Annotated in this window: 47 protein-coding genes and 2 pseudogenes (1 of these 49 running past the window's edge); 29 read left to right on the top strand and 20 right to left on the bottom strand. The window is 73.2% G+C overall.

All coding sequences use genetic code 11. The features are described 5' to 3' along the window. The 3 genes from BU52_RS21175 to BU52_RS21165 all read right to left on the bottom strand — a co-directional run. On the bottom strand, positions 1-947 hold the 5' portion of the coding sequence (locus BU52_RS21175; protein WP_037936738.1) for a serine hydrolase domain-containing protein. The gene continues 259 nt to the left of window position 1, outside the view; the window shows 947 of its 1206 coding nt (coding positions 1-947); it begins with the start codon at positions 945-947; its stop codon lies beyond the left edge, outside the window. A gap of 227 nt (positions 948-1174) precedes the next feature. Continuing rightward, positions 1175-2377, bottom strand: a complete 1203-nt coding sequence (locus tag BU52_RS21170) for a globin domain-containing protein (protein WP_037936735.1) — start codon at positions 2375-2377, stop codon at positions 1175-1177. 75 nt (positions 2378-2452) lie between these two features. Continuing rightward, a complete protein-coding gene (locus BU52_RS21165) occupies positions 2453-2962 on the bottom strand; it encodes a nucleotide triphosphate diphosphatase NUDT15 (protein WP_037936733.1) in 510 nt (169 codons plus the stop codon). 170 nt (positions 2963-3132) lie between these two features. On the opposite strand from BU52_RS21165, the gene BU52_RS21160 reads away from it, so the two are divergent. Together BU52_RS21160 and BU52_RS21155 are read left to right on the top strand one after the other, a co-directional pair. Then, a complete protein-coding gene (locus tag BU52_RS21160; protein WP_037936732.1) occupies positions 3133-4647 on the top strand; it encodes a PTS transporter subunit EIIC in 1515 nt (504 codons plus the stop codon). Positions 4648-4772: 125 nt separating this feature from the next. Next, positions 4773-5642 carry an endonuclease/exonuclease/phosphatase family protein gene (locus BU52_RS21155; protein WP_037936729.1) on the top strand — a complete coding sequence of 290 codons (870 nt, stop codon included), beginning with the start codon at positions 4773-4775 and terminating at the stop codon, positions 5640-5642. A 5-nt stretch (positions 5643-5647) separates the two neighbouring features. Here the strand turns inward: BU52_RS21155 and BU52_RS21150 are convergent, their stop codons facing one another. The 6 genes and pseudogenes from BU52_RS21150 to BU52_RS21125 form a co-directional block, all read right to left on the bottom strand. After that, the gene (locus tag BU52_RS21150) at positions 5648-5980 is read right to left on the bottom strand and encodes a putative quinol monooxygenase (protein WP_037936728.1); all 333 of its coding nucleotides are present in this window, start codon (positions 5978-5980) and stop codon (positions 5648-5650) included. 12 nt (positions 5981-5992) lie between these two features. Further along, on the bottom strand, positions 5993-7474 hold the full coding sequence (locus BU52_RS21145) for an MFS transporter (RefSeq protein ID WP_037936726.1): 1482 nt from the start codon (positions 7472-7474) through the stop codon (positions 5993-5995). Positions 7475-7672: 198 nt separating this feature from the next. Continuing rightward, a complete protein-coding gene (locus BU52_RS21140; RefSeq protein WP_078903361.1) occupies positions 7673-10405 on the bottom strand; it encodes a cation-translocating P-type ATPase in 2733 nt (910 codons plus the stop codon). A gap of 218 nt (positions 10406-10623) precedes the next feature. Next, positions 10624-10923: pseudogene (locus tag BU52_RS21135) on the bottom strand (Vgb family protein); the annotation flags it as partial. Positions 10924-11035: 112 nt separating this feature from the next. Then, positions 11036-11389, bottom strand: coding sequence for a MazG-like family protein (locus tag BU52_RS21130; RefSeq protein ID WP_037936859.1), 354 nt, complete (start codon positions 11387-11389; stop codon positions 11036-11038). 64 nt (positions 11390-11453) lie between these two features. Beyond that, entirely contained in the window at positions 11454-11999 is a 546-nt protein-coding gene (locus BU52_RS21125; protein WP_037936725.1) for a DoxX family protein, read from the bottom strand. Positions 12000-12541: 542 nt separating this feature from the next. On the opposite strand from BU52_RS21125, the gene BU52_RS21120 reads away from it, so the two are divergent. From BU52_RS21120 to BU52_RS21095, 6 genes are all read left to right on the top strand, one after another. After that, positions 12542-13750, top strand: coding sequence for a S8 family peptidase (locus BU52_RS21120; protein ID WP_037936723.1), 1209 nt, complete (start codon positions 12542-12544; stop codon positions 13748-13750). A 173-nt stretch (positions 13751-13923) separates the two neighbouring features. Next, positions 13924-17298, top strand: coding sequence for a pyruvate carboxylase (locus tag BU52_RS21115; protein ID WP_037936722.1), 3375 nt, complete (start codon positions 13924-13926; stop codon positions 17296-17298). A 221-nt stretch (positions 17299-17519) separates the two neighbouring features. Continuing rightward, on the top strand, positions 17520-18332 hold the full coding sequence (locus tag BU52_RS21110; protein WP_037936719.1) for an SAM-dependent methyltransferase: 813 nt from the start codon (positions 17520-17522) through the stop codon (positions 18330-18332). Positions 18333-18379: 47 nt separating this feature from the next. Next, positions 18380-19123 carry a class I SAM-dependent methyltransferase gene (locus tag BU52_RS21105; RefSeq protein WP_037936717.1) on the top strand — a complete coding sequence of 248 codons (744 nt, stop codon included), beginning with the start codon at positions 18380-18382 and terminating at the stop codon, positions 19121-19123. A gap of 46 nt (positions 19124-19169) precedes the next feature. Next, a complete protein-coding gene (locus BU52_RS21100; RefSeq protein ID WP_051858411.1) occupies positions 19170-19400 on the top strand; it encodes a hypothetical protein in 231 nt (76 codons plus the stop codon). Between the two features lie 92 nt (positions 19401-19492). Continuing rightward, positions 19493-20290: a VOC family protein gene (locus BU52_RS21095; RefSeq protein ID WP_037936715.1), complete on the top strand. Its 798-nt coding sequence runs from the start codon at positions 19493-19495 to the stop codon at positions 20288-20290. A gap of 24 nt (positions 20291-20314) precedes the next feature. Here BU52_RS21095 and BU52_RS21090 read toward each other — a convergent pair whose 3' ends face one another. Both BU52_RS21090 and BU52_RS21085 read right to left on the bottom strand, forming a co-directional pair. Continuing rightward, on the bottom strand, positions 20315-20704 hold the full coding sequence (locus BU52_RS21090) for a RidA family protein (RefSeq protein WP_037936713.1): 390 nt from the start codon (positions 20702-20704) through the stop codon (positions 20315-20317). A 55-nt stretch (positions 20705-20759) separates the two neighbouring features. Next, complete coding sequence (locus BU52_RS21085; protein ID WP_037936712.1) at positions 20760-21413, bottom strand: phosphoribosyltransferase; 654 nt, start codon at positions 21411-21413, stop codon at positions 20760-20762. 307 nt (positions 21414-21720) lie between these two features. Between BU52_RS21085 and BU52_RS21080 the strand changes: the two genes are divergently transcribed. Next, positions 21721-22581 carry an SDR family oxidoreductase gene (locus BU52_RS21080; RefSeq protein ID WP_037936708.1) on the top strand — a complete coding sequence of 287 codons (861 nt, stop codon included), beginning with the start codon at positions 21721-21723 and terminating at the stop codon, positions 22579-22581. A 180-nt stretch (positions 22582-22761) separates the two neighbouring features. Then, positions 22762-23205 carry a nuclear transport factor 2 family protein gene (locus BU52_RS21075; RefSeq protein ID WP_037936706.1) on the top strand — a complete coding sequence of 148 codons (444 nt, stop codon included), beginning with the start codon at positions 22762-22764 and terminating at the stop codon, positions 23203-23205. A gap of 15 nt (positions 23206-23220) precedes the next feature. Here BU52_RS21075 and ligA read toward each other — a convergent pair whose 3' ends face one another. Continuing rightward, positions 23221-25305, bottom strand: coding sequence for an NAD-dependent DNA ligase LigA (ligA, locus tag BU52_RS21070; protein ID WP_037936703.1), 2085 nt, complete (start codon positions 25303-25305; stop codon positions 23221-23223). Between the two features lie 116 nt (positions 25306-25421). Between ligA and BU52_RS21065 the strand changes: the two genes are divergently transcribed. The 4 genes from BU52_RS21065 (at position 25422) to BU52_RS21050 (ending at position 29910) form a co-directional block, all read left to right on the top strand. Then, on the top strand, positions 25422-25997 hold the full coding sequence (locus BU52_RS21065; RefSeq protein ID WP_037936702.1) for a TetR/AcrR family transcriptional regulator: 576 nt from the start codon (positions 25422-25424) through the stop codon (positions 25995-25997). A 98-nt stretch (positions 25998-26095) separates the two neighbouring features. Then, positions 26096-27286 (top strand): GDSL-type esterase/lipase family protein, encoded by a 1191-nt coding sequence (locus BU52_RS21060; RefSeq protein WP_037936700.1) that lies wholly within the window; start codon positions 26096-26098, stop codon positions 27284-27286. Between the two features lie 345 nt (positions 27287-27631). Then, positions 27632-28822 (top strand): MFS transporter, encoded by a 1191-nt coding sequence (locus BU52_RS21055; RefSeq protein WP_037936698.1) that lies wholly within the window; start codon positions 27632-27634, stop codon positions 28820-28822. Positions 28823-28938: 116 nt separating this feature from the next. Beyond that, entirely contained in the window at positions 28939-29910 is a 972-nt protein-coding gene (locus tag BU52_RS21050; RefSeq protein ID WP_037936696.1) for a pirin family protein, read from the top strand. Positions 29911-30007: 97 nt separating this feature from the next. On the opposite strand, the gene BU52_RS21045 is transcribed toward BU52_RS21050, so the two are convergent. Then, positions 30008-30391: an ArsR/SmtB family transcription factor gene (locus BU52_RS21045; RefSeq protein ID WP_037936694.1), complete on the bottom strand. Its 384-nt coding sequence runs from the start codon at positions 30389-30391 to the stop codon at positions 30008-30010. Between the two features lie 136 nt (positions 30392-30527). On the opposite strand from BU52_RS21045, the gene BU52_RS21040 reads away from it, so the two are divergent. Continuing rightward, on the top strand, positions 30528-32507 hold the full coding sequence (locus BU52_RS21040; RefSeq protein WP_037936692.1) for a heavy metal translocating P-type ATPase: 1980 nt from the start codon (positions 30528-30530) through the stop codon (positions 32505-32507). Positions 32508-32979: 472 nt separating this feature from the next. After that, positions 32980-33591, top strand: coding sequence for a DUF998 domain-containing protein (locus BU52_RS21035; protein WP_037936690.1), 612 nt, complete (start codon positions 32980-32982; stop codon positions 33589-33591). Positions 33592-33924: 333 nt separating this feature from the next. Here BU52_RS21035 and BU52_RS21030 read toward each other — a convergent pair whose 3' ends face one another. Beyond that, positions 33925-34524, bottom strand: a complete 600-nt coding sequence (locus BU52_RS21030) for a TetR/AcrR family transcriptional regulator (protein WP_037936688.1) — start codon at positions 34522-34524, stop codon at positions 33925-33927. Positions 34525-34691: 167 nt separating this feature from the next. Between BU52_RS21030 and BU52_RS21025 the strand changes: the two genes are divergently transcribed. Beyond that, the gene (locus BU52_RS21025) at positions 34692-36212 is read left to right on the top strand and encodes an FAD-dependent monooxygenase (protein ID WP_078903360.1); all 1521 of its coding nucleotides are present in this window, start codon (positions 34692-34694) and stop codon (positions 36210-36212) included. A gap of 14 nt (positions 36213-36226) precedes the next feature. Here BU52_RS21025 and BU52_RS21020 read toward each other — a convergent pair whose 3' ends face one another. After that, on the bottom strand, positions 36227-36442 hold the full coding sequence (locus BU52_RS21020) for a hypothetical protein (RefSeq protein WP_037936686.1): 216 nt from the start codon (positions 36440-36442) through the stop codon (positions 36227-36229). A gap of 218 nt (positions 36443-36660) precedes the next feature. On the opposite strand from BU52_RS21020, the gene BU52_RS21015 reads away from it, so the two are divergent. The 5 genes from BU52_RS21015 to BU52_RS20995 are packed head-to-tail and all read left to right on the top strand — an operon-like array spanning position 36661 to position 49229. After that, positions 36661-37515: a DUF4132 domain-containing protein gene (locus BU52_RS21015; RefSeq protein ID WP_037936683.1), complete on the top strand. Its 855-nt coding sequence runs from the start codon at positions 36661-36663 to the stop codon at positions 37513-37515. Beyond that, positions 37512-42554, top strand: coding sequence for a hypothetical protein (locus BU52_RS21010; protein ID WP_037936679.1), 5043 nt, complete (start codon positions 37512-37514; stop codon positions 42552-42554). The genes BU52_RS21015 and BU52_RS21010 overlap by 4 nt, the downstream gene beginning before the upstream one ends. 35 nt (positions 42555-42589) lie before the next feature. Continuing rightward, complete coding sequence (locus BU52_RS21005) at positions 42590-43759, top strand: ATP-binding protein (protein WP_037936677.1); 1170 nt, start codon at positions 42590-42592, stop codon at positions 43757-43759. A 5-nt stretch (positions 43760-43764) separates the two neighbouring features. Further along, on the top strand, positions 43765-47439 hold the full coding sequence (locus tag BU52_RS21000) for a vWA domain-containing protein (RefSeq protein WP_037936674.1): 3675 nt from the start codon (positions 43765-43767) through the stop codon (positions 47437-47439). Further along, on the top strand, positions 47436-49229 hold the full coding sequence (locus BU52_RS20995; RefSeq protein ID WP_037936669.1) for a hypothetical protein: 1794 nt from the start codon (positions 47436-47438) through the stop codon (positions 49227-49229). Before BU52_RS21000 ends, BU52_RS20995 begins: the two co-directional genes overlap by 4 nt. 14 nt (positions 49230-49243) lie before the next feature. On the opposite strand, the pseudogene BU52_RS20990 reads toward BU52_RS20995, so the two are convergent. Beyond that, positions 49244-50110: pseudogene (locus BU52_RS20990) on the bottom strand (AraC family transcriptional regulator). Between the two features lie 237 nt (positions 50111-50347). Here BU52_RS20990 and BU52_RS33865 point away from each other — a divergent pair. The 5 genes from BU52_RS33865 to BU52_RS20975 all read left to right on the top strand — a co-directional run bounded on the left by BU52_RS33865 (position 50348) and on the right by BU52_RS20975 (position 52569). After that, positions 50348-50488, top strand: coding sequence for a hypothetical protein (locus BU52_RS33865; protein WP_407702054.1), 141 nt, complete (start codon positions 50348-50350; stop codon positions 50486-50488). Positions 50489-50569: 81 nt separating this feature from the next. After that, positions 50570-50791, top strand: coding sequence for a hypothetical protein (locus tag BU52_RS20985; protein ID WP_037936667.1), 222 nt, complete (start codon positions 50570-50572; stop codon positions 50789-50791). After that, positions 50784-50966, top strand: coding sequence for an NUDIX domain-containing protein (locus BU52_RS37010; protein WP_157847896.1), 183 nt, complete (start codon positions 50784-50786; stop codon positions 50964-50966). Before BU52_RS20985 ends, BU52_RS37010 begins: the two co-directional genes overlap by 8 nt. Positions 50967-51005: 39 nt before the next feature. Further along, on the top strand, positions 51006-52079 hold the full coding sequence (locus tag BU52_RS20980; protein ID WP_037936664.1) for a P1 family peptidase: 1074 nt from the start codon (positions 51006-51008) through the stop codon (positions 52077-52079). 49 nt (positions 52080-52128) lie between these two features. Beyond that, positions 52129-52569, top strand: a complete 441-nt coding sequence (locus BU52_RS20975) for an OsmC family protein (RefSeq protein ID WP_037936662.1) — start codon at positions 52129-52131, stop codon at positions 52567-52569. A gap of 47 nt (positions 52570-52616) precedes the next feature. On the opposite strand, the gene BU52_RS20970 is transcribed toward BU52_RS20975, so the two are convergent. Together BU52_RS20970 and BU52_RS20965 are read right to left on the bottom strand one after the other, a co-directional pair. Then, positions 52617-53234, bottom strand: coding sequence for a TOPRIM nucleotidyl transferase/hydrolase domain-containing protein (locus tag BU52_RS20970; RefSeq protein ID WP_037936661.1), 618 nt, complete (start codon positions 53232-53234; stop codon positions 52617-52619). Positions 53235-53296: 62 nt separating this feature from the next. Next, complete coding sequence (locus tag BU52_RS20965) at positions 53297-53662, bottom strand: winged helix-turn-helix transcriptional regulator (RefSeq protein WP_051858409.1); 366 nt, start codon at positions 53660-53662, stop codon at positions 53297-53299. A gap of 145 nt (positions 53663-53807) precedes the next feature. On the opposite strand from BU52_RS20965, the gene BU52_RS20960 reads away from it, so the two are divergent. Both BU52_RS20960 and BU52_RS20955 read left to right on the top strand, forming a co-directional pair. Beyond that, complete coding sequence (locus BU52_RS20960; protein ID WP_037936658.1) at positions 53808-54392, top strand: carboxymuconolactone decarboxylase family protein; 585 nt, start codon at positions 53808-53810, stop codon at positions 54390-54392. Between the two features lie 100 nt (positions 54393-54492). Beyond that, a complete protein-coding gene (locus BU52_RS20955) occupies positions 54493-54804 on the top strand; it encodes an EthD family reductase (protein WP_037936852.1) in 312 nt (103 codons plus the stop codon). Positions 54805-55201: 397 nt separating this feature from the next. Here BU52_RS20955 and BU52_RS20950 read toward each other — a convergent pair whose 3' ends face one another. Together BU52_RS20950 and BU52_RS20945 are read right to left on the bottom strand one after the other, a co-directional pair. Next, complete coding sequence (locus BU52_RS20950; protein WP_037936656.1) at positions 55202-56770, bottom strand: mucoidy inhibitor MuiA family protein; 1569 nt, start codon at positions 56768-56770, stop codon at positions 55202-55204. A gap of 9 nt (positions 56771-56779) precedes the next feature. Beyond that, positions 56780-57671: DUF4139 domain-containing protein (locus BU52_RS20945; RefSeq protein ID WP_037936654.1), on the bottom strand; the 892-nt coding region annotated here is incomplete at its 5' end.

The raw sequence follows: 57671 nt of genomic DNA, 5'->3' as shown, positions 1-57671 counted from the left end.
CCGCGCAGGCCCAGCCCGTAGGACTGCTTCCCGTCCGCGGTGACCGGCACCATGGTGGTCATGTCCTCGAGCTGTTCGGCGGGCAGCAGCTTCCCCGACAGCAGCGCGGAGAAGAAGCGGTTGAGGTCCTTGCCGTTGGAGATGACCGCTCCCGCGGACTGGGCCCAGGAGACGGTCTGCTCGGTGGAGTCGACCAGCGGCAGGGTGGTGTCGTCCTGGCGGAGGTAACCACGCGCGTACGAACCGGAGAGGGTCGTCCGCGGGTGGACGTAGGAGGTGTTCCTCAGCCGCAGTGGCGCGAAGATGCGCTCCTGGTAGTGGTCGGCGACGGGGGTGCCGGTGACGTGCTCGATGAGCAGGCCGAGCACGACGAAGTTGGTGTTGGAGTAGCTGTAGGCGGCGCCCGGCGCGTTGTTCAGGGGGCGTGCCGTGGAGAGGCCGATCAGTTCCTGGTAGCCGAAGACCTTGTTGCGGACCGCCTCGAAGCCAGGGACGGTGTTGTAGAACATGTCGTTGGTGTAGTCGTAGAGCCCGCTGCGGTGGCTGAGCAGATGACGGACGGTGATGCGGTCGTCCGGGAGCGGCTCGGGCAGGTAGCGGTTGGCCGGGGCGTCGAGGTCGACGCGTCCCTCGGCGACGAGCTGCAGCAGCACCACCGCGGTGAAGGTCTTGGTGACGCTGCCCACGCGGAACCGTCGCCCGGTGTCCATCGGCGTGTGGGCCGCGGTCTCCGCCTCGCCGGTGGCCACGTGATGGCTGGTGCGGCCCTCGTCGATCCGGGTGAAGGCTCCCGGGGCTCCTTGCGTCAGGGCCGTCCTGTGGACGGCGCTCACGGCGGCGATGTCCGGGGCGGGCAGGGAGGTGCCGTCGGCGAGGGCCGGAGGGGCCGCCAGCGTGACGATCAGGGTGGAGCCGGCGAGCACCATGCTCACGTCTTTGATCCGCATCCGCGTCTTTTCTCTGTGTGGGGGACCGAGAAGTGTCCGCGACCCGTCCGAAAGAGACTCAACTCACCTTGTGCACAAGGCAGTCGGGTGAGTCACCGGGGGCGGGGCGGCAACGCTCGCATCGTAGTGCACCGGCACCGGCGGCATGCCTGTCGGACGGGATCGGCCGTGTCGTGGCCCTCATGCGGAAGGCGGGCGGCCCGAGGGCGCCCGCCTTCCGTCCGGTGCTACTTGCTCAGCCAGAGATCCGGGCCGAACACCTCGTAGTGGATGTCCTTGGGGCTGACTCCCCGGCCCAGCAGGTCACCGCGGACGGCGCGCATGAAGGGAAGCGGCCCGCACAGGAAGGCGGTGACGCCCTCGGGCAGGGGCAGCCGGGCGACGTCTGTCAGGCCCTTGTTGACATGGGGCGCCGCCGGCTCCTCCGGCTGTTCGTACCACAGGTGCAGCGTGCCGTTCGGAAGCCGGCTGACGAGGTCGTCCAGCTCCAGACGGTGTGCGTGGTGGGCGGGGGAGCGGTCGGCGTGGACGACGGTGACGTGCCGCCGGGCCGAGGCGTCGGCCAGGTGGTCCAGCATCGACAGCATGGGCGTGATGCCGATCCCGGCGGAGGCGAGGAGCAGGGGACCGTCGCCCTCGGGGAGCACCAGGTCGCCGAAGGGGCGGGACACCCTCACGATGTCGCCCGGGCGGGCATGGGCGTGCAGCCAGGACGACACCTCACCCTCGGGGATGCGGCCGTCGGCGGAACGCTCGCGCTTGACGGTGATGCGCCAGGTCTTGCGGGCGGGGGCCGTGGAGAGGCTGTACTGGCGTATCTGCCGTGCTCCGTCCGGCAGTTCGATCTGGACGCTGACGTACTGGCCGGGGGTGAACGGCTCGGTGGGCAGCCCGTCGAGGCGGCGCAGTTCGAAGGAGGCGGTGTCCAGGGACTCCTCGACGCGCTCGGCGATCTCCATGTCGCGCCAGACGGCGCCGTTGTCGACCCCCGCCTCGGCGTACAGCCGCGCCTCCATGGCGATGAGGGCGTTGGCCATGAGCCAGTACACCTCGTCCCAGGCGGCCGCCACCTCCGGGGTCACCGCGTCGCCCAGGACCTCGCCGACGGCGCCCATCAAGTGCCGCCCCACGAGGGTGTACTGATCGGGCGTGATGCCCAGCGAGGCGTGCTTGTGGGCGATGCGCCCGAGGACGGCGTCGGGGCGCTCGCCGGGCCGTTCCACCAGGGTGCCGGCGAACGCCGCGACGGCGCCCGCGAGGGCTTCGCGCTGTGCCCCGCTGGCCTGGTTGCCGCGGTTGAAGAGGTCGCGCAGCAGTTCCGGGCGTTCCTCGAACATGCGGCGGTAGAACAGCTCGGTGATGGAGCTGAGGGAGGCCCCGACGGCCGGGAGGGTGGCTCGGACGACGGGGACCGACTGGGTGGAGAGCATCCGCTGGCTCCTTGACTGGGTGTTCGGTGATCGCGCGCACCACCATGCTAGATAATTGGTATTCCAGATGCGTATTTAAGACGGTGTGATCTTCGCGACGTCGCCCGAGACCCGGTAGTGACGCACGCCGGCCGCCCCGCGGCGACCGGCCTCGGGCCACAGGCAGTCGAGCACCGAGGCGGACGGGCCGAACAGCGCGGAGGGCACCGCGTCGCGCGCGAACCACTCCCAGCGCACGATCTTGTCGGGTTCGGTCACCGCGGGCGCGCCCGCCGCCGCCTCGGTGACGGCCGCGGCCGTCACCCGGGTCAGGCCCCGGAGGCCGTCCACGACGACCGCCAGCACCCGTACGGCCGTCGCGGGCACCGAAAGCCCCGTCTCCTCCGCCAGTTCGCGCGCGGCCGCCGTCTCGAAGTCCTCCCCGGGATCCACCTTGCCGCCCGGAAGTTCCCACCGGCCGTCGTGCCCCAGACCGAGCAGGACGCGGCCGGCGGGGTCGAGGACGGCGAGGCCGACACCGGTCAGGCTGTGGGGAGTGGGCCGGGCACGTTCGGGGCGCTCCGCGCCCTGTTCCTTCGTGTTCACCGGGCCATTCCACACCGCGGGCGCCCGCTGCGCCGACCGCCCACCCCCGCGGGGGAATCGCGGACGGGGTGAGACGCCAGGCGCTTGACGCCCACGGGTGCTGAAAATACCTTTCGGATCAAGAGCAAGATCCAGAAAGTATTTTTCCGGACGCAAGGCATGACCGCACCATGAGCGAAGAGAACAGGCACCACGCCACCGCCGCCGCCATCCTCCCGCTGGTCGGAGGTGCCGCGAACGTGGCGTCGGTGGCCCACTGCATGACCCGGCTGAGGCTCGGTCTGCACGACCGGTCCCTGGTGCGGGAGGAGCGACTACGGGCGCTTCCGGCGGTCATGGGGATCGTCGAGGACGACACCTACCAGATCGTGCTGGGACCGGGGACGGTCGCACGGGTCACCCCGGAGTTCGAGGCGCTGGTCGAGGCGGAGACAGCAGGGACCGCACCGGTCCCTGCCGCAGCCCCGGACCCCGGGCCCGACCCCGTGACGGCCGACTCCCTCGCGGCGCGGGGAGCCGTGCTCAGGGCGGAACGGAAGGCGAGGAACGCCACGCCGTTCAAACTCCTCCTGCGCCGGATCGCGAACATCTTCGTACCCCTCATTCCCGCTCTCATCGGCTGCGGCATCATCGCCGGCCTGAACGGCCTCCTCGTCAACCTGCACTGGCTGCCGGGCATCACCTCTGCCCTGGCCGCCATCGCCTCCGGGTTCATGGCACTGATCGCCGTCTTCGTCGGCCACAACACCGCCAAGGAGTTCGGCGGCACCCCGATTCTCGGTGGTGCCGTCGCATCGATCGTCGTCTACGCCGGGGTGGCCGACGTGGAGGCGTTCGGCCGGCACCTGTCCCCGGGACAGGGCGGTGTACTGGGCGCGCTGGGCGCCGCCTGGCTCGGCGTGTCCGTGGAGAAGTGGTGCCGCCGCCGGGTCCCCGAGGCCGTCGACGTCCTGGTGACGCCGACCGTCACCGTGCTCGTGGCCGGACTCGCCACCCTGTTCGGGCTGATGTTCCTCGCCGGTGAGGTCTCCACCTGGATCGGTGACGCCGCCGACTGGCTGCTGGCCCACGGCGGCGCGGGGGCCGGATTCCTCCTCGGCGGTCTCTTCCTCCCCCTGGTCATGCTGGGTCTCCATCAGGCGCTGATCCCCATCCACACGACCCTGATCGAGGGCGCGGGCTTCACCGTCCTGCTGCCGATCCTCGCCATGGCGGGTGCGGGACAGGCCGGCGCGGCCATCGCCGTCTACCTCCGGCTGCCCCGCAACCCCTCGATCCGGACCACCGTCAAGTCCGCGCTCTGGCCCGGGTTCCTGGGTGTCGGAGAGCCGCTCATCTACGGCGTGTCGCTCCCTCTGGGGCGTCCGTTCGTCACGGCCTGCACGGGCGGCGCCTTCGGCGGCGCGTTCGTGGGGCTCTACAACCAGCTCGGCACGGACGTCGGTTCGACCGCGATCGGTCCTTCGGGCTGGGCGCTCTTCCCCCTCCTGGACGGCAACCGGGGCCTCGGGCAGACGGTCGCCGTCTACGCCGCCGGTCTGCTCGTCGGTTACGTCGCGGGCTTCCTCGCGACGTACTGGTTCGGCTTCACGAAGGAGATGCTCACGGAACTCAACGCCGCGCCCGGCACGCCGGGCGAGGAGGATCCGACGGCTCCCGCGGAGCGCGTGGCCGAGAGAGCCTGACGGACAAAGCGGAAACTGACGGCGTGTCCGACCGCTGCCGTGCTTCCATGCAGCGGTGACCGTCCGGCGGTCGCGCAGCTCTCCTGTACGGAACCGGTCCCACCCCTACGTGACCTGGAGAACGCATGACGCCCAGATACCGACACCGCGGCCGCCTCACCGCCGTGTTCGCCGCCGTCCTGCTGGCCGCGGCGGCACCGGCGGCAGCCGCGGACACCGACGCTCCCGGCTCCCGCGCACCGGCCCTCCCCCTGCGGGTGGCGACGTACAACATCCACGCCGGGGCCGGCCAGGACCAGGTCTTCGACCTCGACCGCACCGCCACCGCACTGCGCGGTCTGCGCGCCGACGTGATCGGTCTCCAGGAGGTCGACGTGCACTGGGGCGCCCGGAGCGATTTCGTGGACGAGGCCCGCGCACTGGCCGGGAAGCTGCGCATGCGGGTGTTCTTCGCGCCGATCTACGACCTGGAACCGGCCACCCCGGACGGCGAACGCCGGCAGTTCGGCGTCGCCGTGCTGAGCCGCTACCCGGTGCTCCACGCCGAGAACCACGAGATCACCCGGCTCTCCACCCAGACACCCGACCCGGAGCCGGCCCCGGCGCCCGGATTCGCCGAGGTGGTGGTCGACGTGCGGGGTGCCCACGTGCACGTCTACTCCACGCACCTGGACTACCGGGCCGACCCTTCGGTCCGCGCGGCTCAGGTGGCGGACATGCTCGCCGTGCTCGCCGCCGACCGGGGACCGAAGATCCTGGTCGGCGACTTCAACGCCGAGGCGTCCGCCCCCGAGCTGGCGCCGCTGTGGGGCCCCCTGCGGGACGCCGCCCCCGGCGGTGGCGGCACCTATCCGGCGAGCGACCCGGCCAAGCGCATCGACCTGGTCACCGTCTCGCCCGGCATCGGGGTGACGGGCGCCCGCACGGTGGCGACGGAGGCGTCGGACCACCGGCCCGTGGTCGTGGACCTGACGGTGCACCGGCGCGGCCACTGAGGCGGTCACCCCTCCTTCGGCACACTCATCTCGCCCAGCTCGGACCAGTCGTCCTGCGGGACCGACATGTTCACGATCCGGGGGGTCTCGGCCAGATGCGGCGGGAGGGTGCGCCGCGCGGTCCTGAAGTGCTCGGACCGCACGTGGGCCGCTCCCGCCGCGTCGTCGCGGAAGGCCTCGACCAGGACGTACTCCGTGGGATCCTCGACGCTGCGGGACCAGTCGAACCACAGGCAGCCCGGCTCCCCACGAGTGGCGGCGGTGAAGTCCGCGGCGATCCGCGGCCACTGGTCGGCGTACTCGGGACGGACCCGGAACTTGGCGGTGATGAAGATCATCGGACTACTCTCTCATCCCGGCCCCGGCCCCGTGCCGCCCTGGAGCCGTTGCAGGTCGGACGGGCGGACCTGGATGGCGACGACGGCGATCAGCGCGGCGAGCGCGGCGAACAGCGCCGCCATGACGAAGGCCGCCGAGACACCGGAGGCGAGGACCTCGTCGGCCCACGGCGCCGGCAGCTCACCGGTGCGCTGGAAGCGCAGACGTTCGGCAGGGGTCGCCTGCTGCAGGAAGCGCGGTATCTGTTTCTCCGCCTCGTTGCCGCTGGCCGTACCGAACACCGTGACCAGGATGGACAACCCGAGCGAGCCGCCGACCTGCTGGGTGGTGTTGAGCAGGCCCGAGGCGGCCCCGGTCTCCGGGACGGGGACGTCGGACAGCGCCATGAGCGTCAGCGACACGAACTCCATGCCCATGCCGAGGCTGAAGACCAGCATCGGGCCGAGAACACTGCCCGCGTAGGTGGAGTGCACGTCGGTCAGGGTCAGCCAGCCCAGGCCCGCCGCCGCGAGGACGCCGCCCACCACCATGAACGGCTTGGGGCCGTACACGGGCAGGAACCGCGACGCCAGCCCCGCACCGATCGCGATGACCGCACTGACCGGCAGGAAGGCGAGTCCGGCCTGCAAGGGGCTGAAGTCCAGCACGTTCTGCACGAAGAGCGTGAGGAAGAAGAACATGCCGAACATCGCCGCCGCCAGGCACAGCATGATGCCGTAGGTGCCCGCGCGGTTGCGGTCCGCGAACATGTGCAGCGGAGTGATCGGCTGCCGTGATCTCCGCTCGACCAGGACGAACCCCGCCAGGACGACGACCGCGGCGGCGAACGATGCCAGCGTGAGGGCGTCCCGCCAGCCGTCCTGCGCGGCCCGGATGAACCCGTAGACCAGCAGCACCATGCCCGTTGTGGAGGCCAGGGCGCCGGTGACGTCGAAGCGGCCCGGATGGCGCTCCGACTCCTTGATGAAGCGCGGAGCCGCCAGGGCGATGAGAAGCCCGATGGGGACGTTGACGAAGAGCACCCACCGCCAGTTCAGCCACTCGACGAGGATGCCGCCGGCGAGCAGCCCGATCGCGCCGCCGCCTGCCGACACCGCGGCGAAGACCCCGAACGCCCTGTTGCGTTCCGGCCCTTCGCGGAAGGTCGTACTGATCAGCGCCAAGGCCGTCGGCGAGGCGATCGCCCCTCCCATGCCCTGCAACGCGCGGGCGCCGAGGAGTTGGCCCGAGTTCTGGGCCAACCCGCCGAGCAGGGAAGCCAGTACGAAGAGCAGCACGCCGAAGACGAAGACGCGCCGTCTGCCGAGGATGTCGCCGGCCCGGCCGCCGAGCAGCAGCAGACCGCCGAAGGTGAGGGTGTAGGCGTTGATCACCCAGGACAGACTGGTGGTGGAGAAGTCCAGGGAGCGCTGGATGTGCGGCAACGCGATGTTCACGATGGTGATGTCCAGCACCACCATCAGCTGACAGGACGCGATGACCAGCAGGGCCATCGTGTGCCCGCCACCGCTGCCACGGGCGGTGTCCTGCGGGGCTGGGGCCGAACGCGCACTACCACTGGTCATGCCGGGTCGCCCTTTCGGGAGTCCACCGTTCGACCGTACGCGCGCGTCCGTACGCCCACCACTCGATCACGGCGGACCCCGGCCGACGCCGGTGGGCCCCGCTCCGTGCGCACGGAGCGGGGTTCGTCAGGGCCTGGACGCCCGGGCCCGCAGCACGGCCTTGAGCAGCTCACCCGCCACGAGGACGGCCGAGCCGACCGCCGCGCACACCAGCCACTGACCGGCGGTCAGGTCGGTCGTGGTGAGGAAGCCGTGCACCGCGTCCATCTCGACCACCAGGGCCAGCAGCAGGATCACCGCGCCGGTGGCGACGAAGGCGGAGGTGTTGGAGAGGGTCTCGCGGCTCAGCACACTGCGGGTGGGGTGGCGGACGTTGAGCAGGTTGAAGGCCTGGAAGAACACGAACGTCACGAACCCCATCGTGCCGGCGGTGGTCGCCTCCCCCAGCTCCGGCTCGGGCCCCGGGGCCAGCATCAGCACGGCCAGGGTTCCGGCCGCCATGACGGCGCTCGACAGCAGGATCCGCCGGAGCCGCTCCCCGGTCAGGATGCGCTCGCCCGCCGGGCGCGGCGACCGGCTCATCGCGTCCCGGCTGACGGGATCGACGCCCAGCGACATCGCCGGGGGCCCGTCCATCACCAGGTTGACGAAGAGGATCTGCAGTGCCGTGAAAGGGGCCCCTCCCGCGACCCCGGTCAGCGAGGCGATCAGGAAGACGAGCACGAAGCCGAGGGCCGTGGAGAGCTGGAACCGGGTGAACTTGACGATGTTGTCGTAGATGCCGCGGCCCTCGCGGACGGCGCTGACGATGGTGGCGAAGTTGTCGTCGGTGAGCACCATCGTCGCGGCCTCCTTGGTCACCTCCGTGCCGCTGCGTCCCATGGCGACACCGATGTCGGCCTTGCGCAGCGCCGGGGCGTCGTTCACGCCGTCGCCGGTCATCGCGACCACGTCGTCCCGCGCCTGCAGCGCCCGCACGATGCGGATCTTGTGCGCGGGCGAGACGCGGGCGACGACGCCGGTGTCGTCGAGGCGGCGGGCGAGCTCGCCGTCGTCCGCGATCCGGTCCAGGTCGTCACCGGTGACGGCACCGCCGGGGATACCCAGCTCCTTGGCGATGGCCGCGGCCGTCACCGCGTGGTCCCCGGTGATCATGCGGACCCGGATGCCCGCCTCCCGGCACTCCGTGATCGCCTGCTTCGCCTCCGGCCGCGGCGGATCGACGATGCCCACCAGCGCCACCAGCACGAGCCCGCCGAGCATCTCCTTGAGGTCCCCGGCCGCTTCCAGCTCCCCGGGCGCGAAGTCCCGCACGCCCACGGCGAGCACGCGCATGCCCTGCTCGGCCAGCGCCGCGTTGGCGCGGTCGTACCGCTCGCGCTCCGCCTCGTCGAACGGGACCACGCCGTCCTCGCCGGCGTACCGGCCGGCCCGCCCGGCGAGCACGTCCGGCGCGCCCTTGACGAAGCAGCGCACGACGTCACGACCCGCGTCGTCCGTCCAGTGATGGAAGGTCGCCATGAACTTGTGGTCGGAGTCGAACGGGATCTCCCGCACCCGGGGGCGCTGCGAGCGCAGCGCGGAGACGTCGACCCCGCCCTTCTCCGCGAGCACCAGCAGCGCGCCCTCGGTGGGGTCACCGACGACGTCCCCGTCGCGCAGTTCCGCGTCGGTGCACAGCGCCATCGCGATCAGGGCCTCGTCGACCGTCCCGGGCAGCGGCCGCCCGTCGGTCGTGCGGATCCTTCCGTCCGTCGCGTAGCCCTCGCCCGAGACGGTGAACCGGCGTCCGGCGAGGCGCAGTTCCCGGGCGGTCATCTCGTTGAGCGTCAGCGTGCCCGTCTTGTCGGTGCAGATCTGCGACGTGCTGCCGAGCGTCTCGACCGACGCGAGCCGCTTGACGACGGCGCCGCGCGCGGCCATCCGGCCGGTGCCCATGGCGAGGGTGAAGGCGACGACGGCCGGCAGTCCTTCGGGGATGGCGGCCACGGCGAGCGACACGGCGCTGATGAACAGATCGCCGAAGTCCTGCCCGCGGACGAGTCCCAGGACGAGGACGACCGCGATGACGGCGCCCGCGATCAGGGCGAGGGTCCGGCCGAGTGCCGCGATCTGCCGTTGCAGCGGGGTCGGTTCCGGTTCCGCCTCGTGCAGCATGTGGGCGATCCGCCCGGTCTCGGTGTGCATCCCGGTCGCGGTGACCAGGGCCTCACCCCGGCCCCGCGTGACCGTGGTGTTCATGAACACGGCCGTCGCGCGGTCGCCGAGCGCCGCCCGGGGGGCGATGCGGGCCTGCGCCGACTTCGGCACGGGCTGCGCCTCACCGGTGAGCGAGGACTCCTGGATCTCCAGCGCCGTGGCCGACAGCAGTCGCCCGTCCGCCGGCACCCTGTCGCCGGCCTCCAGCACCACGATGTCCCCGGGCACGAGTTCGGCCGCGTCCAGACGCACCAGGCGGCCGTCCCGCCGTACGGCCGCCGTCGTGACGAGCATCTTCCGCAGCGCCTCGAGCGAGGCCTCCGCGCGTGACTCCTGGACGAAGCCGATGGTCGCGTTGAGCAGTACGACCAGGGCGATGACGACCGGGGTCTCCCACTCCCGGCTGACCACCAGGCTGACCACGGCGGCGGCCAGCAGGATCACGATCAGCAGGTCCTGGAACTGGCGCAGGAAGGCCCGCCACCGCGGCTCACGGGGCGGCTCGGCGAGCCGGTTGGCGCCGTACCGTTCCCGGCGCCGGTCCGCCTCCGCCGGGGAGAGGCCGGCGGCCGCCTCCACTCCGAGGTGCCGTAGCGCCTCGGCGGGGGGAAGGGCGTACCAGGGCTCGGGGTCCGACGCGTCGGACACGGGTTCGATCATGGACCCATGCTGCACCGGACACCGTCCCTCGCGTAAGCCACCCCCGCGGTCGCACGAGGGGTGCACCCCACCGGGGGACAACCGCCCACGGGCGCCCGGTGGCGGCCTGCCCCCCCCGTACTGGGCCCCTGGCTGCGGTGACCCCGGCCGACGCCGCCCTCAGCCGCGACCGAGTAGACCGGACGCGCGGCGGAGACCAGCCGGTCGTTTTGGGTCGGCTACGGTTCGATCCGGGCGATTTCTCCGGTCTCCAAGGCGACGTAGAGGGCACCGTCCGGTCCCACCGCAAGGCCGTGCGGCTCACAGGAGTGGTCCGGCAGGTCGTACTCCTCGATGTGCCCGCCGGGGGTGATGGACCCGACTCGGCCGGTGCCCCATTCGGTGAACCAGCAGACGCCCCTGGCCGGGTCGGCGGTGATCGCATGGGGTCGGCAGGCACGGTCCGGGAGAGGGTATTCCCGGATTCGGCCGTCCGTGCCGATCCGGAAGACCTGTCCAGCGCCGATCTCCACCAGCCACCGTGGTCGGGCGGCTGCTGCGCCCCCCGGGTCGAGGACATCGGCGTCCGTGAGTGAACACCGGACCGCGGCCGCCGGGCGCCCGCCGCGTGCCCCGGCCGCCGGCCAGGCGTCAGGCGCCGAGTGAGCGGCGGGTGACCCCCTCCAGGTGGCGGACGAACACCTCACGGGCGTCGGGGGTGAGCGTGCGCAGCGCCACCAGGGCGGTGACGGCGACGTCGCACAGCTCGGACCGGACGTCGTCCCACGTATGGGTGGTGCCCTTGCGCGGGTTCTGGCCGGTGGCGCCGACCACGGCCTGGGCGACCTCCCCGACCTCCTCGGACAGTTTCAGGATGCGCAGCAGCAGGCCGTCCGGGCCGTCGACGGGGCGGTTCGCGTCCAGCCAGCCACACAGGTCCTCGATGGACTCCCACAGCTCGGCGTCCGGCACGTGGGGCGGGGGAGAAGACGGGTGATCACTCATGGGGAAGAGCGTGGCACGGGTCACTGAAAGCCCGGCAGGGCCACCGGTCCGGGTGAGGCGTCGCCTACTCCTCGAACAGCGCCTCCTGCTCACCCTCCTTGGCCCTCCGCAGCCGTCGGTTGCGCGCCCCCACCGTCACGACCGTGGCCGCCGCGATCACCGCGAACGCCGCCGGGATCATCCAGCTCCGGTTCACCGTGTGGCCGAGGGCGTGGTCCAGGGAGAGCCGGCCGGGCCCGGCGACGGCGAGACCGGCGGCGGTCAGGCCCAGGGACGCGGCGTACTCGAAGCCGCCCTCCTGGTTGAAGAAGCCGTTGGGCGCGTGCACCGCGGACGCGCCCGCCATCGCGCCGGCCGCCGCCGCGCCCGCCGCCGGGGTGGCGAGGCCCAGTGCCAGCAGCGTGCCGCCGCCGGTCTCCGCGAGGCCCGCCACCGTGGCGCTGGCCCTGCCGGGCGTGTATCCGATGGATTCCATGAACTGGCCGGTGCCCTCGATGCCGCCACCGCCGAACCAGCCGAACAGCTTCTGCGTGCCGTGCGCCGCGAGCACCCCGCCCGTTCCCAGGCGGAGCAGCAGCAGGCCCAGGTCTCGTCGGTCGTAACAGGTCACGTCGTCTCCCCGTGAGCGATGGCTTGACCCGACCACCGTCGCACCTGCGCGAGGGACCCGGCCCGTCACCGGTCGCCGTTCGGGTGACGCGGGTGGCGGGGTCCGGGGGCCGGCACGACGCCGGCGGACACGACCACCCGAGCGCGACCTCGCCGAGTGGACCGACCGGGTGATCTTCTCCACCCACGGTCATCCGGAGGGGGACAACGAGGCCGACCTTCGAGGCCGGCCAGGCCTGAGCGCACCGGGGCGGCCGGAGGCGCCCGTCGTGAAACGTCCGGGCGGTGAGGGTTGGGTGAGGGGATGGTCACAGATCTTGCCCAGTCGCTTGTTGAGTGTTTCAAACAACGCTTTCAGCTCGGCTTTTGCCCGCCGGTTGGCTTCGACATGGGCGGACGTTGTGGAGATCGGCCGCCACCGCGCTCCGGCCGCCGCGGCACCCCATTGATCTGACCGCGACAAGTAGTCAGTCTTCTCGTCAGCCTCCGCGTGACACCGCGCCGGAGGTCAACCCCCCACATCTGACGAGGAGATCCCTCTTCATGACGCATCGGATGCGTACCGTCGCACTGAAGGTCACCGCCGCCACCTGCGCGGTGACGGCCGCGACCACGGCAGCCCTGCTCGGGGCGTCGTCCGCCCAGGCCGGCGAACCCGCCCAGGGCACCGTCCTCGGCCTGAACGCCGAAGGAGCCGTGGCGGGCAGCTACATCGTCGTGCTCGACGAGGCGACGACGGCCGCCGGCAAGAAGGACCTGGCGAAGGAGTACGGCGGCCGGCTCAGCCGGTCCTACGGCGCGGCCCTCGACGGCTTCGCCGCGGACGGCCTGAGCGAGACCGAGGCCAAGCGCCTCGCGGCCGACCCGGCGGTCGGCGCCGTCGTGGCCAACCGCACGTTCCGCACCACGGCCACCCAGGACAACCCTCCCTCCTGGGGCCTGGACCGGGTCGACCAGGCGGACACCGCGGGTGACGGCAAGTACACCTATCCCGACACGGCCGGCGAGGGTGTCACCGCCTACGTCATCGACACCGGCGTACGGATCACGCACAAGGACTTCGAGGGCCGGGCGAGCCACGGTTACGACGCCGTCGACAACGACGACAGCGCCGACGACGGCAACGGCCACGGCACGCACGTCGCCGCCACCGTCGCCGGTGCCGCGCACGGCGTCGCCAAGAAGGCCAAGGTCGTGGCCGTGAGAGTCCTGGACGACAACGGCTCCGGAACCACCGAGCAGGTCATCGCCGGCATCGACTGGGTCACCAGGAACCACAAGGGGCCCGCTGTGGCCAACATGAGCCTGGGCGGCGGCGCCGACCCGGCTCTCGACGCGGCGGTCCAGAAGGCCATCGCCTCCGGAGTGACCTTCGCCGTCGCGGCGGGCAACGAGTCCGCCGACGCCGGTCAGGGCTCGCCCGCCCGCGTCCCTGAGGCCCTCACCGTCGCCTCCAGCACCAAGGACGACGGCCAGTCCGACTTCTCCAACTTCGGCGCGGCCGTGGACCTCTACGCGCCCGGCTCCGACATCACCTCGGCCTGGAACGACAGCGACGAGGGAACCAAGACGATATCCGGCACCTCGATGGCCTCCCCCCACGTGGCCGGCGCGGCCGCCGTGTATCTGGCCGGGCACCCGGACGCCGATCCGGCGGCCGTGGCGTCGGCGCTGACCGGCGGAGCCACCGTCGACAAGATCGGCAACCCCGGCTCCGGCACCCCGAACAAGCTGCTCAAGATCACGGAGTAGCGCGCCGCCCGGGTGCGGGACACCGGCAGCCGTGAGGGGCCGCGGAGGGAAACGTTCCTCCGTGGCCCCTCACACGCCCCGGTGGCACGGTGTGAGTGGCCCGGCTCACATGGCGTACCCGACCTGCCACCGACACGATGGTCTTCGTCAACGGCAGGCTGAAGGGATCGAGAATGTTCCGCAAGGTGCTGGTCGCCAATCGCGGTGAGATCGCGATTCGGGCGTTCCGCGCGGGCTACGAACTGGGCGCCCGAACCGTCGCCGTCTTCCCCCACGAGGACCGCAACTCGCTGCACCGCCTGAAGGCGGACGAGGCGTACGAGATCGGCGAGCCGGGGCACCCGGTGCGGGCGTACCTCTCCGTGGAGGAGATCGTGCGCGCCGCGCGACGGGCGGACGCCGACGCCGTCTACCCGGGCTACGGGTTCCTGTCCGAGAATCCGGAGCTGGCCAAGGCCTGCGAAGAGGCCGGTATCACCTTCGTCGGGCCGAGCGCCCGGATCCTGGAACTGACCGGCAACAAGGCCCGCGCCGTGGCCGCCGCCCGTGAGGCCGGCGTACCGGTCCTCGGCTCCTCGGCGCCCTCCACCGACGTCGACGAACTCGTCCGCGCCGCCGACGGCATCGGCTTCCCCGTGTTCGTCAAGGCGGTCGCGGGCGGCGGCGGGCGCGGCATGCGCCGCGTGGAGGACCCCGCCCAGCTGCGGGAGGCCATCGAGGCGGCCTCCAGGGAGGCGGCGTCCGCGTTCGGCGACCCCACGGTGTTCCTCGAGAAGGCGGTCGTCGAACCCCGCCACATCGAGGTGCAGATCCTCGCCGACGGACAGGGTGACGTCATCCACCTGTTCGAACGGGACTGCTCGCTGCAGCGGCGCCACCAGAAGGTGATCGAACTCGCGCCCGCGCCCAACCTCGACCCCGGACTGCGCGACCGCATCTGCGCCGACGCCGTGCGGTTCGCCCGGCAGATCGGCTACCGCAACGCCGGCACCGTGGAGTTCCTCCTCGACCGGGACGGCAACCACGTCTTCATCGAGATGAACCCGCGCATCCAGGTCGAGCACACGGTGACCGAGGAGGTCACCGACGTCGATCTCGTCCAGGCACAGCTGCGCATCGCCGCCGGCGAGACACTCGCCGACCTCGGCCTCTCCCAGGAGACCGTCACCCTGCGGGGCGCCGCGCTGCAGTGCCGCATCACCACCGAGGACCCCGCCAACGGGTTCCGCCCCGACACGGGCCGGATCAGCGCCTACCGCTCGCCCGGCGGCTCCGGCATCCGCCTGGACGGCGGCACCACCCACGCGGGTACGGAGATCAGCGCGCACTTCGACTCGATGCTGGTGAAACTGACGTGCCGGGGCCGGGACTTCGGCGCCGCGGTGGGCCGGGCCCGGCGCGCCGTGGCCGAGTTCCGCATCCGCGGCGTCGCCACCAACATCCCCTTCCTGCAGGCGGTCCTCGACGACCCGGACTTCCAGGCCGGACGGATCACCACGTCGTTCATCGAGCGGCGTCCGGAGCTGCTCACCGCGCGCCACTCCGCGGACCGGGGCACCAAGCTGCTCACCTACCTCGCCGACGTCACGGTGAACAAGCCGCACGGCGAGCGGCCCGAGCTGATCGACCCGCTGACCAAGCTGCCGTCGCTGCCCGCCGGGGAGCCGCCGGCCGGCTCCCGGCAGCGGCTGGCCGAGCTCGGCCCCGAGGGCTTCGCCCGCTGGCTGCGCGCCTCGCCGACCATCGGCGTCACCGACACCACCTTCCGCGACGCCCACCAGTCGCTGCTCGCCACCCGGGTCCGCACCAAGGACCTGCTCGCCGTGGCGCCCGTGGTGGCGCGCACCCTGCCCGGGCTGCTGTCGCTGGAGTGCTGGGGCGGCGCCACCTACGACGTCGCCCTGCGCTTCCTCGCCGAGGACCCGTGGGAGCGCCTGGCCGCCCTGCGCGAGGCCGTACCGAACCTCTGCCTGCAGATGCTGCTGCGCGGCCGCAACACCGTGGGCTACACCCCGTACCCGACCGAGGTGACCGACGCCTTCGTCCAGGAGGCCGCGGCCACCGGCATCGACATCTTCCGCATCTTCGACGCGCTGAACGACGTCTCCCAGATGCGGCCCGCCATCGACGCCGTGCGCGAGACCGGCACGGCCGTCGCCGAGGTGGCCCTGTGCTACACCTCCGACCTGTCCGATCCCTCCGAGCGGCTCTACACCCTGGACTACTACCTGCGGCTGGCCGAGCGGATCGTCGACGCGGGTGCCCACGTGCTGGCCGTCAAGGACATGGCCGGCCTGCTGCGGGCCCCGGCGGCGGCGACACTGGTGTCGGCACTGCGCCGGGAGTTCGACCTGCCGGTGCACCTGCACACGCACGACACCGCCGGCGGTCAGCTGGCCACCTACCTCGCGGCGATCCAGGCGGGTGCGGACGCGGTCGACGGAGCCGTGGCCTCCATGGCGGGCACCACCTCGCAGCCGTCCCTGTCGGCGCTCGTCGCGGCGACCGACCACTCGGAGCGGCCCACCGGCCTGGACCTGGGGGCCGTCGGCGACCTGGAGCCCTACTGGGAGAGCGTCCGCAAGGTCTACGCTCCCTTCGAGGCCGGTCTCGCCTCGCCGACCGGCCGCGTCTACCACCACGAGATCCCCGGCGGGCAGCTCTCCAACCTGCGCACCCAGGCCGTCGCGCTCGGCCTCGGCGACCGCTTCGAGGACATCGAGGCGATGTACGCCGCGGCCGACCGGATGCTGGGCCGCCTGGTGAAGGTCACCCCCTCGTCGAAGGTGGTCGGCGACCTGGCGCTGCACCTGGTCGGCGCGGGCGTCTCACCGCGGGACTTCGAGGAGGAGCCGGACCGCTTCGACATCCCCGACTCCGTCGTCGGCTTCCTGCGCGGCGAGCTGGGCACCCCGCCCGGCGGCTGGCCGGAACCCTTCCGCAGCAAGGCGCTGCGGGGCCGCGCCGAGCCCAAGCCCGTCCAGGAACTCACCGCCGAGGACCGCGCCGGCCTGGCGAAGGACCGCCGGCCGACCCTCAACAGGCTTCTCTTCCCCGGGCCGACACGGGAGTTCGAGACGCACCGCCAGTCCTTCGGGGACACCAGCGTCCTGGACAGCAAGGACTTCTTCTACGGGCTGCGCCCCGGCAAGGAGTACAGCGTCGACCTCGATCCCGGTGTGCGGCTGCTCATCGAACTCCAGGCAGTGGGCGACGCCGACGAGCGCGGCATGCGGACCGTGATGTCCACCCTGAACGGCCAGTTGCGGCCCATCCAGGTCCGTGACCGGGCGGCGGCCTCCGACCTCCCGGTCACCGAGAAGGCCGACCGCGCCAACCCCGGCCACGTCGCGGCGCCCTTCGCCGGCGTGGTGACCCTCGCGGTGACCGAGGGCGACGAGGTGGAGGCCGGCGTCATGGTGGCCACCATCGAGGCGATGAAGATGGAGGCCGCGATCACGGCCCCCAAGGCAGGCACGGTCACCAGGCTGGCGATCAACCGCATCCAGCAGGTCGAGGGCGGTGACCTGCTGGTGGAACTCGCCTGAGCCGGAGCCGGGAACGGGCCGGGTCCGTCCCTCGAGGGGCGGACCCGGCCCGTTGTCGCGGTCCGCCCGGACCGCCCCGCTCCGCCGGACGGCCCGCGTCACCTCGCCGTTCCGCGCGGGAAGTGGACCCGGGGATGCCGAACAAGCCTGCGCCGACGAGCTGTGGGACCGTAGATTATGCGTTGGCCAAGACAGCCCTCGAACGACTACGGACGGTACTCATGACCGACCCTGCCGCGGCGCCCGGATCAGCGCATCAGAAGATCGACACCTCGGTGCCGCACTCGGCCCGCATATGGAACTACTGGCTGGGAGGGAAGGACAACTACCCCGTCGACGAAGAGGCTGGTGACGCCTACACCGCCGTCTTCCCCGGCATCGTCACCATCGCCCGCAGCAGCCGGGCCTTCCTGCAGCGCAACATCACCTACCTGGCCGCCGAGCAGGGCATCCGGCAGTTCCTGGACATCGGCACCGGCCTGCCCACGGCCGACAACACCCACCAGGTCGCCCAGCGGATCGCCCCCGAATCCCGGATCGTCTACGTCGACAACGACCCGATGGTCCTGGCCCACGCCCGCGCGCTGCTCTACTCCACCCCGGAGGGGGCGACGGCGTACGTCGACGCGAATGTCCTGGACCCCGACCGCATCCTGGAGGCCGCCGGGCAGACGCTGGACTTCGGGCGTCCCACCGCCCTGATCCTCAGCAACATCCTCGGCCACATCGCGGACTACGACCGGGCACGTTCCATCGTCACCCGGCTGATGGCCGCGCTGCCGTCCGGCAGCTACCTCTCCATCAACGACGGCTCGCGCGGCGTCGACCCCGTCTTCGAGCAGGCCCAGGACGGCTACAACGAGAGCGGCGCCGTTCCCTACAACCTGCGGACCGTCGAGGAGATCACGGCGTTCTTCGACGGGCTGGAACTCGTCGACCCCGGCGTCGTCTCGGTGCAGCTGTGGCGTCCCGACGGCACCTCGCCCGCGCCGGAGACCATCGCCGAGCACGGCGGGCTCGCCCGCAAGCCCTGATGTAATCCGCTGGACAACACCCGTGCCGGTCCGGAAGCGTTGGCGCAATGGAGCAGGAGGAGATCTGGAGCGCGGACGTCGCCCGGCGTTATGACACGCCCGGGACCGGTATGTTCGCGCCCGAGGTGCTGGGACCGGCCGTGGACCGGCTGGCCCGGCTCGCGGGGGAGGGGGCGGCCCTCGAGTTCGCCATCGGCACGGGCCGGGTGGCCGTTCCGCTGGCCGGCCGCTCCGTACCCGTCACCGGCATCGAGCTGTCCCCGCCGATGGTGGAGCAACTGCGCACCAAGGCCGACGAGTCGACGATCCCGGTGGTCATCGGGGACATGGCGACCGCGGTCGCCCCCGGCGAGTACAGCCTCGTCTACCTCGTATACAACACGATCTCCAACCTGCTCACCCAGGCCAGGCAGGTCGAGTGCTTCCGCAATGCCGCCCGCCACCTGGTGCCCGGCGGGCGGTTCGTGGTCGAACTCTGGGTCCCCGAGCTGCGCAGGCTCCCGCCGGGCCAGAAGGCCATGGTCTGGGAGTGCGCCCCCGGCTACATCGGCCTGGACACGTACGACGTCCTGCGTCAGCACGTCGTCTCGCACCACTTCCGCTTCGACGACGGTGAGCGGGCCCAGTTGTTCCGCAGCCCTCATCGCTACATCTGGCCGGCCGAACTCGACCTCATGGCCCAACTGGGAGGATTCCAACTGGAGTCCAGGCACGAGGACTGGAACGGTGCTCCCTTCACCGAGGATTCACGCTCGCACGTCTCCGTCTACCGGCTCCCTCCCGCCCCGTAGGGGCCCGGTGACGGGCGGAAGCCTCCTGGCGTGTCGGCCGCAACCGTTGACGGTTCGCCCTTTCGGCACCGGATCGACGTTCCTGCCGGGCCACAAGCCGGTCGTGGAGCTCTCCGACGACGAGCCGCGCGCCGACGCGCACCACGCGTTGCTGCCGCCGGACGCCTTCCACCTGCCGGTGGGCCGCCTCGTCACCCACAGGATCTACCGCGACGCCGCCCACCCCTCCCGGCTGGTCCTGCCCTTCACCACCCGCGGGACGGCGGATGGGAGGTAGCCGCCGGAACGCCCGGACGGCGAAGCCGGAGGGCGAGTGTCAGTGCCCGGTGGCACGCTGAGGCCAAAGGGAATCTGCGAAAGGACACCGCGGTGATCACCACTGACTTCGCCCCCGGCTCTCCCTGCATGCTCGACCTCGGGGCCCCCGACGTTCCCGCCGCGGCGGCCTTCTACGGCGCGGTCCTCGACTGGGACTACGAGCCCATGGGGGACGGGGAGGACGTCGAAGGCGGGATGTTCCGCAAGGACGGAAAGATGGTCGCCGGGCTCGGCAAGCTCACCGAGGAGGGAGCGCGTCCGGCCTGGATGATCTACTACACCGTCACCGACGCGGACGCCGTCACCCAGGCGGTGGAGCGTGCCGGCGGCACGGTGCGGGTGGCGCCGACGGACCTCGACCAGTGGGGCCGGATGGCGCAGTACAGCGATCCACTGGGCGGCCAGTTCGCCGTCTGGCAGCCGGGGGAGAGCAAGGGCGTCGACCTGGTGGACCAGCCCGGTTCGCTGTCCTGGACGGAGCTCTACACCAGCGACGCGGCGGCCGCGAGGGAGTTCTACGGCAACGTCCTCGGCTGGCAGTTCAGCGACATGGAGATGCCCGGCGGCGAGGGCACGTACACCATGATCACTCCGGCCGGGCTGCCCGAGGAGCGCATGCACGGCGGCCTCGTGGAGGTCGGCAAGGAGGATCTCTCCCTGGCCGGCGGGCGCCCCTACTGGCACCCGGTCTTCAACGTCACCGACTGCGACGCGGCGGTGGCCGCGGTCACCGCCAACGGCGGCAGCGTGCAGATGGGACCGGTGGACGCGGAGGGCGTCGGCCGGATGGCCGTCTGCCTCGACCCGCACAACGCGGACTTCGTGGTGCTCACGCCCGCCCGGAGCTGATCGCCGGGGCTGCCGCGGCGGCCGTCACCGGGCCGGTCGCCGCGCGTACACCTCGATCTCGATCTTCATACGGGGATCGGCCAGACCGCACACCAGCATGGTGGCGGCCGGCCGGACGTCACCGAAGAAGCGGCGCAGGACCGGCCAGCAGGGCTCGAAGTCGGCCCGGTCGGGCAGCAGATAGCGCACCCGCACCACATCGGCGAAGGTGCACCCCGCCTCGGCCAACGCGGCCCCGATGTTGCGCAGGCACTGCTCGGCCTGCTCCACCACGTCCTCGGAGATGGTCATCGTGGTGTAGTCGAACCCGGTCGTGCCGGACACGTGCACCTCGTCGCCGTGCACCACGGCGCGGGCGTAACCGATCCGTTCCTCGAACGTCGAGCCGCTGAGGATCGCGCGTCGCTGCGTCATACGCCGCACGCTAGGTGACCAGGACCGACATGTTCAACACGGCGGCGCGAGCCCGCTAGCCGGCCGGGTGCGGCACCCGCAGGGCGTCCTGGACCTCTTGGTCGGAGACCTCGGGGAAGTCGTCGTACCACTCACCCACGGAGCCGAGCCGCTCCGGCTGGTGCAGGGCGACGACGTCATCGGCCTCGTCCCTCAGCGCCGCGGCGGTCCCCGGCGAGCACACCGGCAGCGCCAGTGTCAGGCGCAGCGGGCGACCGCGCCGCACGTGCCGCAGGGCGGCACGCGCCGTGATCCCCGTGACCAGACCGTCGTCCACGACCACGACACTGTGACCGCGCACGTCCCGAGCGGGGCGGCCGCCGCGGTAGACGTACTCACGCCGGTGCACCTCGACGCGTGCCCGGGCCACCTCGGAGCCGAGTTCGTCCTCGGACAGGCGCAGGGCGTGCAGTCCCGTGCGGTCGAACACCGGCGGGTCGTCCCCGGCGACCGCCCCGATGCCCACCTCGGGGGATCCGGGCACCCCGACCCTGCCGACGACGAGAACATCCAGCGGGACGGCCATCGCCCGGGCGATCTCCACCGCGACGGGGACGCCGCCGCGCGGTAGCGCCAGCACGGTCACATTCGCGAGATCCCCGCTGCTCGCCCACTCCAGCATCCTGACGGCCAGCTCCTGCCCGGCCTCCTCACGGCTTCGGAATCGCACGGCTCGCTCCCTTCCTCGGCCCCCCTCCCGGCCCGGGTAACCGCCGGTGTCCCCGCCAGTCACCCCGCGCCCGCGGCCTGCGGCACAGCGGAGAGATGATCACGGCCGGCGTTGTCCTTTCCGCGGGCGCACGCGGCGAGCGGTACCGGGCCGCGCGTCGCTCCTTGCCCGGCCGGGGCCCGGGCGCTTGCCCGGGTGGCCCAAGGCCCTCACGATGCCTGCGTGACGCAGGGGGTCCGGGCAGGCGGACGTGGGAGCCGGTGACTCGCGGACAGAAGCCGACCGCAAGTCCTCCTACGGTGCTCTTATGACACAGACCCGGAAGAAGATCCTCGTCACCGGTGCCACCGGAACCGTCGGCCGTCAGGTCGTCGCCGAACTGCTCGCCCGCGGCCACGAGGTCCGCGCCCTCACCCGGGATCCGGCCGGGGCCGGCCTGCCGGGGGAGGTCGACGTGGTGCGGGGCGACCTGACCGCCCCCGACAGCCTGGTACCGGCGCTGGAGGGCGTCACAGGACTTCATCTGATCACCTTCGGCGGGCCGTACTTCGCCCCGCTGGAGACCGGTCCGCGGGTCATGGAGGCGGCCCGGACGGCCGGTGTACGGCGGGTCACCGTGCTGCACGGGGGCGGGCCGTCCCCGCTGGAGGACGCCGTGCGCTCCGACGACGGCGTGGACTGGACCGTACTCATGCCGGTGGAGTTCATGGCCAACGCACTGGAGTGGGCCGACGGCATCGTCGCGTCGGACGAGGTGCGCGAGCCGTTCGTCTCCCGGCTCAGTGCCATGGTGCACGAGGGTGACATCGGCGCCGTCGCCGCGGTCGCGCTCACCGAGGAGGGGCACGGCGGCCAGGAGTATGTCCTCACCGGGCCCGAACTGCTGACCGTCGGCGACAAGGTGGCCGCGATCGCCGCCGCCCGGGGGCGGGCCGTCTCCCTGGTCGAGCTGACCGAGGAGGAGGCCGTGGCGCGATGGCGGGCGGCGGGACACCCGGAGGACGTGATCGGCTTCCTGCTCGAGGCGTACGGCAGTACGCCGGAGGTCGGCCGTACGGTCGTCGACACCGTCGAGAAGGTCACCGGCCGCCCGGCCCGCACGTTCACCCAATGGGCGGCGGAGCACGCGAGCGCCTTCGCGGCGACGGCCGCCGCGGGCACGGCATAGACGCTCACGGAGCAGGGGCCGGACGGACGGGAGGGCCGTCCCACGAAGGCGACGGCCGCCTCCGGCCCCCGCCCGGGCATGACGCCGGAGGTAATCGACCCGCCTCCGCCTCCTCCGGCAGGATCGGGCACGTCAGGGAGACCCCGCGCCGGGGCTCGCCACAGCCGCGAGGAGAGCCTCATGCCCACCCGTTCCGCCGCCACCACCGCGCCGTCCGACGCCGAGGCCACCCGGGCCGTCGTGGGTGAGTTCCTCGCCGCCCGGGCGAAGGGGGACATCGGACGGCTCGTCGCGCTCTTCGCCGACGAGGTCGACTGGCTGCTCGCCGAGAATCCCGCCGTTCCGTGGATCCGCCCGCGCTCCACCGCCGCCGAATGCGCGGCCCAGTTGACGGATCTGATGGAGCACACCGTGCCCGAGGACGCGCGGGCCTCGGTCGACACCTTCCTCGTCGACGGGAAGGACGCCGTGCTGATGGGACATCTGTCGGGGACGGTCCGGGCGACGGGACGGTCCTTCCAGGGCCCGTTCGCCCTGCGTCTCACCGTGGAGGACGGGCGGATCACCCGGCACCACCTCTACGAGAACAGCCTGTCCGTCGCCGAGGCCTGCGCCACTCACTGACGGCCGGCGCCCGGCTCAGCCGAGGAGTCCGGCGACCATGGCGGCGAACTCGTCCGGGGTGGCGAGGCGGACACCGAGCTGTTCCGCCTTGGCGCGCTTGGAACCGGCGCCCTCGCCCGCGACCACGAGGGTGGTCCGCTTGGAGACGCTGGAGGAGGAGCGTCCGCCGGCCCGTTCGACGAGTTCGTTCATCTCGTTGCGGGAGAGCTTCTCCAGGCTTCCGGTCATCGCGCCGGTCACCACCACCGTCATCCCGTCCAGCGGCCCGCCCGCCGTCGGCACGGCGGTCGGGTCGTCACCCTCGGAGGCGGCGTCGGCCGGCCAAATGGCGCCGGGTTCGGTCATGTTGACGCCCACGGCGGCCAGTCTGTCGATGAGCGGGGCCAGTTCGGCCAGCTCCGCGACGATCGACGGGGCCTTCTCCGCGCCGATGCCGTCGACCCGTTGCATGGCGTCGGCGTCCGCGGCGCGGACGTGGTCCATGGTGGCGAAGTGCCGGGCGATGCGCCGCGACATGGACCGGCCGGTGCCCCGGACGCCCAGCGCACACAGCACCCGGGAGAGCGGCTGCTGCTTGGCTCCGGCGATCGCGGCCAGGAGGTTGTCGGTGCTCGTTTCCCCCATCCGCTCCAGGCTCAGCAGCTGATCGCGCCGGAGGGTGAACAGGTCGGCGAGATCGGCGACCAGGCCCTTTTCCACGAGCTGGACGACACGGGTGGTGCCCAGGCCCTCGATGTCGAGCTGGTCGCGTCCCGCGGCGTAGGCGAGGGACGCGACCAGGTGGCAGTTGCGGCCCTGGGCGCATCGCCAGCGTTCCTCGGTGGTGTCGATGTCCGACCCACAGCGCGGACACCGCGCCGGGAACTCGACCGGCCGCTCCTCGCCCGTGCGCAGATGAGCGACCGGGGCCTCGATCCGGGGGATGACGTCGCCCGCCCGGTGCACCATGACGTGGTCGCCCAGACGCAGGTCGCGGCGGGTGATGTCGGCCGGGTTGTGCAGGGTGGCGTAGGTGATGGTGGAACCGTCGATGACGACCGGCTCGAGGACGCCGCGCGGCGCGATGACGCCGGTGCGCCCGACGTTCCACTCCACGTCCAGCAGCCGGGTGATCTTCTCCACCGCCGGCAGCTTGTAGGCGATGGCCCAGCGGGGCGCGCGGGAGCCCGATCCGGCGGCCACCCGGTCGGCGGCGTGGTCGGCCTTGACGACGATCCCGTCGATGCCGAAGGGCAGTTCGGCGCGCAGCGCGGCGATCTCCTTCACGCGGGCCAGGACCTCGTCGGGGGTCTCGGCGACGGTGTCCGGCACCGCGGTCCGGGCGCTGGTGTGCACCCCCAGGTCCGCGGCCAGGGCCATCAGGCCGCTGTGCGCCATCCCGTTCATCCGTTCCGCCAGGGCGGCGTCGGTGCCGGGCAGCGGCAGGAGCCCGTAGCCGAAGAACGTCATCGGCACCGTGTAGACGCGCTCCCTGGCCCGCAGGGTGCCGGCGGCCGCGTTGCGCGGGTTGGCGAACGGCTGTCCGCCGTGTCCCGTGCGTATCTCGTTGGCGTGCTCGAACTGGGCCGAGGTCATGAGGACTTCGCCGCGGATCTCCACGGTGACCGGCTCGTCCAGCTTCTCCGGCAGGCCCTCTATGGTGCCGATGGCGTGCGAGACGTCCTCCCCGGCCGTCCCGTCCCCACGGGTGATCAACTGGCGGAGCCGGCCGCCGCTGTAGCGGGCGGCGATCGCCAGCCCGTCCAGCTTCGGGCCCACACTGAAGCGTGTCGCGTCACGGCCGGTGCGGCGCGCCAGTGAGGCGGTCCAGGCGGTGAACTCCTCGGCGGAGAACACGTTGTCGAGGCTGAGCATCGGCACCGTGTGCGGGACGTCGCCCACCGCCGCCCCGCCGGCGACCTTCCCGGTGGGGGAGTCGGGCAGTATCCGGCCGGGATGCTCCGCCTCCCAGTCGGCGATCCCCCGGACCAGCCGGTCGTACGCGTCGTCGTCCAGCGGCGAGGTGCCTCCCGTGTAGTAGGCGGCCGCCGCACGCACGGCGTCCTCGACCGCCTGCGCGTAGGCGGCGGCATCCACGATCACTGCTGCAGGTGTTGTCATGTCCCGCATCCTGCCGCCCACCACTGACAGTGCTCCGGTGGATCAACGGGTGCATGGCATTTGCCTATAGGTCTTAGGTGAATGCATAATCGATAAAGCCAACAGAGAGGATGGGTATGGTACGCGCGGGTCTGACCCCCGAACGCCTGACCAGGGCGGGGGCGGAACTGGCCGATGAGGTCGGGTTCGACCGGGTGACCGTCTCGGAGCTCGCCCGGCGGTTCGACGTCAAGGTGGCGAGCCTGTACTCCCACCTGAGGAACTCCGAGGACCTCAGGACGAGGATCGCGCTGCTCGCCCTCGAGGAACTCGCCGACCGGGCCGCCGACGCCCTGGCCGGACGTGCGGGCAAGGACGCCCTGACCGCCCTGGCGAACGTGTACCGCGACTACGCCCGGGAGCATCCCGGCCGCTACGCCGCGGCCCAGTTCCGGCTCAGTCCGGAGGCGGCCGCCGGCAGCGCGGGGGTGCGGCACGCGCAGATGACCCGGGCCCTGCTGCGCGGCTACGACCTGACGGAGCCGGACCAGACCCACGCGGTCCGGTTGCTGGGCAGTGTCTTCCACGGCTACGTCAGTCTCGAGATGGGCGGCGGATTCAGTCACAGTGCCCCCGACACCCAGGAGACGTGGTCCCGCATCCTCGACGCCCTGGACGCCCTCCTGCGCAACTGGCCGCCCACCACCCCCTGACGCACGACCGCGGCGCGGTCCCGGAATCTCCGACGCCGCCTCACCCTGCCGCGTCCCGGTCAGCCCTTCACCTCACCCCGACACACGGACCGGAAACCATGCCCTCCACCCCGCACACCTGGATCACCACCCCCCTCACCGCCGACCTCGTGCGCGGCGCCCTCGACCTGGAAAGCACCCCGCACGGGATCCTGCCGCACCGCCTGCCTGCCTGGGCCCGCGCCCGGAACACCGACGGGCAGCTCGCCATGGCCGAGTCCCAGCCCTCCGGCGTGCGCCTGGTCTTCCGCACCCGAGCGACCGCCGTCGAGCTGGACACCTTGCCCACCAAGCGGGTCTACGTGGGCGTCCCGCCCCGCCCGGACGGCCGGTACGAGCTGCTCGTCGACGGACGCCCGGCCGGGTGGGCCACCGCGACCGGCGGCAACACCGTGACCATCGACATGAGCGCCGGCACCGTGGAACACACCACCGGTCCCGCCGCCACCCTCCGCTTCACCGACCTGTCCGAGGGTGACAAGACCGTGGAGATCTGGCTGCCGCACGACGAGACCACCCAACTCGTCGCCCTGCGCACCGACGCCCCTGTGGAGCCCGCACCCGCCCCCGGCCGCCGGACCTGGCTGCACCACGGCAGCTCCATCAGCCACGGTTCCGACGCCGCGAGCCCCACCGCCACCTGGCCCGCGCTCGCCGCCGCACGCGGAGGCGTGGAACTGGTCAACCTGGGACTGGCAGGCAGCGCCCTGCTCGATCCGTTCGTCGCGCGCACCATGCGCGACACGCCCGCCGACCTGATCAGCGTCAAGATCGGCATCAACGTGGTCAACACCGACCTGATGAGGCTGCGCGCCTTCGCCCCGGCCGTCCACGGCTTCCTGGACACCATCCGCGAGGGCCACCCCACCGCACCGCTACTGGTCGTCTCACCGATCCTGTGTCCCCTTCACGAGGACACACCAGGCCCCACCGCCTTCGACTTCAGCCGCATCGGTGAGGGGCGGTTGCTGTTCACCGCGGCCGGCGATCCGGCGGAACGGGCCCACGGCAAGCTGACGCTCGGCGTCATCCGTGACGAGCTGACGTCCGTGGTGGCGCAGCGCGCGGCGGACGACCCGAACCTGCACTACCTCGACGGCCGTGACCTGTACGGCGAGGCGGATCACGCCGAACTGCCGTTGCCCGACCGCCTCCACCCGGACGCGGCGGCCCACCGCCGCATGGGCGAGCGCTTCGCCGCCCACGCCTTCGCGGCTCCGGACGGACCGTTCTCGGAGGGCAGGGGCTGAGCCGCGTGGGACGCCGGCCGGAACCGCGGCACCGACAAGGCCGGGCGACCGCCCGAACTCTCCCCGCACGATCAGCCGGTGTCCCGCCGTCTCGTCGACGGCCGGGCCCCCGCCCCGCCGGCGTCGATGCGGTCGAGCAGCAGTTCCACCGCGCGCCGCGCCATGCCGGGCTTGTCGGGAGCGACCTCGGTGATCGTGGGGATGCTGAACCGGGTGTCGCGGACCGCCAGGTCGCGGGCTCGGCGAGCACGCCGGCGTACTCGCCGAGCCCGCGGGGCGGGATGCCCGATGCGCCGGTGGCGCGCCGGAGGGGAGCGCGGCAGGGGAAACGGTTAGCGTCTGGGCATGGCCGGTGATCTCCGTGGGTGGCGGGTGAGCGTGCTCGGCGGCGCGGTGTTCGCGGTCTGCATGACCGGCACCACGTTGCCGACCCCGCTCTACCCGTTGTACCAGGAGAAGTTCCACTTCTCCGAGCTGACGGTCACCGTCGTCTACGCCATGTACGCCGTCGGGGTCATCGGTGTGCTGCTCCTCGCGGGCAATGCCTCGGACGCCGTCGGCAGGCGCCCGGTGCTGCTGTGGGGCCTGGGCTGCGCGGCCGCGAGCGGAGTCTGTTTCCTGTCCGCCACCGGGCTGGGCTGGCTGTACGCCGGACGGCTGCTGTCGGGGTTCTCGGCGGGTCTGTTCACCGGAGCCGCCACGGCGTACGTCATGGAGTCGGCACCGCCCGGCGGCGCCTCCCGGGCCACGTTCGTCGCCACGGCCGTCAACATGGGAGGGCTCGGCTGCGGCCCACTCCTCGCCGGAGTGCTCGCGCAGTACGCCGCCCGGCCCCTGTACCTGCCGTTCGCCGTGCACCTTGCCCTGGTCGCCTGCTCGGTCGCCGTCGTGCTGTGGCTCCCGGAGGCGGTGGAGGAGCGGCGGCCGCTGCGCACCGTACGGCCGCAGCGGCCCGGGGTGCCCCCGCGGGTGCGGCCGGTGTTCGGGCCGGCGGCGACCGCGTCGTTCGTGGGTTTCGCCCTGCTCGGACTGTTCACCTCCGTCAGCCCGGCCTTCCTCGCGCAGTCCCTGGACGTGACCGACCACGCGGTGAGCGGAGCCGTCGTGGCGCTGGCGTTCTTCGCCTCGACCGGCGGGCAGCTGGCCGTCGGCCCCATCGGTGTGCGGCGCTCGCTGCCGCTGGGGTGCGCCGGCCTGCTCGCCGGGCTGGCGGCGCTCGCCGGCGCCCTGTACCGGGACCTGCTGGCCCTGGTGGTGCTGAGCGCTGCCGTCGGAGGGTTCGGCCAGGGACTGGCGTTTCGCGGGGCGCTGTCCGCCGTGGGCGGGGCGTCCCCGGCGGACCGGCGCGCGGCGGTGATCTCGTCGCTGTTCGTGGTGGCGTACGGGGGGATCTCGGTGCCGGTCATCGGTGTGGGCCTGCTGACGGAGCCGATGGGCCTGGAAGGCGCGGGGCTGGTGTTCATCGCGTGCATGGCGGCCCTGGTGGTGGCCGCGGCCGGCTACCTCCTGCGGCGGCCGGTGACGGTGGGCACGTGACGGACCGGCGAGCCGGCCGGACGTGGGCCGCTGTTGTCGAGCGTTCTCCCGTTCGGCGGCCTATCATCGACCATGAATGTTGAAATTCTAACTTTTTGAGCCGGAGGGCAGCCGGAATGAGCAACACCGAGACACGGCCCGCGGAGCTGAGGTGCGGCGGCGATGCCGAGGCGGCGCGCCCGGCGGACGTCGAGGTCCTCACCGCGCGCGACGTGCCGCTCGGCGGCCCGCGCGCGATGAGGGTGCGGCGCACCCTGCCCCAGCGGGCCCGGACGCTCATCGGCGCCTGGTGCTTCGCCGATCACTACGGACCCGACGACGTCACCGGCACCGGCGGCATGGATGTCGCCCCCCACCCGCACACCGGTCTGCAGACGGTGAGCTGGCTGTTCAGCGGAGAGATCGAGCATCGGGACAGCCTGGGCAGCCACGCCTACGTCCGGCCCGGTGAGCTGAATCTCATGACCGGCGGCCACGGCATCAGCCACTCGGAGGTCTCGACGCCCCGCACCACGATCCTGCACGGTGTGCAGTTGTGGGTGGCCCTGCCCGGGGAACACCGCGCCACCGAAAGGGATTTTCGGCACTACGTACCCGACCCGGTCCCGCTGGAGGGCGGCGAGGCACGCGTCTTCCTCGGCTCACTCGCCGGTGACACGTCCCCCGTGCGCACCTTCACGCCCCTGCTGGGTGCCGAACTGACCCTGGCCCCGGGCGCCCGGACGACCCTCGGCCTCGACCCGGACTTCGAGCACGGCGTTCTCGTCGACAGCGGCGACGTCCTCGTCGGGGACACCTCCGTACGGCCGGCCGAACTGGGATACACGGCCCCCGGCCGCACCACGCTCACCCTCACCAACCGGGGGGCCGAGGCGGCGCGCGTGGTGCTGCTGGGCGGGCCGCCGTTCGAGGAGGAGATCGTCATGTGGTGGAACTTCGTCGGACGGTCGCACGACGACATCGTGCGGGCCCGTGAGGACTGGATGAAGGGAACCCGTTTCGGCGAGGTGCACGGATACGACGGGGCTCCACTGCCCGCGCCGGAGCTGCCGAACGCACCCTTGAAGCCACGAGGAAGGACGCGCTGACCTGTGGGACGTGGGGTTCGAACCAAGGAGCTCCGCGCCGCCTCGAGATTCGGTGTCGCCTCTTCCACCGGGCCCGGTGGTGACGGGTGTGGCTTCCTCAGGCGGTCCTGTTCACGGCCTCTGCGGCCGGAACGTCCCGCAGGCCGAGGCGCAGGTGCTCGACGTGGTGGAGGGCCTGCTCCAGCAGTTCGGCGACGTGGTTGTCGTACAGGGCGTAGATGACCGAGCGGCCCCGGCGTTCCCCGGTGACCAGGCCGAGGTTGCGCAGCAGGCGCAGTTGATGGGAACAGGCCGACTGTTCCATGCCGACGGCGTCGGCGAGTTCGGTGGCGGCGCAGGGGCCCTCCTGGAGGCGGGTCAGGATGCGCAGCCGGGACGGGGTGGCCAGGGCCTGAAAGGTCGCGGCCACATCGACGGCACCGACCGCCTCCAGGCGTTCGCGTGCGGTGGCGGTGGTCGTGACGTCAGCTCCATGGCCCATGGGTGCCATCCTACGAAGACCGTCCCATGAACGCATGAATGAGTCTTCATGCGCTCCTGTATGTTGGGTGGAGCGGTTGCCGGGTGTGCGGGCTGCCGCTTCTTCGTCATGCCGTCGTGAAGGACTGCCTGCTCCGATGACCTCCACCCTCTCCCCGCCCACGGCCCGTCGTCCCGTGCCCGCGTGCACCGAAGGCGTCTCCCGGCGCAGGACGCGGATCCTCGCCCTGCCCGAGGTGCGCTGGGCGGCCGCAGCCACGATCCTCTTCCTGCTCGCGCTGCCGCTCCAGCTCGCCGGAACGCCGGCGTGGACATGGGGCCCGCTGTACGCGCTGTCGTACGCGACCGGTGGCTGGGAGCCCGGATGGGCGGGTCTGCAGGCACTGAAGGAGAAGACGCTCGACGTCGACCTCCTGATGGTCGTCGCCGCGCTGGGTGCGGCAGCGATCGGGCAGGTGATGGACGGCGCCCTGCTGATCGTCATCTTCGCGACCTCGGGAGCCCTGGAGGCGCTGGCCACCGCCCGCACCGCCGACTCGGTGCGCGGCCTGCTCGACCTGGCGCCGGCGACCGCGACCCGTATCGAGGCCGGCGCCGGTGAGACAGCCGTCCCTGTCGAGGATCTGACGGTCGGCGACACCGTCCTGGTGCGGCCCGGCGAGCGCGTCGGCGCCGATGGCCGTGTCCTCGACGGGGCGAGCGAAGTCGACCAGGCCACCATCACGGGTGAACCCCTGCCGGTGGCGAAGGGGAAGGGCGACGAGGTCTTCGCCGGCACCCTCAACGGCACCGGCGCGCTGCGCGTACGGGTCGAACGGGACGCGGCCGACTCGGTGATCGCCCGGATCGTGCGGATGGTGCAGGAGGCGTCCGAGACCAAGGCGCCGACCCAGCTGTTCATCGAGAAGGTCGAACAGCGCTACTCGCTGGGCATGGTGGCCGCGACCCTCGCCGTCTTCCTCGTCCCGCTCGCCTTCGGCGCGAACCTCACCGACTCCCTGCTGCGGGCCATGACGTTCATGATCGTGGCCTCGCCGTGCGCGGTCGTGCTGGCCACCATGCCGCCCCTGCTGTCGGCCATGGCCAACGCCGGACGCCACGGAGTGCTGGTCAAGTCGGCCGTGGTCATGGAACGACTGGGCCAGGTCGACGCGGTCGCGCTGGACAAGACGGGCACGTTGACCGAGGGCACCCCGCGCGTCACGGACGTCGGGCCGTTCCCGGGCACGGGCCTGGACGACGAAGAGCTGCTCCTGCGCGCTGCCGCGGCGGAGGCCCCCAGCGAGCACCCGCTGGCCAGGGCGATCGTCACCGCGGCGCGTGAGCAGGGACTCGAGATCAGACCGGTGGTGGACTTCGGCTCCACGCCCGGTGTCGGAGTGAAGGCCACCCTCGACGGGCGCCTGGTCGAGGTCGGCGCCCCGGCCCGGCTGCTGCGTGGGGCCGACGACGCCGCCTCGGCCCGCGCGGCGGCGCTGGCCGGTGAGCTGGAGGAGGGAGGCCGGACCGCCGTCCTCGTCATCCTCGACGGTGCACCGGTCGGTGTCCTGGGCATCGCCGACCGGCTGCGCCCGGACGCGGCCGCGACCGTGACCTCGCTCGCCTCCCTCGCCGGCACCGCACCTGTGCTGCTGACCGGCGACAATCCGCGCGCCGCCGCCCGTCTCGCCGCCGAGGCCGGCATCGAGGACGTGCGGGCCGGGCTGCTGCCCGAGGACAAGGTGCGTGCCGTCCGGGAACTGGAGACCGCCGGACGCAGGGTCATGGTCGTCGGCGACGGCGTCAACGACGCACCCGCGCTGGCCGCCGCACACACCGGCGTCGCCATGGGGCGAGCGGGCTCCGACCTGGCGCTGGAGACCGCCGACGCGGTGATCGTCCGTGACGAACTGGCCACCGTGCCCGCGGTGATCGCCCTTTCCCGTCGGGCCCGCAAGCTCGTCGTGCAGAACCTCGTCATCGCCGGGGTCTTCATCGCCGGCCTGGTCGTCTGGGACCTCGTCGGCCATCTGCCGCTGCCGCTGGGCGTCGCCGGCCACGAGGGCTCGACCGTCATCGTCGGCCTCAACGGCCTGCGGCTGCTGCGCGAGTCGGCCTGGCCCAAGGCCACCGGCTGAGTCGTCGCAGGACGCCTGTCCGCCGGTCGCCCCGGTACACGGTCGCCGTGTGCCGGGGCACCCCGCATCCGCACAGGGGCACCCGGGCCTTCCTGCCGCGGTCACTCCGTCAGCGGCCCGCCGCCCCGGCATGCTCCGGCGGCGGCAGCGACCGCAGAGCCGTCCGTATGGCGGCATCGCCGGGGGGAACCGGTGAAGTTCGCCGTCTCGGCCCTGGCCGCGCTGTCGGGTCGACTGAGGCGGAACGCCTCGGTGAAGCGGAACCTGTCCGGGCCGCGGGCACATCGTGTACGGGCTCGTGACGGTGGGAGCGGCGTTCCTGCCGCTGCTGGGCGTCGGCGACTTGCTCACCACTGCCGTGACATCACGGAGGACCGCTGGTTCGCGTCCCATAGGGCTGATTTCCGGATATGTCATGGCTCATGTGTGTTCAACCGATCTACCGGTGAACAGGGCGTTCTATGGTTCTTCGATGTTGCTCGTTCCCCGATGGGTCCTGTTCTCGTCCGGGTGTGCGCCCGTACTGCTGATCGCGGGATGGATGATCGCGGCGTCACTGGAAGGGCCCGGCTACGACCCCGTCACTCAGACGATCAGCGTCCTGGCGGCCTACGGGGCCTCGGGATCATGGGTGATGAACGGGGCGTTTCTCGCGCTGGGCGTGTGTCACCTGCTCACCGCCTGGGGGTTGCGGGCCGCGGCGGCGGCCGGGCGCGTGGCGCTGGCCGGCGGGGGAGTGGCGGCTGTGCTGGTGGCGCTGATTCCGGCACCGGGCAGCGGAGGCTCCCTGCGTCACGGTTCGGTGGCCGCGGTGGGATTCGCGTTCCTGGCCCTGTGGCCGCTTCTGGCCGCCGACGGCAGCGATGGCGCTCCGTGGGCCCTGCGGCCCGTGCCCGCTTCGGCGGCGACCACCGTGATGGCCGTCGGTGCGGCCTGGTTCATGCTCGAGTTGCACCGCCAGGGCGTGGCCGGCGTGGCGGAACGCCTGGTGACGGCCCTTCAGTCCTTCTGGCCCTTCGTGGTCGTCACCTCGTGCCTCCGCCACCGCCGGTCGCCGCCCGACGCCTGTCCGGACGAAGCGTGAACCGACCGCCGGGCCGGAGGACGCGGACGGGCAGCCCGGCCGCCCCGCAGTCATGCTCCGTGCACCGCGTGACGGACTCCCGGCGTCCGGTCCCGGAGCTGCTCCGTTCCCCGGCGGCCGGCGAAGGTCGTGGGCGATCACGACGCCGGCCCAGCCGACTGGCAGGTGGACGCCCGCGAGGGGCGCGTGCATCGTGCCGTTGACCGGAGCGCGTTCGGCGCTCGACCGGGACCCGGCCGCCGGTCGAAGCGACCAGACCGCGTTCTCCGCGTCCCGGCCCCGGCGGATGCGACTGCGTCCGCAACCGCGGCGGACAGGAGTGCTCGGCGCCTCTCAGGGGCTCGGCGCGGTCAGGTACCGCTGGATCGTCGGTGCCAGCCATGCCGAGATCTCCGCCCGCGCCAGCCCCACCGCGGGCGGCATCCGCAGCACGTACCGCGTGAGCGCCAGCCCCAGCAGCTGCGACGCCATGAGTGCCGCCCGTGCCGGGACCTGCTCGGGGTCGGGGCACACCTGCCGGGCGACCGGCAGTAGCTGGTCCCGCAGGATGCCCTGCATGCGCTCCGCCCCGGCCTGGTTGGTCACGCCGACCCGCAGCAGGGCGGTGAGGACCTCGTTGTCCTCCCACATGTCGAGGAAGTGCTCGACGAGGATCCGTCCCGCGTCCTGCCGGCGGTCCGCCCCGCTCACGTCCGGCAGCCGCAGGTCGATGGCGACGGCCGCCGCGAAGAGGCCCTCCTTGTTGCGGTAGTACCGCATGACCATCGACGGATCGATGTTCGCGTCCTTGGCGATGGCGCGGATGGTGGCTCGCTCGTAGCCGTCGGTCGCGAAGCGCTCGCGGGCCGCCGCGAGGATCGCGCCGCGCGTAGCGTCGGAGCGGCGGGGGGCGCCGGAGCCGGGAACCGTGGAGGTGCTGTGGCTGCCGTTCACGTCGACGAGCGTAAGCCAACGGGCGTGGGTCAACAAGTGTTCACCAACAATCGTTTGCCAACACTTGTTGACATCCTTCTCCCCACCTCGCTACCGTCGTCAACGAGCGTTGGCCAACATTTGTTGGCAAAGGCGATGGCAAGCAAGCGTCGGCACCAGGAGGCCCCATGAACGGCACCGCCGCCCACCGCACCGTGATCGTCGTCGGCTCCGGCCCCACCGGCCTCCTCCTCGCCGGTGACCTCGCCGCAGCCGGCGTCACCGTGATGCTCGTCGAGAAGCGGCCGCGCAGGATCAGCAACCTCTCCCGCGCCTTCGGGGTGCACGCCCGCACCCTGGAGCAGCTCGACGCCCGCGGCCTCGCCGACGAACTCCTCACCACCGGCGAGACCATCACCGGCCTGCGGCTCTTCCGCCGCCTCTCCCTCGATCTGAGCACGCTGCCCTCGCGCTTCCCGTTCCTGCTCATCACCCCGCAGTACGAGGTGGAGCGGCTCCTGGAACGGCGTGCCCGCGACGCCGGCGTCGAGTTCGCGTACGACAACGAGGTCGTGGGGCTGCGGCAGGACGACGACGGGGTCGACCTGGACATGCGCGGAGTCGACGGGGCGGTCGTCACCCGGCGGGCGGCCTACGTCGTCGGTGCCGACGGTCACCGGAGCGCCGTGCGGGAGGCGATCGGCCTGGACTTCCCCGGTGTCTCCGTCATCAAGTCGCTGATCCTGGCCGACGTCCGGCTGGCCGAGAAGCCCGGGGGCGTCCTCACCGTCAACGGTCGCGACGACGCCTTCGCGATGATCGCCTCCTTCGGCGACGGCTGGTACCGGGTCATGGGCTGGAACCGCCGCAACGAGGTCTCCGACGACGCCCCGCTCGACCTCGAGGAGGTCAAGGAGATCACCCGTCGTGCCCTGGGCACCGACTACGGCATGCACGAGGCCCGCTGGCTCTCCCGTTTCCACAGTGACGAGCGCCAGGCACCCCACTACCGGGTCGGGCGGGTCTTCCTCGCCGGGGACGCCGCGCACATCCACTCCCCGGCCGGCGGGCAGGGCATGAACACCGGCCTCCAGGACGCCGCCAACCTGAGCTGGAAGCTGGCCGCGGCCGTCCACGACCGGGCGCCCGAAGGACTCCTCGACAGCTACGAGGCCGAGCGCCACCCGGTCGGCAGGGCGGTGTTGCGCAGTAGTGGCGGACTGGTCCGGCTGGCCCGCGCGCGCAATCCGCTGCTGCGTGCCGCCCGCGCCCTCGTCTCCGCGTTCGTCGACATGGCCCCGCCCGTCCAGCGCAAGGCCCTGGGACAGATCACCGGCATCGGCTACGCCTACCCCGCCCCCCGCGGCGCCCACCGCCTCACCGGCACCCGCGTCCCCGACGTCGCCCTGAAGCACGGACGGCTCTACGAGGCGCTGCGAGGCGGCCGGTTCGTGCTGATCACGCCCGGGACGTACGAGGGCCCCGGTGTCCGTGAGGGCTGGCTGACCGTGGAGCGCTGGGCGGGCGACCGCCGGACGGCCGTCCTGGTACGGCCCGACGGATATGTGGCGTGGGCGGCGGAGGGCGCGGACGCGGCGGGGATCGAGGAGGCGGTGGCCCGGCATCTGGGTCAGGCCCTCCCGGCCGGATCACCCGGGTGTCGCGGGGCCGGGGCGGCGGAGAAGCGCAGCACCTCACGGCCGGGCTGATCCGAACGACAGGCCTAACCCGCTTCGCGGCCGAGGACTCGGCGGGCCGCCTCGGCCTCGGCCGCCTGCGGGGACAGCTCGTCGAGCGAGTCGAGCTCGGTGTCCGTTTCCAGCTCCCGCTCCCAGGCGGCCGCGAGCCGCTCCTGTTCCTCGCGCGGCCTGGCGCCCACGGCCTCGCGGTGGTCCGGGTCCAAAGCCGTCAGGAATCGTCCGACCGGGTCCGTGGACATCCCGTGCTCCTTGTCGCTCGGAAGGGGGCCTGCTCCGACCCAGCATGGCCAGCACGCCACGCGACGGCCGCCCGACACGGCAGGTGACCACCCTGATGGCCCCGCCCCGTCCGCGGAGTGACGACGTCCCGCCACCTGCGTCCACCGGGCCGGAACCCGTTGTCAGAACCCTGCTCTACAGTTCCGGTCACTTGATCATTGTGGATGGGGAGGCCCGCATGGGGTGGGTGTCGGCCGGCGGCTACGAAGTCGCCCTCGACGACGGCAAGGTGGTGTGCCGCAACGCGGCCGGGCGACGGCTGAAATCCGTGCCGTCCAAGATCGCGGACGACCCGGCGGTGGTGGGGCTGCGCCAGCTCGTCGAGTGGCTGGAACGGCACGAACGGCAGTGCCTCGCCGACGTGGAGCGGTGGATGGTGCGCTCGCTCCCGGTGCCGTTCGCGGTCCTGGCGCGGGTGTGGCCGGACCCGGCCTGGCAGGCCGCCCTGCGCGACGTGGTGGTCACGGGGACGGACGGTGCGGTCGCCGGGTTCCTGCGGGACGCCGACCCCGAGCGCGGCCTCGGCCTGGTGGACCTCGACGGCGACACCGTCCGGCTCACGCCGGGTCTGGTCCGCCTGCCGCACCCGGTGCTCCTCGACGAACTCGAGGAGCTGCGCGAGTTCGCCGTGGAGATAGGCATCGAGCAGCGCGCCCAGCAGCTCTTCCGTGAAGTGTGGCGCCGGCCCGCGGGCGTCGACGCCGAGGCGGGCTCCGTCGAGGACTACGCGGGCGGTGCCTTCAAGGAGCTGAGGTTCCTGCACGGCCGCGCGACCCAACTCGGATACCGCGTCCGCGGAGGTCACGCCGTGTGCTCCGTACTGGAGGACGGCCGCGCCGTCGAGGCCCGGGTGTGGGTCGGCGACTACGACGGCTACGCGGAGACGGAGACCGGCCCGCTGGTGTTCACCGACCCCGCGGGCCGGGCGCTGAAGCTCGGTCAGGTCGGCCCCGTGGCCTGGTCGGAGGGCATGCGCATGGCGGCCGCGCTGTACGCCGGGCGCGACATCGAGGACGAGGAGCGTGCGGCATGACGACGTACGAGTACGACGGGATCACGTTCGACGAGACCACCTCGGCCGCGCTGCTCGACGCCGGAGCCGTGCTGCCCCCGGGCGCCACGGGCCGGGAGGACGCCGACGTCCTCACCGTCCGCACGTACACGCACACCGCGCTGGACGGGCGGAAGGTGGTACGGCTGGTGCCGGGCACGCTCGGCGAGGCCGAGGACCTCGCCCTGGACTTCCTGGGACTGGTCCGGGAGCCGGAGACCCGTGAGGTCGGGCAGGTGCGCCGGGAGACCCTCGGCTTCCCCGCGTGGGCACTGGTCAACGACCCGGCGAACGGGCACCACGCGCTGGCGCTGGTCAGGGACGTCGAGCGGCTCGCCCGGCAGGCCAAGTCCCGCCCCGGCGCCGCCAAGGAGGGCTTCGAGGCGCTCGGTGAGCGCCTCGGCCGGGCCGTCCCGCACTTCCTGCCCACCTTCTACGAGCAGGCCGCCCGCGTCTTCCTGCAGCACGAGAACACCACCTATGCGGCGGCCTTCTTCGGCAAGGCCCGCGACGCGGAGCGGGTGCACGCGCTGACCGTGGACGAGGAGCGGCAGCGGGCCGTCTTCTTGGAGTTCGCCTTCGCCGGGGCGCTGACCGTCAAGGCGCTCAAGGAACACGTGAAGGCCCTCGCGGCGCGGCTCGCCCCGGCCGAGGCATGGGAGCAGTTCCGGCAGCTGACCGTGGAGCGCTGCGCCGCCGGCATGCCGCCCTACGCGTCCCTGCCCCAGGACGCGCGCTCCCTGATCAAGGCGGCCGGTCTCGACCGGGTCACCGAGGAGTGCGCCCTGGTCGCGGACCTGCTGGCGTCGCCGGCGGCGGTACGGGCCCCGGCGTCCTTCTGGAACGCCTACCGGGCGACGCTCGTCGTCCTCGCCGAGCGGCAGCCCGCCGTACGGGGCCGGCTACTGGAGATCATGCCGGCCGGTCTCGGCCGCTCCACGGACGACGACGAGTTCTGGCTGGCGCTGCTCGCGGAAACCGGCGCCGACCTGCTGCTCACCGATGGGGCCGGGGCCGCGGTCGACGCGGCGGACTGGCTCACCCGCTGGGCACTGCACCGCAAGCACGGCGGCTCCGTCAGCGGCCGCTCACCCGCCACCCTGGCGCTCGTCGAGCGGATGGCTCCGCGCCTGCGCGCGGACGGCCGTCCCGTCGATCTCTTCTCGGGCAGGTGGCACGCCGGCGCCGACCTCGACCTGCTGGACCTGTGCAGGGCCGAGGACGTACCGCTCAAGCTGCCCGAGGCCGGTCAGGACGCCTTCCTCTTCGTCCACCAGTGGCTGAAGGAGACCCGGCCCGGACGCCGCGACCTGACGGCCGTCGCCGCCGACCCGCGACTGAGGCGCCTGCTGTACCGCGCCGTGGGGGACGTGAAGAGCCGACGGCCCGGCCCGGGGACGCTGGAGGCACTGGCCGGGCATCCGGTGCTCACCGACGTGCTGCGCGAGTGGCTGGACGACGCGGCCGGGGAACTGACCGCCGCGGCCGGCCTGCCCGCCGCGCGCGCCGCGCTCGAACGGCTGCGTCCGTTCCGCGAGGTCGCCCCGCGCGTCAGCCCGCAGGCCGTCGCGCGCGTCGCCGCCCTCGACATCGTGCCGCTGCTGCGCCGCACCCTGCGCGCGGGCATCCTCGACGAACTGGGCTGGCCCGCCCTGGACGAAGCGCTGCGGCGCCTGGACGCGGAGACCCGGCGCGACCGCGACGACACCCTCGCCGTCGAGGAGGCGTGGCCGGCGCTGATCCTCTCCCGAAGGCACAAGGCGATCGTCGTGGGGCCCGAGGACATCCTGCTGGAGCACGACCTGCGGCTGCCGGTGCAGCTCGACACCTGGCAGCGGCCGTCGTTCCGCTACGCGGACGGCGAACTGCTGGTGATGTGGCGCCAGGACGGCAAGCAGTACGGCTACTGGTCGGCCCGCCCGTCCGAGGTGTTCCCGCTCGGCGGCGAGAAGCTCCCGCACTGGTACGGCCGCGACGCCGGTGAGACGTCCATACCCCTGCCGGGTGGCGGCCGCGCCACCGGCGGCCGCGCTCTGCACGCAGGCGACACGGTCCTGCCCCCCGCCCGCCGCATCCTGGGTGACGGCACCTCGTACTGGCGCCAGGGCCGGCAGGGGCCGCGTCAGGTGTGGCTCGAGTACGACCCGGCCACCGGCACGCACGGACGCGCCTCACTGCCCGCGTTCCTGCGGACCGGCATCACCGACGGCGCCCCCCTGCTCCAGCAGCACTGCATGGTGCTGCCCTTGCAACCCGGCCTGGAGAGCAGCCCGTTCGGCACGGACGGTACGGTCCTCGGCCGGTGGGTGCGCACCGAGGGCGAGGGGGACCGGGCGCGCACCACCGTGGGCACGCCGGACGGCCGGACCGTCACCCTGCCCACGCCGGACGGCCGGATTCCGGGCGTTCCCCTCGGAGCGCTGCGGCTGCCCGGCGGCGTCGCACCCGTCGCCGTCGCCCGGTACCGCCAGGTCACCCTGTACACCGGCGGTGACGACGCCCGGGAGCTGGGCCGGGTGACCCCCCTGGAACAGGGCGGCGAGTTCGCCGCCGGCACGCGGCTCGTCCCTCCGGTGGACTTCTGGCACGCGCTGCGGCCGCGCGACGAGAGTGCCTCGGCGCTGCTGCGGGCGCTGAGCGACGAACAGGCCGGTGACCTGTTGCGCGCCGGTGAGCGTGCCCTGGCCGAACGGCAGGCGCAGGCGGCTGCCGAGGCCGCCCGGGCGAAGGCGGACGCCGACGCGCCCACCCCTTCGGGCAGCACGAACGGCACGTCCGCCGTGCCCGGCGCCGAGGAGTTCCTGCGCGAGGCCGTCACCCGCACCCTCCCCGCGCTCACCGAGCCGCATCTGCTCACCGGAGTCGCCGCCCTCGTGCACGCGGTACTGCGCCTGGCGGCGTCCGTCGCCACGTTCGTGACACCTCCCGCCGAGCGGCCCAGGACCGAACGCAAGCGCGTGGAGGGCATGTTCGCCGACTACAGCCCCGAGGACGGCGACGACCAGACGCTGCGCGAGGCGACCGCCGGTCTCGCCGAACAGCACGGCTGGTGGGGCGGCGGACAGCGCTGGAGCGCCCTGCGGCAGATCCGCGCCGTCAACCACGTCCTGTCGGGCCGGCCCGCCGACGGCACACCCCTGCCCGACGCCGCCCGGCTCGCCGGGCCCGCCGACGGGTGGCACAGCGACGACTTCACCGTCCCGGGCATCGGTGTGCTGTGGCCGTCCTTCCTGGACGTGCTGCGCCCGCTCGCCTACCGTGCCGCCTCACCGACTCTCACGGACGCCCACCGCAGGGCCCTGCTGCTGCTCTTCGACGCGATCACGGAGGGCCCCTTGGCGAAGCCCGGGGGTGCGCTGCGCGAGAGCGTGCTCAGCGAACCGCAGGGCGGCCCGGAGCGCGTCGGACAGGTGCTGCGCCGGGAGGGCCGCACCGTCGTCGTCCTCGGACGCCAGAGCGTCGACCATCACGCCAAGCGCGTGAACTGGCTGGCCCTGGACCACGATCCGGCTGGCGTGTTCGGCGCCGTCGCCCACTTCACCCTGGAGCGGGAGACCGCGCACCCGCCGGTGTTCCCGGCCGACGCGCTGGCGGCGGTGACCGCGCTGATCCGGGACAAGGGCGCGGCGACCTGGCAGGCGGAGGCGGCCGCCGCCCTGGCCGCCGCCACACACGACGGCCTGGGGCCCGTACAGGCGGCCCTGCTGCTCGCGGGGAAGCCGGCACAGCTCACCGACGAGGTGATCGCCGCGACGTCCCTGAAGCCACGTCAGAAGCAGCTCGGGGACGCGTTGCTGGCCTCGCTGGAGCCCGGCGACCGGCTGGCGCTGATCGGCGCGCTGCTGCCGGAGACCCCCGGGGACCTGTGGACCGCGGGACCGGACACGGCAGCGGCCGGCCGGGTGTGGACACAGCGCCTCGACGGGGTCGTGCGCCTGCCCGAGGACCTCGCGGGGGACCTCTCCCTCGCGGGGCTGTCCACCCGGAGCGTCGAGGAGGTGCTCAACCCCCGCCGCACCCCCTGGCTCAGCCGCACCACGGTGCAGCGGCCCGACAAGGACGGCAATCTCGTACCCGCGGACCCGCGTGCGCTGCCCGGGCGGTACGACCTGACGGGCGCCGTGTCCGCCCTGGCGGGCCTCGCCTACTCCCTGCCCTACGGGCACCCCCTGCGCGCCGTCCTGCCGGACGGGCTGGCCGCGCTGCGCCGCCGCGTCGCGGACCCCGGGCTGCTGCTCGACCTCGACCTGGAGTGGACGGAGAAGGGCTCCTCGACCGCCGCCGAGCTGCGCAAGGCGTACGGACTGCCCGCCGCCGGCGGCGCGGACGCGGACGGACTGACCCGCCTCGGCGAGGCACTGGTGCTGCGCCCCTGGTACGGCGACCAGGAGGCCGTCCTGGTCCGCACCGGCGCCCTCACCGAGGCGGACGACCCCGTGTTCGGGCTGGTCGAGGGGCTCGTCGGGCCCGGACGGGGCGAGGGCATGAGGGCGCTGCGGACGATCCTCGACGACGAACTCGCCCGCGCCCTCGCGGCCGGAACGGATCCCGAGGGGCTCACGGGGTACGCCCAGGACCCGTCCGTCAGCGCACCCGGACTCCTCGCCGAGGCCGCCGCGACCCACGGCCTGGGCGCCGACGCGGCGGCCCTCTACCTGCAACTGCTGGCCCTGCCCGACCCGACGGACCGCAACTGCGCGCGCTGGACGGGCTGGAAGCCCGCCCGCATGAAGAAGGCCCGCGCCGAACTGGCCGCCACCGGCCTGGTCGTCGAGGCCAAGCGGGCCCGCGCCGGACGCACGCTCTTCCTGCCGTGCGGCTGGCTGGACCTGAAATCCCCCGCCCTGCCGGTGGAGATCTGGAAGAAGGGCCTCTACCCGGTCCCCGGCCGCACCCGCGCGGTGCCACTGCTGCCGGTGCCCGAACTGTTCCGACGCGCGTGGGACCGCGTCCGCGCCGGTGACGTGCCCGCCTACGAGGAGCTCACCACCCGCGCCACCCGCAAGGGCCGCCGCCGATGACCACCGTCCGCCCGCACCCGGAAGACACCACACCGATGACCACCACCCCGTCCCCGTCCCCGGCCCGCCAGATCGTCCCGCCCGAGGAGCGGTACGCGACGGAACTGGCCTTCCTCGCAGCCCACGACGACGGGCCGCGCCCGCCCGCCTGGCGGCTCACGCCCCGCGCCGTCGTCACGTTCGTGATGGGCAGCGCCGGAAGCGCCCTGACACTGCCCGACGGCGCCGAGGTTCCCGACGGGATGCCGCGCCGCCTGGTCGTCGAGGACAAGTTCGTCGGTGACCGGGCACTGGTCGAACGGTGCGTGGTGACCCTTGCGGGGGAGCGCGGTCTGCTGCTCGTCGGCGAGCCCGGCACCGCCAAGTCGATGCTGTCGGAACTGCTCTCCGCCGCCGTGTGCGGCACCAGTGGGCTGGTCGTGCAGGGCACCGCCGGCACCACCGAGGACCAGCTCAAGTACGGCTGGAACTACGCCCTGCTGCTGGCCCAGGGCCCCACCCGGCAGGCCCTCGTGCCCTCGCCCGTGCTCACCGCCATGACCCGCGGCGCCGTCGCCCGTGTCGAGGAGGTCACCCGCTGCCTGCCCGAAGTACAGGACTCACTGGTGTCGTTGCTCTCCGAACGGCGGATCGCCGTCCCCGAACTGTCCGGCACCGAGGACGCGCTGGCGCACGCGGCACCCGGGTTCACCCTCATCGCCACCGCCAACCTCCGCGACAAGGGCGTGTCCGAGATGTCCGCGGCCCTCAAGCGCCGCTTCAACTTCGAGACGGTCGGCCCCATCGGGGACATCGACGCGGAGACCGCGCTGGTGCGCGGCCAGGCCCGGACGTCCGTGGAGCGGGCCGGGGCGCCGTTCCAGGTCGACGACGCCGTGCTGGAGGCCCTGGTCACCGCTTTCCGCGACCTGCGCGAGGGCCGGTCGGCGGAGGGCTGGGAGGTCGAGCGGCCCTCGACGGTGATGAGCACCGCGGAGGCCGTGTCCGTCGCCGGCGCGCTGGCCCTCGCGGCGGCCTACTTCCCGGGCGACCGTGACGTGCTCGGACTGCTGCCGGGCCATCTGCTCGGCGTGGTCCGCAAGGATGACCCCGCCGACGCCGCCCGGCTGCGCGGCTACTGGGACGGCCCCGTCCGGCGCCGCGCCGAACAGGGCTCCGCCACCTGGCGCACCCTGTGGGACCTGCGTACGGTCCTGGAGGGCTGACAGCCGTGTCCCTCTCCCACGGAACGGCGCCCGAGGGCGCGCCCCTCCCGCCCGGTGAGGCGCTCGCCCTCCTCACCGGCCCGTCCGCGCCCTATCTCGTCGGCGTACGGCACCACGCGCCCTCCCTCGCCGCGGCCGTGCCTGCGCTGCTGGACGAGGCGAGGCCCGAGGTGCTGCTCGTCGAACTGCCCGCCGAGATGCAGCAGTGGCTGCCCTGGCTCGCGCACGAGGACACACGGGCCCCGGTGGCGCTGGCCGCCGCTCCCGGTGACGGGAGCGGCGGGGGACCGGCGTTCTACCCGTTCGCCGACTTCTCCCCCGAACTCGCCGCCGTGCGCTGGGCCGCCGGGAAGGACGTGCCGGTGGTCGCCTGCGACCTGCCGCTCACCGACCCCGCCTGGGCCGCTGACCGGCGGGCCGGGGGAGCGGAGGCCGGCCGCCCCGGTCTCGCCACCGCCGTGCGGGCCCGGCTGACGGGCCGGCCGGGGGACGACCTCTGGGACAGGCTCGTCGAGGCGACCGCCCCGGGTTCCCCGCCCGAGGCCCTGCGCCGGGCCGCCCTGCTCACCGGGTGGGCCCTGCGCGCGGACGCGGCCGCCTCGGGCGGCGTGCCGGAGCTGGACCTGCGGCGTGAGCGCTGGATGCGCGCCCGGCTGGCCGAGGCCACCGCCCGGGGGGAACGGGCCGCCGTGGTGGTCGGCGCCTTCCACGCCCCGGCACTCGTGCGGAAGGACACGGGAGCCGGCACGGGAGAGGAGCCCGGACCCGCCGACGGCACGCGGCGGCCGGGCTGGACCACCTCCCTCATCCCGTACTCCTACGCCCTCCTCGACGAGCGGTCCGGCTACCCCGCGGGCATCCGCGATCCCGAGTGGCAGGACATGGTGCTGCGCGCGGCGGGGGACCCCGCGGCGCTCGAGGAGGCTCTGACCCGGGCGGCCGTACGGGTCTGCGCCGAACTGCGCGCACTCGGCCACCCGTCGGGGCCCGCCGACGCACGGGAGATCAGCCGGCTCGCCTCGGACCTCGCCCGGCTGCGCGGCCTGCCCGCGGCGGGCCGCGGTGAACTGGTCGAGGCCGTGCAGACGGTGCTCGCCCAGGGCGAGCCGTACGGGCGGGGCAGAGCCGTGGCGCGGGCGATGGAACGCGTCCTCGTCGGCACGCGCAGCGGGCGCCCCGCCCCGCAGGCACCGCGCAGTGGCCTCGCCCCCGCCGTCGAGACCGAGGTGGCACGGCTCGGCCTGCCCGGCCCCGAGTCGGGCGGCCCGGCGCGGGACCTGCGGCTGGACCCGCTGCGGTCCGAGCTCGACCGGCGCCGGGAACTGCTGCTGCACCGCCTGATGGTGTGCGGGGTGCCCTACGGGGAGCCCAAGGAGGTCGCCGGCGCGGGCGGCGCCGAGGCGCTCACCTCCCGCTGGGAGGTGCGCTGGACCCCCGCCACCGCGGCCGTGCTGTCCGCCGCCGGCATGCGGGGAGTCACCCCGGAGCAGGCCGCCGAAGGCGTCCTGCGGGAACGGCGCCGCGCGGAGGGCGACGAGGGCGGACCGACGGCAGCACAGGCCCTCTCGGGGCTCGGGCAGGCGGCTCGGTGCGGCCTGCCCGGCCTGGCGGACGAACGGCTCGGCGACATCGCCGACGTGCTGCCCCGGGCCGGCACCCTGCCGGAGCTCCTCTCCGGCCTGGCCCTGCTGGACCGGCTGCGGGCCGGCCACGTCCCCGGGCTCGCTGCCGAACCGGACCGCGAGGCCCGGGCGGCCGCCGTCGCGGAACTGCTCACGGCGGCCGCGGTACGCCAGGTGGACGGCCTGACCGGATCCGAGGACCCGGCCGACGCGCACGCCCTGCTCGAACTCTCCCACCGGGCGGACCTGCTGGGCGGCATCCGGCTCGCCGACGCCCTGGTCCGCCTGTCGGCCGACGGCTCCCCGCTGATGCGCGGTGCCGCGGGAGCCGTGCGCGTGCTGCTCGGGCACGAGGACGCGCGGGCCTTCGGCGACCGTGTGGCCTCCTGGGTCGACACGGCCACCGACCCCGGCTCCCGCGCCGCGCTCACCGCCCGCCTCAGCGGACTGCTGACCGCCGCCGGCCCCCTGCTGGAGGCGGCCAGGCCCGCCCTGGAACCACTGCTCACCCGGGTGTCCGAACTGCCCGACCGGGCGTTCCTCGACCGGCTGCCCGCGCTGCGCGCAGGCTTCGACACCCTGAGCCCCGCGGCCCGCGACCGGCTCTTGGCCTCCGTCGAGGAGCGCCTCGGCACGGCGCACGTCGCCGGCACGGACGGCGTCGACCCGGCCGCTCTCGCCGCGTGGACAGGGGCGGACCTCGCGGCCCGCGCAAGGCTGCGGTCACTGGGCCTCCTGCCCGGGGCCCGCACCGTTCCGGCCGGGGCGGACCCGGCGGAGGGCGATGCGCGGGGCGGCCCACCGGAGGGGAACGGCAGTGGTGCCGCGGACGGCGACGCCCCGCGGCACGCCGCCGTGAAACCCGCCCCGGACGGCACGGCGCGGTCCGGACCGGACGGTCCGGCGGTGGACGGCGGCGCCGGCACCGGGACCCTGCGCTCCGAGGACGACGTCCTCACCCCCGCCGACCGCTGGCGCCTCCTGCTCGGCCGCCGCACCGACGCGCTGCCGCCGTCCGCGGCTCCGCTCGCGACCGCGCTGGACGAGCTGTACGGCAGTGGACGTGGCGAAGGCAGCCGGGGGAACCTCGCGGGCCCGGGGACGGGCGGGGGACGCGAGGCGCCGTATCCCGGTGTACGGGAGTGGTCCGAGGAACTGGCCGCGCTCTTCGGGCCGGGCATCCGGGAGGAAGTGCTCGCGGCGGCCGCCTCGTCGGGCCGCGGCGACGTCCTCACCGAACTCGACGCGGACAGCGCACGCCCCTCGGTGGACCTGCTGCGCACCGTGCTGCGCCACGCGGGCGGACTGCCCGAGGCCCGACTGGCCGCACTGCGCCCCCTCGTGCGGCGCCTGGTCGACGCACTGACCAGGCAGCTGGCCACCCGCCTGCGCCCCGCCCTGCACGGCACGGCCCTGCCCCGCCCCAGCCGACGCCCCGGCGGTGGCCTGGACCTGCCCCGCACGCTGCGGGCCAACCTGGCGACCGCGCGCCGGAACCCGGACGGCACCGTCTCGGTGATTCCCGAACACCCGGTCTTCCGCGCCCGGGGACGCCGGACCGCCGACTGGCGGCTGGTCCTGGTCACGGACGTGTCGGGATCCATGGAGGCCTCCACGGTGTGGGCCGCGCTGACCGCCTCCGTCCTGGCGGGCGTACCCACCCTTTCCACCCACTTCCTGGCCTTCTCCACGGAGGTCGTCGACCTCACCGGGCACGTCGACGACCCGCTGTCCCTGCTGCTGGAGGTCAGCGTCGGCGGCGGCACCCACATCGCGGCGGGACTGCGGCACGCGCGCGAGCTCGTCACCGTGCCGTCGCGCACCCTCGTCGTGGTCGTCAGCGACTTCGAGGAGGGCTATCCGCTCGGTGGTCTGCTCGGCGAGGTCCGCGCGCTGGTCTCGGCCGGCTGCCACGTCCTGGGCTGCGCGAGCCTCGACGACACCGGACGGCCCCGATACTCCACGGGCGTCGCCGGTCAGCTCGTCGCGGCGGGCATGCCCGTCGCCGCCCTCAGCCCGCTCGAACTCGCCCGCTGGGTAGGGGAGAAGATCGCATGAGCCCGGACCTGCCTCCGGTCGCCCCGTCCGTCACCGCCGAACTCGTCGCGGCGCTCCCGCCCCGGCTGCGCAAGCGGCTGGACGCGGGCGTCACCAAGCTCCTCACCCGTCCGGTCACCCGTGAGGGCGACACCGTGCGGATCGCCGTCGACGACGGGACGGATCTCGTCCTGAGCGCCCCCGGCGGAGTGGTGACCGGCGCCGACGCGATCCACTGCGGCTGTCTGCTGGCCCCCGCCTGTCTGCACCGCGCGGCCGCCGCATCGGCCGCCCCGGTCGCCGACGACGCCCCGGCACCGGAACCCGGCCGGGCCACCGCGACGCGGGACGGGACGGAGCAGACGGAAGCGCAACCGGCGGCGCGGCCGGGGCCGACCAGCGGCGAGACGGCGGCCGGGACCGCCACCGCCGCACAACGTGCCGCAGCACGGGAGGTGTTCGACGCGGCCGCCGCCGTCCTGGAGGCCGGTACGGACGGCGCCGGCGCGGTGCTCCAGGCAGGACTCCTGCACGCCGCGCACACCGCGCGTCTCGCCGGCCTGCCGAGGGCATCCGCCGCGGCCGTCTCCGTGGTGACCGCGGTCCGGGCGGCCCGCACCGCCGACCCCGGGTACCGGCTCACCGACCTCGCCGGCGCGCTGTCCGGTGTCCTGGGCGTCGCCCACCGCCTCCCGCACGCCACCGGCCAGGAGCTGACCGAACTGCGCGGCACGGTGCGGCAGCCGTACCGTCCCGACGGCTCCCTGCGCCTGTACGGGCTCTTCTCCGAGCCCGTCCTCACGGCCACCGGCCACGCGGGCGCGGTCACCTGGACCACCGACGCCGACGGACGCCTGTACACGGTGTCGGACGTGGCACCGGGCGGACCCGCACGGGCGGCCGGGGCCGCCGACCGGGCCGTACGCATGGGAGACACCGCTCTGACCCACCGTGAACTGTCGCGCGCGGGGCTGGCCGTGTCCGGTGCCACCGTCTCCCCGACGGGCCGCCTCGGCGCGGGCGCCGGGGTACGAGCGGTCCGCGCGCCGGGCGCCGCATGGCGCGCCGAGCCGCTGGACCGGCTGTGGGCCGTGCCCGCCACCGCACAAGTGACGCGGGCCCTGAGCGGCGGACAGGACCTGCTGTTCCTCGAGGTGACCCTCACCGGCACCGTGCGCGAGACGACGGGCGACTGTCTGCTGGCGGACTGCGGGGGAGTGTCCCTGCGGCTGGCCGCCGCCCATGACGACCCCTCACTGCCCTGCCGCGACAACCTCCGCCTGCTGGCCGCCGCCGTCGGCAGCCGGGTGCGGATCGTCGCGCGCCTGGTGCCCGGACCGGTCCCCCGTGCCCTGCTCCTGGCCACCGAACACCCCACCGGCCCGGACGCCCGGGTGGACCTGGGCCTGGACCGCCTCCAGCGAGCGGATCTGCCCGCCGGGGCGGTCGCGCCCCCGGCCGACACCGCCCCCACCGTGGACGAGGCACCGCTGCACCTGCTGCGCCGCCGCGTCCACCAGGCGGTGTCGGGCGGCCGCCGGGTCCTCGCCTTCGCGGGGAGCACGCCGGGCGACGCCGTCCGCCTGCGCCGTCTCGGCCTCGCCACGGCGGCCGGTCTCCTCGACGATCTGCACGCCGCCGCCGCAGACCGCTCCCGTGACGCCTTCGGCCGTCTGCTCCCGGCCGACACCGGCCGCTTCACCCTGACCTGGCTCGCCGCCGCCTTCTACACCGACGTCGTCGAACGGGCCCTGTGCGCGCACGCATGGGGAGCGGACGCGAGCGAAGCGGGACTGCCGGACGGGGTCTGACCGGCCGGCGGGCCCTACCGGTCCTCCCGCTCCACCGGGAGCCACAGCTCCGCGTCGGCCTCGGTGTGGTCCGGCGACATCCGGGTGCGCAGGATCTCCGGCCCGGGCCGGCTGCGGTAGGGATTGGACGGGAACCACTCGGTGAACACGTCCCGCCACAGGTACTGGATGGCCTCCGGGACCGGACCCGAGGCGGTGAACACCGCCCAGGTGCCGGCCGGGACGGGGAGGACGGCGGTGCCCTCGGGGACGGGCGCCGTCGTGATCACCCCGTGGTATTAGTCCAGTTCGGTGCCCTCGGCACGGCTCGGGTCCAGGTCGTCGCAGACGGCGACGATGCCCTGCGGCTCCTGGTCCGACAGTTCCGCCAGGCGTTCGAGCGTCTGCCGGTCGATCCCGCGGACGAAGTCGATGATCGCCTGGTTCGGCCCCGTGTGCACCAGTGGCACCCTGGTCCTGGGGCCGACGACGCTGAAGGCCGGCCGTTCCGTCACGCGATAGCGCATGCTGTTGCTCCCTTCGACGGTGAGGCGGAAGGTCAGCCGGGGCTGGGAGACGAGCGCGGAGCCCGTGCGCCGCGCCTCTCCCGGGCTCACACCGTGCACGACGCGGAACGCCCGCGCGAACGCCTCGCCCGAGCCGTAGCCGTACCGCGTCGCGATCTCCAGCAGCGTTCCGCGCCCGCCGAGCACCTCGGCCCCCGCGACGGTGAGCCGCCTGCGCCGGATGTACTCCGACAGCGGCATCCCCGCGAGCGCGGAGAACATCCTGCGCAGGTGGTACTCCGACGTGGCCGCCACACGAGCCAGTTCGGCCACGTCGACCGGCTGGTCGAGATGCCGCTCGATGTGGTCCATCGTCTGGTTGAGCCGCTCCAGCACGCCCCGGCCTCCTTCCTCTCTCGCGATCACCACGCTAGGCAGCGCGCCCACCCCCGCACCCGACATCCTGTGCCCGATCCGGTCGGGCGCGAGCGACCACCGGCCGCGCGTCCCGAGACGGTGGAGCGCCGCGGGGCCCGGCACCCGTCGGCGGCCTGGACCCCTGCCTGCGGCTGGAGCCTGACCGCGGGTCGGCCGTCCGGGGGACGCCTCTCATCGCGCAGGGCGCCGGCCCACGTGAGCACACCGGCGGCGACGACAGCGGCGTTCACCCTGTTGCGCACACCGCTGGGCCGGGCCGCGGCCGGCCGCATCCTCTTCGGCGACCGGTCCTTCCCGGGCAGCCCGGCCCCGCGCGTCGGCGCCGCCCGGATGTGACGACGACGGGGCGGCCGGACGGCCGACGAGCCCGCGCGTGCCCCGCATGCGCTCGGATGCCACCCATAGCACGCTGGTGTCATGGCGAGCGACCAGCCCATCGTGATCTATCCACCCGGCGAGGACGGCGGTCGGCGCGTCCGCGCGGGAACCCACTTCCTGGGCATGGCGTACGGGCTGCTGGACGTCGTGGAGTTCCTGCGCCTGGCCGGGCTGGACGACGTCGACGACGACTGGATGCGGCGGTCCGCGCGGGTCGAATGGCGCGGCGGCGGCCCGGACGAGTGGACCGCCCCTGGCTGACCCGGCCACGCTGGGAGGCGGTGTGGAGGCCGGTGAGTCCTACGAGGAGTCCGGAACACGGGAGTTGGCGGAGGAACTCGGTGTCCGGACCCGCCCGGCCCTCGTGTTCAGGTTCAGGTGCGGGTTCGAGCGGTACCTCGTCGTACGCCGGGAGGCTGATCGGCGCGGTCGGTGACACCGGTGCCGTCGGCGTACCTGTGTACCGTCCGGTCGTATGGATCCCCTGCCTCATCCCCCGTCCGCGCCGGGCGTCCGGCGTCGGGCCCGTGATCTCGGCATCGTCATCGGACGCATCCCGGCCGGTCCTCTCGACGCGATCACCGATGTGCCGGGCGTCCGCGTCGGGCACACCAGCGTGCGCGGACACCCCGATGTGCACAGCGGGGTCACCGCCGTCGTGCCCGGTGCGGTGGGCCCCCGTACACCCCTGCCCGCGGGCGTGTTCACCGGCAACGGCTACGGCAAGCTCATCGGCACGACGCAGCTCACGGAACTCGGCGCGCTGGAGACCCCCGTACTGCTCACCTCCACCCTGTCGGCGTTCCGTGTCGCCGACGCCCTCGTCGGCTGGATGCTCCAACAGCCTGGAGGCGAGGGGACGCAGAGTCTGAATCCCGTCGTGGGGGAGTGCAACGACGGTTGGCTCTCCGACATCCGCTCACGGCCCGTCCACGAGGAGCACGTGCGGGCCGCCCTCGACGGAGCCTCCGCCGGGCCGGTGGCCGAGGGCTGTGTCGGCGCCGGCACGGGCACGGTCGCCCTGGGGTTCAAGGCCGGCATCGGCACCTCCTCGCGCACGCCCGACCTGGGAGACCGGCGCTCCACCCTGGGCGTGCTGGTGCAGGCGAACTTCGGCGGCACCCTGCGGGTCCTCGGCCGCACCGTCACCCCGTGGTCCCTGGGCCTCGCATCCGACGACGGTGAGCCCGACGCGGAGACCGGCTCCTGCATGATCGTGGTGGCCACGGACGCCCCGCTCGACGCCCGGCAGCTCACCCGTGTCGCACGGCGGGCCGTGTTCGCCCTCGCCCGCACGGGCGCGGCCTACGGACACGGCAGCGGTGACTACGCCGTGGCCTTCGGTACGCGGCCGGACGTGGGCGCTCCCGTGGCGGACGCCGCACTGGGCCCGCTGTTCGAAGCGGTCCTGGACGCGGTGGAGGAGGCGGTGCTCAACTCCCTGCTCGCCGCGACGACGACCACGGGCTTTCGCGGCCGGACGGCTCCTGCTCTCCCGCCGGACCTGCTGCTGGACGCCCTCGCCGCTCCCATCCCGGACTGCCGGTGACCGGGACGCCACCCCCGAGTGCGCGCGCACGCGCGACTACTGTCGGCACATGAGCGAAGACTCCAAGCGTTCCGTCGTCGTCGAGCGAACCGCCACCGGCCACTTCGTCGCCACCAACGCCCGAGGGGGCACCCTCCACTTCGGTACGGCCGCCGGTGGGGGCCACAGCACCGCATTCACCCCGGTCGAACTCCTGCTCGCCGCGATCGGGGGCTGCACGGCCGCTGACGTCGATGTGGCCACCGCCCGCCACGCCGAGCCCGCCCGATTCTCGGTATCGGTGACGGGCGACAGGATCAGCGACGAACTGGGCAACCGCATGACCGGTCTCGTGGTCACCTTCGACGTCACCTTTCCGGACGGTGAGGGCGCGGACCGCGCCCGCGCGATCCTTCCCCGGGCGGTGAAGGCGTCCCACGCCCGTCTCTGCACGGTCAGCCGCACCGTCGAGACCGGCACGCCCGTCACCGTGACGATTAAAGGCGGCTGACCGGACGGCGCCCGCGCGGGCCCAGGCGCCGGGACCGGTTACGGCCGTCAGAGACTCGCGAACAGGCCGTCGAGCGGGGCGGGTACGCGGTCGGGGCCGAGGGCCTCGACGAGGACGCGGCCGTACTGGATCTTGCGCCCCTTCTTGGTGCCGAGAAAACGCCGGAGCTGCTGCTGCGGCGCGCGGCCCTGCTGTGCGGGCTGGCGCAGGAAGGTCCGCAGGGGGCGCTCGTCGCCCTCCGCCCGGATGATCTCCCGTACCCGCTGCACGCCGAGTGCCCGGATGAGTTCGTCCTCCAGGTCCGCCGCGCAGACGTGGCATCCCTGGCCGTCCGCACCGGCCCGGGCCAGGCCACGGGCGTAATAGCCGTACTCCGCCTCGTCGCACAGCCCCGTCAGGCGCAGGCCGAGACCGGGTGGCCCGGCCAGACCGGCGAAGCGCCCGACGCTCATCGCACCGCCCATCGGCAGCACGCAGATCCCTTCTCCCGCCAGGTCCCGGCCACGGCTCGCGGCCAGCGCGTCGACCGCCGCTGCGTCGCTCAGCCCTTCCAGCAGGACGACCGTCCGGACGCCCAGTCGTGCCGCCAGTTCGTGCGCCGCGTCGCCGGAGCCACCGGCCGCCCACGCGGTGACCGCCTCCCGGAACGTGCTCATGTCCGCCATGGGACGAGTCTTTCGTGCGGTACGCCCACCGCGGTAGCGAGTTTCCGTCGCAGGTCGTACCCTCACGCGCCCCGCACGGAGTCTTGCGCAGCGCGGACGGCCGTCGTCCTGCGCGTTCCGGGATCCGGCGGGTCACCCGGGGGCGGCTCCTGATCGTCGTGTTCTTGCTCCTGCGCCCAGGTGATCGCCCATTCGTCGAGCGGACGGAGGGCGTGGCCGAGCGCTGTCCCCAGCTGAGTGAGCTCGTAGCCATCGACCGAGGGGGAGATGATCCCGCTCGATGTGAGTTCACGGAGCCGCTGGTAGAGGACGCTGGACGACAGCCCTTCGCACCGTGCCAGCAGCGCGCGGGCGCCGAGCGGACCCGCACGCAGTTCCCAGAGGATTCGCAGCGCCCACCGACGGCCGAACAGGTCCATCGCGGCCATGAGGGGACGGCCGGTCGTCGATCCGCGAACCGGTGCTCCTGGGCGCGGTGTCGGCATACTCCTCCTAGTCCTTGTGTTTCGTTATTCGAAACACTAGCATCCACTCGGTGTTTCTGATTTCGAAACGAACACGACGGGAGAGCCGATGTCGCGGATAGCCCTGCTGGACCCGCCGTACACCGACCAGGCCGGCGCACTGCTCGCGCGCATGATGCCCGGGCAGGCCCCGCCGATCGGGCTTTTCCGGATGTTCGCCAGAAACATCTCCATGGCTGACGCCATGCACGGGTGGGGTCGCTACGAGCTGGGCAGAGAGCTGACCCTGACCATGCGGGAACGCGAGATCGTCATCGACCGGACGTGCGCGCTGTGCGGCTGCGAGTACGAGTGGGGCGTGCACATGATGACGTTCGCCGAGCGAGTTGGACTCACCCGCGAGCAGACGGCATCCCTGGTGCACGGCGGCCCCGCTGACGAGTGCTGGCCGTCCGAGAGTGAACGGCTGCTCATCCTCGCTGTCGATGCGCTGCACGAGCGCTCCGACATCGATGACGCGCTGTGGACACGGCTCGTGTCGGTCTTCGATGAGCTCCAGTTGCTCGATCTGCTTCTGCTGTGCGGGTGGTACCACGCCGTCAGCTTCGCCGCGCGCGCCACGCGCGTGCCGCACGAGCCCGGCGCGCCTCGCTTCGCCGACTTCCTCCCCGTCGCGACCGGGACCAACCGATGAGCACTGCCCGGGAGCACTCCAGGCGCGACAGGTCGTCATGCATAAGTTGGTGGTCCTGTGTTCCAAGCCCGCCGACCCCCTGATCTGGACGGAGACCGTCATGCATAAATTGGTCGTCCTGTATTCCGAGCCCGCAGACCCTGACCACTTCCGCGACTACTACGTGACCAACCACCTTCCACTGGTCATGAAGATGCCCGGCCTGCTTGCGTGGCGCTACAGCTTCGACGTGGCGGCGACCGACGGAGAAGTGCCGTATTTTGCCATCTTCGAAGGCGACTTCACCGACGCCGCCGCCATGGCCGCGGCGCGGGCGTCGCAGCACGGCCGACGGGTGGCCGCCGATGTCGCCAACTACGCCACCGGCGGTGCGGTCGTCATCCACTATCCGGTGCAGCACGGCCCCGGCTGAGGCAGGACGGTACGCTCCGGGACGCCTTCGGTCGGCCGTTGCGGCCAGGTCCGGCCATCGGCGGAACGCCGTTCGCGGTTGCCGGTTCGTCGAGGGTCAGAGGGGGGCCGATGTCCTGGCCGGATGTCACGGTGGTTGATGCGTGCGTGCGCCACGACGGCCGGGGCGGCAGCCCCACGGCCGTCACCGACGACGACCCGGCGGCGACGGACGCGGACCGGCGTGCGGTCGCTGGTGCGGCCGGCACCTCGCACGCGGCGTTCCTCGGCCCGAGGCGGACGTCCGACGGTGGCTGGCCAGAACTACCAGCACGGCTCGGTGCTGCTGGGCGGCGACAGGTCCGGTGAGTACTGGACGCTGGTGGGGACCGGGCCGCAACGCGGTCGGGTCTGGTGGCTCAGAGGCCGGTGACCTTGCTGCTCGCCGAGATGTCGTAGACCAGCGTGACCGTGCGCCGGCTGCCGGGGGCCAGCGGGACGTCCCAGCGGACGATGCCCTCCGCGTCGATCGCGTCGGGCACGGGCGAGCAGGCGTCCCGGCGCACGCGCACCTCCACCGCCGAGACCTCGGAGACGGGGACCCGCTCCCGGAGGACGATCACCCTGTCGTCGTGCTCGCCGGGAGCGGAGAACCGGGAGAGGTCGAGCCGCACGGTCCGGGTGACGACGGTCCGCTGGGTGATCCCGGTGGTGTCACGGGTCTCCTCGGTGTGCCGCAGCACCCGGTGATCGTCCCGGCTGCCGAAGGCGAGGTCCACGGGAGCACCGGGGGCGGTGAAGTCCAGGGTGCCCCGCCCGAGGAAGCCACTGCCCCCGATGAGGTCGACGGGACCGGCCAGCAGGGCGTGACCGGACCGGTTGTCGAAGCGCACCACCTGGTCGACCAGGGGCGACAGCTCGGGGGAACAGGCGTACTCACTCCGTGCGGACGTGGTGAACGAGGAGAGCGGGACGCGGTGGGCGCGGCCGTCCGCCGGCACGGAGACCGGGGCGGGGGAGCGGAGCACCCGCACCTCGCCGCCGTCGTCCACTCCCGGCAGTCCCAGCACGGGTACGGGACCCAGGTCCGCGACCTCCTCCTCGCGCAGGTCGACATGGACGGTACGGCGCTCCGCTGCGGAGCGGTCCGTCAGCGTCAGCCGGTCCTCGCCGAAACGGGGCGGCTCCGCGGCCGAGGCCGAACGGGCGGTCGACAAGGTCACCGGCACGTTCGACCAGTCCTCGCCGGTGCGTTGCCAGACGATCGCGTCGGTGTCCAGGGTGAGGTGCTCCCCGTCGAGTACGGCCCGGTAGGCGGGCCGCCACAGTGCGCACGGGGTGAGGTGGTTCAGGCGCAGCTCGGCCTCCCCGGCCGCCGTCGCCCGGACGGTCAGCACGATGTGACCGACCAGCTCCGCGTGCGCCGTCTCGGACACCTCCATGGCCCGCTGGACCTCGGAGAGTTCGGCGGTGACTCCGGCCAGCCGCGCCTCCACCGTGCGCAGCCGCTCGCCGTGGGAGTCGCGTTCCCCGTCCACCCGGTCCAGCTCCCGGGCCCACCGGTCCCTTTCCGATTCCCCGAAGCCGGCACCCTCGGAGATCTCCCGCAGCAGGTCGGCGGCGAGCCGACCGAGCAGATCGAGACGGGCACGCAGCCGGTCCCGCCGCTGCTCCAGCGCCGACCTCTCCTCTTCGAGACCCGTCACGTGGTGACGCAGCGCGGAGTCGTCGTCGCCGGGCCTCGGTCCGCGCGGCGTCCACGTGCGCACGATCCGCACGTCCAGCACGGTCGCCGGAGGGCCGCCGGTCAGTTCCGCGTGCAGGGTACGGTCGACGGCCAGCGCGCTGACCGGTCCCAGGAGCAGACGCTGGGTGCCGGCCTCCAGATCGAGCACGGCGGTCCGCTCGATGTGAGCACGGTCCTCCGTACAGGTGACGGCGGTGACGGGCAGGGGAATCACGGGGATCGGCTCCGATGACGTAGACATGCCTGTGTGTCAGCTCCTGCGGTTGCCGCCCGTGAGGGCCTTTCCGGCGGGGACGCGGATCTCGTAGCCGCCGTCGAGGGCGGCGGTGCCACCGGCGGGCAGCTCGACCCGCCACAGACGCGTGCCCGGCACGTGCCGCTCCGGGCCGTCGCCCTCCTCCGGCGCCGTCCAGTCGGCCCGTTCCTCGACCCGGACGTCCGCCTCCGAGGTGACGGGCACGCGCTCGCGCACCTCGACGGAGACCGGTACGCCGAGCCGGTTGGCCAGTTCCACGTGGACGCGGTGGTCGAGCACGGTGACGTTGTTGCGCAGACCGGCGGTCGACTCGTGCAGACTCGTACGGCGCGAGACGCCGATCGCCTCGGCCGGCCCGAGCCCCACCCGGGACACACCGCCCGGCGCGAGCGTCGGCAAGGAGGCGGTCAGCAGGTAGTCCTCGTCGACGGTGACCTCCACGGGTCCGGCGAGCAGGGCCTGTTCGGTCGCGTTGGAGAGCACCAGCGTCGTGTACGCGGTCTGTTCGACGGACGGCACACAGATGTACTCCGTGCGCAGGCCCACCGGGATCTCGCCGACGGTGACGGTGTGCCAGGTGCCGTCCGACGGAATGTCGGCGGGGGCGGCGGCATCGAAGCGGTGGTCGAAGGAACCGGCGGACTCGCGGGGCCGCACGGTGTGTCCGGGGAGCGGCAGCGCGGCCACCGCCTCGGCGCGCCGCCGGTACTCGGCGGTCACCGGGTCGAAACCGGCGGCGGGGAACAGCCGGCCCCGGCGGCCGTCCCGTTCGTCCGGCCCGCACAGGACGAGCGCGCTGTAGTCGAGCTGTGCGCCGTCCGGCCGAGGCGGCCCGGACGCAGGCGCAGGCGCAGGCGGCGCGGACGGGGCGGCGGACCTCGCGGGC

The sequence above is a fragment of the Streptomyces toyocaensis genome (assembly GCF_000725125.1).
Taxonomy (GTDB): Bacteria; Actinomycetota; Actinomycetes; order Streptomycetales; family Streptomycetaceae; genus Streptomyces; species Streptomyces toyocaensis.
Note: the sequence above shows the minus strand (reverse complement) of the source record. Positions and strands in the feature narration are given on the sequence as shown.

Excerpts from the sequence above, each read along its gene's own strand:
- BU52_RS21170 (WP_037936735.1), bottom strand. The coding sequence starts at position 2,377 with ATGCTCTCCACCCAGTCGGTCCCCGTCGTCCGAGCCACCCTCCCGGCC.
- BU52_RS21160 (WP_037936732.1), top strand. The coding sequence starts at position 3,133 with ATGAGCGAAGAGAACAGGCACCACGCCACCGCCGCCGCCATCCTCCCG.
- BU52_RS21155 (WP_037936729.1), top strand. The coding sequence starts at position 4,773 with ATGACGCCCAGATACCGACACCGCGGCCGCCTCACCGCCGTGTTCGCC.
- BU52_RS21150 (WP_037936728.1), bottom strand. The coding sequence starts at position 5,980 with ATGATCTTCATCACCGCCAAGTTCCGGGTCCGTCCCGAGTACGCCGAC.
- BU52_RS21145 (WP_037936726.1), bottom strand. The coding sequence starts at position 7,474 with ATGGCCCTGCTGGTCATCGCGTCCTGTCAGCTGATGGTGGTGCTGGAC.
- BU52_RS21140 (WP_078903361.1), bottom strand. The coding sequence starts at position 10,405 with ATGATCGAACCCGTGTCCGACGCGTCGGACCCCGAGCCCTGGTACGCC.
- BU52_RS21130 (WP_037936859.1), bottom strand. The coding sequence starts at position 11,389 with ATGAGTGATCACCCGTCTTCTCCCCCGCCCCACGTGCCGGACGCCGAG.
- BU52_RS21120 (WP_037936723.1), top strand. The coding sequence starts at position 12,542 with ATGACGCATCGGATGCGTACCGTCGCACTGAAGGTCACCGCCGCCACC.
- BU52_RS21115 (WP_037936722.1), top strand. The coding sequence starts at position 13,924 with ATGTTCCGCAAGGTGCTGGTCGCCAATCGCGGTGAGATCGCGATTCGG.
- BU52_RS21110 (WP_037936719.1), top strand. The coding sequence starts at position 17,520 with ATGACCGACCCTGCCGCGGCGCCCGGATCAGCGCATCAGAAGATCGAC.
- BU52_RS21105 (WP_037936717.1), top strand. The coding sequence starts at position 18,380 with ATGGAGCAGGAGGAGATCTGGAGCGCGGACGTCGCCCGGCGTTATGAC.
- BU52_RS21090 (WP_037936713.1), bottom strand. The coding sequence starts at position 20,704 with ATGACGCAGCGACGCGCGATCCTCAGCGGCTCGACGTTCGAGGAACGG.
- BU52_RS21080 (WP_037936708.1), top strand. The coding sequence starts at position 21,721 with ATGACACAGACCCGGAAGAAGATCCTCGTCACCGGTGCCACCGGAACC.
- BU52_RS21075 (WP_037936706.1), top strand. The coding sequence starts at position 22,762 with ATGCCCACCCGTTCCGCCGCCACCACCGCGCCGTCCGACGCCGAGGCC.
- ligA (WP_037936703.1), bottom strand. The coding sequence starts at position 25,305 with ATGACAACACCTGCAGCAGTGATCGTGGATGCCGCCGCCTACGCGCAG.
- BU52_RS21065 (WP_037936702.1), top strand. The coding sequence starts at position 25,422 with ATGGTACGCGCGGGTCTGACCCCCGAACGCCTGACCAGGGCGGGGGCG.
- BU52_RS21060 (WP_037936700.1), top strand. The coding sequence starts at position 26,096 with ATGCCCTCCACCCCGCACACCTGGATCACCACCCCCCTCACCGCCGAC.
- BU52_RS21055 (WP_037936698.1), top strand. The coding sequence starts at position 27,632 with ATGGCCGGTGATCTCCGTGGGTGGCGGGTGAGCGTGCTCGGCGGCGCG.
- BU52_RS21050 (WP_037936696.1), top strand. The coding sequence starts at position 28,939 with ATGAGCAACACCGAGACACGGCCCGCGGAGCTGAGGTGCGGCGGCGAT.
- BU52_RS21045 (WP_037936694.1), bottom strand. The coding sequence starts at position 30,391 with ATGGGCCATGGAGCTGACGTCACGACCACCGCCACCGCACGCGAACGC.
- BU52_RS21040 (WP_037936692.1), top strand. The coding sequence starts at position 30,528 with ATGACCTCCACCCTCTCCCCGCCCACGGCCCGTCGTCCCGTGCCCGCG.
- BU52_RS21035 (WP_037936690.1), top strand. The coding sequence starts at position 32,980 with ATGTTGCTCGTTCCCCGATGGGTCCTGTTCTCGTCCGGGTGTGCGCCC.
- BU52_RS21025 (WP_078903360.1), top strand. The coding sequence starts at position 34,692 with ATGAACGGCACCGCCGCCCACCGCACCGTGATCGTCGTCGGCTCCGGC.
- BU52_RS21020 (WP_037936686.1), bottom strand. The coding sequence starts at position 36,442 with ATGTCCACGGACCCGGTCGGACGATTCCTGACGGCTTTGGACCCGGAC.
- BU52_RS21015 (WP_037936683.1), top strand. The coding sequence starts at position 36,661 with ATGGGGTGGGTGTCGGCCGGCGGCTACGAAGTCGCCCTCGACGACGGC.
- BU52_RS21010 (WP_037936679.1), top strand. The coding sequence starts at position 37,512 with ATGACGACGTACGAGTACGACGGGATCACGTTCGACGAGACCACCTCG.
- BU52_RS21005 (WP_037936677.1), top strand. The coding sequence starts at position 42,590 with ATGACCACCACCCCGTCCCCGTCCCCGGCCCGCCAGATCGTCCCGCCC.
- BU52_RS20995 (WP_037936669.1), top strand. The coding sequence starts at position 47,436 with ATGAGCCCGGACCTGCCTCCGGTCGCCCCGTCCGTCACCGCCGAACTC.
- BU52_RS20985 (WP_037936667.1), top strand. The coding sequence starts at position 50,570 with ATGGCGAGCGACCAGCCCATCGTGATCTATCCACCCGGCGAGGACGGC.
- BU52_RS20980 (WP_037936664.1), top strand. The coding sequence starts at position 51,006 with ATGGATCCCCTGCCTCATCCCCCGTCCGCGCCGGGCGTCCGGCGTCGG.
- BU52_RS20975 (WP_037936662.1), top strand. The coding sequence starts at position 52,129 with ATGAGCGAAGACTCCAAGCGTTCCGTCGTCGTCGAGCGAACCGCCACC.
- BU52_RS20970 (WP_037936661.1), bottom strand. The coding sequence starts at position 53,234 with ATGGCGGACATGAGCACGTTCCGGGAGGCGGTCACCGCGTGGGCGGCC.
- BU52_RS20965 (WP_051858409.1), bottom strand. The coding sequence starts at position 53,662 with ATGGCCGCGATGGACCTGTTCGGCCGTCGGTGGGCGCTGCGAATCCTC.
- BU52_RS20960 (WP_037936658.1), top strand. The coding sequence starts at position 53,808 with ATGTCGCGGATAGCCCTGCTGGACCCGCCGTACACCGACCAGGCCGGC.
- BU52_RS20955 (WP_037936852.1), top strand. The coding sequence starts at position 54,493 with ATGCATAAATTGGTCGTCCTGTATTCCGAGCCCGCAGACCCTGACCAC.
- BU52_RS20950 (WP_037936656.1), bottom strand. The coding sequence starts at position 56,770 with ATGTCTACGTCATCGGAGCCGATCCCCGTGATTCCCCTGCCCGTCACC.